Genomic DNA, 57,671 nt, shown 5'->3' with positions numbered 1-57,671 from the left:
ATCGAAGGATTATTAAAGGACAATATATTATCTTTGAATCACCTGAAGATACCCAGGAGTTAGAAAAGACTGTTGCTGAAGATATAGCAAAGAAGATTATAGATGATGCAGAAAAAAAAGCAAAAGAAATTATAGATAGCGCAAAAGAAGAAGCAGAAAATATAATCAATGAAGCTCATTTAGCCTATGCCGAAGAAGTAGAAAAAGGCCGAAAAGAAGGAAAAGAACAGGCAGAATATGAGCTCAATAATCTTATCCAACAATATTCTTTGCAACTTAATAACCTATTAGACACTTTTAATAAATCAATCAATCTGGAAATTTATAATACAAGAATTTTATTATTTAATTTATTAAAACTATTGATCAACAAATTTTTAAATGTTGAAATTTTTTCTTCTCCCAAGTGGATAGAAAATTCACTAAATAAAATTTTAGAAAAATTTGTTAACTTTGAACATATCAAAATCCATGTTAGTTCAAACATTATAAATGATTTTCCTGAATTAATTGAAAAATTTAATGCTGTAGATAATATAGAAATAGTAGAAGATATTACATTACCGGATTTTTCAATGTCTATACATACTGATATGGGAAAAATCGTTATTAATAAAGAGGATGTACTCAAACAGGTAAACGATATTATAGAGGAAGAATTAAACGATGAAGGATTATAACAAAATATATGAAAATATCAATAGAAAACTAAATTCACTGGATTTATTTTCTTTAGAAGGTATTGTAGATAGAATAACCGGCGTTGTTATTGAATCCAAGGGACCAGATGTGTCCCTTGGAGATTTGTGTTCTATTACCTTAAAAGATGGAAATACAGCATTATGTGAAGTAGTTGGATTTGTTGGAAATAAAGTATTGTTAATGCCTTTTGAAGATGTTCATGGATTATATGTAGGAGCTAAAGTAAAAAAACTAAACAGAAAAGTTTCTATTGGAATTACTCAAAATCTTTTAGGGAGAGTATTAGATGGAATTGGGCGCCCAATCGATGGAAAACCTTTAATTACAGATAAATATCGTTCTATTTATTCACCTCCACCTAACCCATTAATTAGAAATAAAATTGAAGAACCTTTATCTGTTGGTGTAAAGGCTATAGACGGTTTAATAACCCTTGGCAAAGGACAAAGGATTGGAATTTTTGCTGGTAGTGGAGTTGGAAAAAGTACATTATTGGGTATGATTGCAAGGAATACATCTGCTGACATAAATGTCATTTCATTAATTGGAGAACGTGGAAGAGAAGTAAGAGAATTTATCGAGAGAGATTTAGGAGAAGAAGGTCTTAAGCGTTCTGTTGTTATAGTGTCTACATCAGATCAACCTGCATTAATGAGAACAAAAGCTTTACTTAGTGCAACAACTGTTGCGGAATTTTTCAGAGATATGGGATATAGTGTAATGTTAATGGTTGATTCGTTAACCCGTTGGGCTATGGCTCAAAGAGAAATTGGTTTATCAATTGGAGAACCACCTGCAACAAGAGGTTATACTCCAAGCGTTTTTGCAGAATTACCAAAGATACTGGAAAGAGCCGGAAATTCTGATAAAGGTAGTATAACAGCTATTTACACCGTTTTAGTTGAAGGTGATGACTTTAACGAACCTATTTCTGATACCGTTAGAGGTATTGTAGATGGGCATATTATTTTATCCAGAAGATTGGCAGAATCTTCTCATTATCCAGCTATAGATGTTTTGGCAAGTATTAGTAGGTTAATGTCTTCTGTAGTAACTTCAGAACATCTCGACGCAGCTTATACTGTGAGAGATATTATGGCCACTTATAATGATGCTAAAGATTTAATTGAAGTTGGTGCTTATAAGGAAGGAACAAACAAAAAAATTGATATTGCAAAAAAAGAAATTGATAATATAAATGCCTTTTTAAAGCAAGGAACTTTTGAAAGACCTACTTTTGATGAAATTGTGGATCAATTAATAAAACTCGCAAACAAACTAAAATAATATAAATTTATTTTGAATTTTACAAAAATATATCTTATAAAATAAAATTAAATTTTGACTTTCATCTCATTAATATGGTAAAATTAGTGTTAAAAATTTTTTGTTGATTGGAGGAAAGTCTATGCCCGCGGAAATTCTCATTCCTATTATAGGAGTTAGTATTGCTTTAATCCTGGCAATTTTGATGAAGGTATCAAAATTTTTTCTTTCTCCACATGCCTGGAGAAGGACCAGAGAAAGTTTAACTGCATATTTGTATATATTACCTTCTATGATTGTTTTATCGATTTTTGTTTTCTGGCCTATTATATATTCATTTGTATTGAGTTTTTTTAAATGGGATTTTAAAAATCAAGCGAATCCTCAGTTTATTGGATTTAAAAATTATACAGAATTGTTTAAGCTAAAACATCCTGTAGACTTAACTTTTAATGTTGCTTTTTTAGGTACCTTTTTTATCGTATTTTTTGTAGCTTATTTACTAAATGCCATTTTAGATTCAAGGAGAATTCCTGACAAAAAAGTTAAAAATATTGTTTTTATAAATGCAATTTTTGGCCTGATAACCTTTGTTTTATGGAATTATATAAATTATAATTTACAATGGATTATTTTCTTATGGCTTGCTTTTTCTTATGTTGTAATTGCAGCTATGAAAAAAATTGAAGGAACCCCAGATAAATTGTTATTAAGGCTATTAATCTTTATTGGTATATATATTGTTGGAATAAAAATGATTAAAATACCTGAAATTGTCACTTATTTAAGCATGGCAAAAGAAGAAGCGGACTTTTTAAAGGCTATATGGAATACAAGTTATTATGTTCTACTATCCATGCCTATAACTATTTTCTTATCGTTAATCATCGCTTTATTATTTTATCAGGAAATACATGGAAAAGTTATTTTCAGGACCATATATTTTATTCCTTTTGTAACCAGTGTTGTTGCTGTTTCATTAGTATGGCAATGGATATTTAACGATAATGGGTTATTAAATTATATTCTTTCTTTTTTTGGTATAGATAAAATATTATGGCTAAAAGATGAAAAATGGACAATTCCAACAATAGCTATTATATCTATATGGAAATTGGTAGGATATTATTCGATAATCTTTTTAGCTGGTCTTCAAAATATAGATAAAAGTTATTATGAAGCAGCTGAGGTTGACGGGCAACAACATGGCAAAAATTTGCCTATATTACGTGGCCTTTGCTTTCTCCAACAACATTTTTCATATTGATAGTTTCTATGATTGGTGCATTTAAAGTATTTTCTGAAATATTTGTTCTTTATTCAGGACTCCCGGTCCATACAATAATAGCGGTTTAACTGTAGTTTATTATGTTTTTGAAAAATTCTATGGTGAACAGAGAATGGGACAGGCAAGTGCGGCTGCATATGTATTATTTGGTATTATATTGATATTTACATTTATACAGTTTGTAGCCGGAAAAAAACGTGTCCATTACGATTCTTAAGGGGTCTTATAATGTCCTGGACAAAATTTATGAATACAATGGGAACACTAATAGTATATTTATTGGTTATTGGTGGCGCAATTGTTATGGCTATGCCCTTTGCATGGATGGTTGTAACCTCATTTAAAACAGGAAGTGAAATTTCTCAATGGCCACCAAAATGGACATCAAAAAACTTTAAATCTGAAATATCTGTGAATATAAAAAATTCTCTTTCTACTTCATTGGGAACTCAGGGAAGTGTCAGTTTAGCAGAATTCAGAGCTTCTCAAAGTGAAAGTGTTTATAATCCATATAAAAAGGTCTTAACAATAGAAGATGATGCTGTAAGACGCGGCTTAATAACCTTAAATTTCCAAGACTTAAACTATGCAAATAATATCGATTTAACTAATTTAGTTAATAATATAAAAACATATAATGCAAATTTTCCATTAATAACAGAATTATCAAATAAAATTAACTCGCTTGAAGATACTCCTGAAAGTTTTGAAAATTTCTATTTCAGTCTATATTCATCCTCAAATGGTTTATTCAAAAAAGCCCAAATACTTAAATCGCTTAATAAAGAAATCAAAAAATCTATAAATTATATTGATAAATTTTTGAAAATTTCTTTAAATAGATTACCTTATCTCAGAATTAAAAATACTGATAATTCCGTTATAAAAAAAGAAAAAGAAGAAAAAAAGGAAGAACTTAAAAATTATCTTGAAAACTTAAAAAGCAATCTGACAAATATTTCTGAATTAATTTCAAATTATTCAAAAGGAACTGGTATAATATCAAATGATGAAATTAACGATATTATAGAAAAATTAAATACTATTAATTTTATTTCATATACTGATATGTACCTGAGAAATGTTAATAGATTACTTGAAAAAAATATTTACAATGCTATTATACACAATAAAAACTCTTTAAAATTCAAATCTTTCTTTGAAAATGAATTTAGTAAAATTCAAAAATATTCTGTAAACAAATCATTAATAAAATTCAATGTTCCAACAAAAGAAACTATGAAAAATAATTTTTTAAAGGCTTTAAATTCATCTGATATACCAGAAGAATTTAGAAAAGATGTTAATCCAAAACTAGACATATTAAAGATTAAAGATAATTTTGTCCTAAATATAGAGCATGATTTTAATGATAAGGTTTTACGGGAATTAAAAATATCCGCTGAAGACCTATCAAGAACATTAATGATTATAAGAAGTTTATCAAAAATCAAAAATATTAATCAGGATAATATAGATATTTATCTAAACAGTTTTGATATTGATTTTATAAAAGAAAAAAATCTTGATAAAAGAAAACTTCTAAGTTTATCTGTCTTAAGGAATGAATATAATAAAGTACTTGAAAAATTCAACAAAGTTTATTCTGATGCTATATCAAAAGTAGAATTAATAGAAAAACCCGACATTGTTGATAAAGTATATTATAGAAATTATTCAAATATCGAAATTTACTTTAAAGATGTTTACGCATTATGGTTCCTTGATGAACAACCAACTATGAATGTAAAATTCACACCTTCTCAAATATTTGCAAATGTTTTCCAGAATTATGTTGATGCATGGAATGCTGCTCCATTTTCAAAATATTATATAAATACAGTATTTATGGCAACATCAACAACAATTTTTGAAATAATTATTGCTGCAATGGCAGCTTTTGCCTTTGCAAAACTAGAATTCTGGGGCAAAAATATTTTATTTACCCTATTTTTAGCTACAATGATGGTTCCAGGAGAAGTAATGCTCGTTCCTAATTTTATAACTATCAGTAAATTTAGATGGCTTGATACATATTATGCATTGATTATACCGTGGATAGTTAGCGTATTTGCTATATTCCTATTAAGACAGCAATTTTTAACTATACCCAATGACTTATGGATGCTGCTAAGATTGATGGTAGCAGTAGCTGGAGATTTTTATGGACAGTAATGGTACCATTGAGTAAACCTGCTTTAATAACCGGTGCATTACTTAAATTTGTTGGTAGTTGGAATGCTTTCTTATGGGTTTTGATTGTAACAAAATCTCCAGAAATGCGAACGTTAGCTGTTGGTTTGCAAACATTCACAACAGAATCGGGAACTTTATATAATCTTTTAATGGCAGCTTCTACATTCTCGGTAATTCCTATAATTTTATTATTCATATTCATGCAAAAATATTTTGTAGCTGGCATCGCACGTTCAGGATTGAAAGGATAAAAAATGGAAAGAAAAAAGATTATCGTCGGCAAAAAAAAGAAAAAAGAAAAAAAAATTAATGTTTTCAGATTGATTCTTTATTTTGCCATAATTTTTGTAATATTATATTTCGGCATACAGATGGTTCGTATGGTATTTATATATGCTGAATTAAGTAATGAATATAAAAAAACCCAGAGTGAATTTGAATCATTAAAAAAGAAACTTAATGCCATAGAAAAAGAAAGAGATATGATAAAAAAAATGCTGGAAGAGAAAGGTGTGACAATAAAAAATGGAAAAATTAATTATAACTACGTCCACAAACCATCGAAGGAACAACTACAGCGAGCCAAACAACTCGCTGAACAATACGGTTTAATATATAAAAATAGAAGACATTTAAAAACAAATAATATTTATTTTGTTGTTGAAAAGAATCTTACTGTAAAGGTTAAAAAGGACGATTTTGAGTTCTTTTTTCATCCTTCAATTGTAAAAATAAGAATGAAAAATTTTATTTCTGATAAAAAAGATTATCTACTAAACAATATGGAATTAAAAGGTAATGAAATTGTTTTAGATTTAACATTTGGACTTGGTAGTGAAGCTTTATTAATATCTTCTCAATTAAATGAAGGAAAATTAATTGGGCTGGAAGGATCATTCCCTATTTATTTCGTTGTAAAAGAAAGTATTAAATATTATCCATATAAAATAAAATGGCTAAAAGAAGCACAGAAGAAAATCGAAATAATAAACGATAATTATAAAAGATTTATTAGAAAACAAAAAGATAAAAGTTATGACATAATATATTGTGATCCTATGTTTGAAAATCCTGTTTTTGAATCTTCAGCATTAAACCCTTTAAGAAGATTCGCTGTGTATGATGAACTTGAACCATCTGACATTGAAGAAATGAAAAGAGTGGCAAAAGATAAAGTTATTATTAAAGCACATGTTAAAGATTCTATATGGGATAAATATAAATTCGATAAAATTGACGGAAGTAAAAATTCTGGCGTATTTTATGGGGTGATTTATTTAAAATGAAAATACCCGTTATATTAGGGCCAACTGCCGTGGGAAAAACTGGTTTATTAACTCAACTTGGAAATGATTTTGAAGTTGTTTCCTGTGATTCAAGACAGATATATAAATATATGAATATTGGAACAGCTAAACCAACAATAGAAGAACAAAAAAAAATAAAACACCATTTAATTGATTTTGTTGAACCTGATCAATATTATAACGCATATATGTACAGACAGGATGCATTAAATGTAATAAAAGATATATTAAATAGAGGGAAAATACCCCTTATTTCCGGTGGAACTGGTTTATATTTTGATTCCATTTATAAAGGATTTTTTGAATCTCCTGGTTCATTGACATTAAGAAGTTATTTAAGAAAATTAGAAAATTCCCAGCCTGGAATAATAAGAGAAATTTTAAAAGATGTTGATCCTGAAAGCTATTTGAGAATTCATCAAAACGATTTAAAAAGAAGTATTAGAGCATTAGAAATATATATCGTTTCTGGAAAAAGAATGTCTGAATTAATAAAAAATCATAAAACCCAATCCCCTATGAATTTAACATTATTATATTAGACAGAGATAGGAAAGAACTACATGAAAGAATTAATTTAAGAGTTGAAAAAATGATTGAAGACGGATTAATTGATGAAGTAAAAAATTTAATTAATTTAGGATATAACAAAAACTTAAATTCTTTGAATACTATTGGATATAAAGAAGTATTAGAATATATTAAAGGAAAATATGATTATGACAAAATGATTCATTATATAAAAAGGAATACACGACGATATGCAAGAAGGCAAATAATTTATTTCAGAGGATATGAAAATGCTACATGGATAAATTTATCAATAGAAAAGAATCCAATTGAAAAAATTAAGAAAATTATTTTTGAATTTATTGATTGAATTTGTAGTTTTATTTTCTAAATTTACTACTTAAAAAGGGGGAGTTGGAATGGCAGAAAAATTTAATTTACAGGAAAGATTTTTGAATTTATTAAGAACAAACAAAATTGAATGTAAAATTTATTTCGAAGGAGGATTCCAAACCACCGGATTTATTAAATCCTTTGATAATTTTACAATTTTATTGGAAAAAAAGGGACAACAATCTCTCGTTTATAAACACGCAATAAAAATGATTGTTCCAATGAAATACGTTAGATTATTCCAGCAGGATAATACAGGAGGCAATCAAAACTAACAGATGTTTAAATTTTTAAATTATCATAATTCATTGCTAAAAATAATTATTATATATCTTTAAATCCAGAAGATTGTTATCTTCTGGATATTGTGTTATAAATTCAAAATCCTGTAGGAGGTATATCATGAAAAAACTAATTATTATCTCAATAGTTCTTTTAAGTATTGTTTTTGCTTTTTCTCAAAGATTTTTACCACCTGTTAAAGATTCTTATCTCACCTCTTCATTTGGAGAATATAGAGATACTGGAGACAAACCACATTTTCATTTAGGAATAGATTTTTCATCGTTTTCAAGAATTGGTTATCCTGTAAATGCGGCAGCGGATGGTTATGTATATAAAATATGGATAAATCATAAAGTATATGGTAATACTGTATTCTTATATCATCCAGATTATGATTTAATAACTGTATATGCTCATTTAAGTTCTTTTAAAGGGTTAATCGAAGAAATTGCAAATTCAGTTATCAGTGAAGTTGGAAATACCTTTGCAGAAATAAAATTTCCTGAAGATGAAATAAGAGTATCAAAAGGAGAAATTATTGCATATTCTGGTAAATCTGGTGAGGCTGAAGTTCCCCATGTTCATTTCGAAGTTAGAGAAATTAAAAAATCTGGAAATGAAAAAGTTGAAATTGTTAGAGATGCTCTTGAATTTGTTGATTATGTAGAAATGAGACCAAGAAAATTAGAAGCACTTGAAATTAGATCGAATAACAGAACCTTTAAACTTTTAGAAGATCAGGTTACAGAAATTCCTTTTGCATCCTTACCTAAATTAGAAGTAAAAACAGATGAAAAAATTGGCAATAATACCAAAATTATACCAAGAAAAATTTCTTTGCGTATAAATGATGAATTAGTATACGAAATAGAATTTGATGCAATAAGAACAGATGAAATGTATTCACCAAATATAATATACGGCAATGGTTCAAATATATTCACATATTGGATTAAACTCTATTCTTCTTCATTTATAACTCCAATAAAAGTTAATAGATGGAATGAAATAGCATTTACATTAAAAGATAGAAACCCGGCTGAATTAATCTTAGAAGATATATGGGGAACTGTAAAGGTTTATAAGTTAGTGCTGGTAAAAGAAATGTAACTTAAAATACAATAGATTTTATTTTAAAATTAATTTTTCATAAGTGTATTGAGGTATATTTCTGGTATAATAATACTTTGGACATCGATTACAATATTAAATAAATAAAAAGGAGGAAGAAAATTGAAAAAAAGACTTTTCACAAGCGAAAGTGTTACAGAAGGACACCCAGATAAAGTTGCAGACCAAATTTCTGATGCAATATTGGATGCTTTATTAGAAAAAGATCCTTTTTCAAGGGTTGCTGTAGAAACATTGGTTACAACAGGTGTTGCAATGGTTGCTGGTGAAATATCAACAAAAGCTTATGTTGATATACCAAAAATCGTAAGACAAACAATATTAGATATTGGATATACAAGAGCAAAATATGGTTTTGATGGTGAAACTTCAGCTGTATTGGTTTCTATAGACGAACAATCACCAGACATCGCTATGGAGTAGATAAGGCATTAGAAGCAAAACAGGGAGAAATTTCTGAAGAAGATCCATACGAAAAACTTGGTGCTGGTGACCAGGGAATTATGTTTGGTTATGCTACAAATGAAACTCCAGAAATGATGCCATTACCAATTGTTTTAGCTCATAAATTGGCTTTTAGATTAGCTGAAGTTAGAAAAAATGGAACTTTAAAATTCTTAAGACCTGATGGAAAAACTCAGGTTACAGTTGAATATGATGAAAATGGAAAGCCTGTTGAAGTAGAAACTGTATTGATTTCTACACAACATGAACCAGATGTAACAATAGAAGAAATTAGGGAAGCTTTAATTGAACATGTGATTAAACCTATAGTTCCAGAAAACTTATTAACAGAAAATACCAGAATTTTAGTTAACCCAACAGGAAGATTTGTTTTAGGTGGTCCACATGCTGATACAGGATTAACTGGGAGAAAGATTATTGTTGATACCTATGGTGGCTGGGTACCACATGGAGGAGGAGCTTTCTCTGGAAAAGATCCTACAAAAGTAGACAGATCAGCTCATTATATGGCTCGTTACGTTGCAAAAATATTGTTGCAGCAGGTTTAGCTGACGAAGTTATGATTCAATTAGGTTATGCTATAGGTGTTGCAAAGCCTGTTTCAATTTTAATTGATACAAAAGGTACTGCAAAAGTCGATGAAGAAAAATTATACAATGTAGTAACTGAAATGTTTGACTTTAGACCTGGTGCAATTATTAAAAACCTGGACTTATTAAAACCAATTTACAAAAAAACAGCTGCTTATGGTCATTTTGGAAGAACAGATGTTGATTTACCATGGGAAAGAACAGATAAGGTTAACGATTTAAAAGCAGCTTTTGGACTATAATAAAATAATAATATAAAGGAGGAATATCAAAGTGCCAAACGTTAAGTCAGCTAAAAAAAGAGTGAGACAAACAGCAAAAAGAAGATTAAGAAACAAAGCTTATAAGACAAGAGTTAAAAACTCAATTAAAAAAGTATTAGCAGCTATAGAAGCGAAAAAGAAAAAGAAGAAGTTATGAATTTATTAGATTCAGCATTTTCTGTAATTGATAAAGCTGCTAAAAAAGGTGTTATTCACAAAAATAACGCTTCAAGAAAAAAATCAAGATTGCACGCTAAAGTTAAAGAATATTTAGGCGATGATGCTTAATCAAAAAAATTCCCGATTTGATCGGGAATTTTTTATTTTAGCAATTTCAATAAATTTACATTTTTATTATATCTTCAAGGTACTACTCTTTTAAATATAATAAACAAACTTTTAATGAAATCAAAAAATCCCGGCCAATCGCCGGATTTTCGATTAATACTTATTTAAAACAAAATGATCAAGAATTACATTAACAGGAATAAATCCATCTTCTTTCTTTTTATCTGTTTGTTGTGCAACACCTTTAATGAGCACTTTAACCTGATTTTCTGTAACAATAACTTCTACATAATGATGAAGTCCTGTTATATCCTTTGTTGTAAATGGATATTTTTCATCATAAGATTTTACTTTTGAATATAATGGAGCGCCTCCTCCACCTGTTACTATATAATTGATTTTATTATTTGTAAATCTTTCATACATATGGAAATGACTATTGAATACAATATCTACACCATATTTTTCAAATACAGGTTTCCAATAATCTATTGTTGGACTTACAGGTTCTACACCGTATTCTGTACAATTTGTCCAGAATGGTTCGTGGAAGAATACAAATTTCCATTTAGCATCTTTATTCTTTTCTAAATCATTAATCAACCATTGTGTTTCTCTTTCCATACCTTCTTTATCTTTCTGCATTAATAATACATCAGCATCTAAAACTATAAAATGTGCATCTCCATAATTAAATGAATAATATTGTTCATTATAATCTCCTCCACCTGTTGGAGTAACAAATGAACTGAAGTAGTATTTTGAATTATATTCATGATTTCCTAATACTGGATAAAATGGTGAAATTGCTGCCATATTCTTAATTGCCCAGAAGAAACCATCCCAATCACTCATAATTCTTCCATCCATTACAAGGTCGCCAACATGAACAACAAAATCTGGTTTTTCTTCTGCAATTTTATCAGCTACTAATCTATGTCTTTTATTATATGTTCTTGTATCAGCATAAACAACAAATTTGAATTTTTTAGGATTATTAGCAACTGTTTTAAATGTATAAGCTTCTGTTGTTAAACCCTTTGCAGCTCCATCTTCAACTACCAGTTTATATGTATATTCTTTTCCTGGTTCTAATCCTTTTACTTCTAAATGATGTAAAACACTTTCGTTATTATCTTCAAATACTTTTCCATCAACAAAAACCTTACCTTTTGCTGGAACAAGTGTTTTCCAGTTAATATATACACTATCTTTAGATACATCTGATAGATATGGACCCCATAATACTTTATTTTCTTCTGCATACTTACCAATAACAGGTAAAGCATTTAACATTTTTTCGCCTTTAACAACTATTTCTGGAGATTTAACTGTATTCATACCTGATAAATCAATTTTAACTGTATAATTTCCTTCTTTAGCTGGAAATTTATATTCGCCATTTTCATCTGTATATGCAACAATATACAATGTTCCATTTTTATTGTATACATTAATTTTTGTATTTTTTATTGGTTTTCCATTTTCATATATAGCTTTTCCATTCACTAATGTATAATCAACACTTCTCAAATCAAATGATGTTTTTAACAATGAAGATAAATCCTTACCAACCATAAATATTCTCTGGAAAGTTACTTTTTCACCATTTTTAATAGAAACGGTTTTTATTTCTGGATCAGCAAAAATATAAGAAATGTGAATATCTCTTAATTTTCCTTTTTCTCCTGTTTCTGTTGTAGTAACACCATAAGCAATCCCATCACCCTGAGCACCTAATAAATCTGTATCAATTCTATTTACTTTATACCCAAGTCCAAACGTAAATGGTCTTGCATAACCAAAGAATGTTGCATCTCCTAAAATCATTTTATCAATGTCTTTTCCACTTTGATTTTCTAAAGTTGTTTTCATTATTAAATAATTTACACCAGGTAATAACATGTATGTAGAGGTTATTTTAATTCCTGGTATATCAGAATGATGTCCTACGAGCTTTAAAACAGCAGGTCCACCATCAGAACCATTATTTAATATAAATACATTTTCATAAATAGCCTGTTTTGGCCACCCAAAATAAGTATGCATTTCATCAAATTGATCTTCTCCACCAAGATAAACAGCATCAAGAAGATTTCCTCCTGATTTCATATATCCATGATAATTGCCAAGATTTCCAATTAAAAATTCAACCTTTTCATTAGCTAAAATATAATCCCCTACCTTACCATCTGCAGCGGGTCCTGGCAATAATTGGCTCTTATCCATAACTTTAAATGCTTTAGCATTTGGAAATACAGATATAGCCAGCAACGCTACCAACATCAACAAAATAAAAAGCTTTTTATACATTCTAACCCCTCCTTTAAAATAATATATCCTTAAAAAATATATATGCATGTAAAATATAATGTTACTCCTTTTTTCTAATTTTGTCAAATTACATAACATTAACTATTTTTTCTTCTATTGCATTTAAAAGTAATTATTTTCTATTAATAAAGAAATTTTTAGACATAATAAAAATAAAATCCCCAGTTGGGGATTCGTCATTTTGAAAGTATATCTTTAATCTCATCTATATGTTTCATCAATTCATCAGAAGTTGCTTTTACCTCTTTTAACAAAGCCTCATTATGTGCTTTACTTTTATATTCAAAATCTTTTGCATAATGATGTAATTTTTCATGTAATGATAATATTTTATTCCATTTTTCTCTGATTTTATCCGGTATATTATTTGAAACAACCTTAACAAACACTCCAAAAGCACATTTTTCAGGATTATCTTCAGATAATAATCTTAAATCATTATTTGTTGAATATTCAAAACTTTCAACCCATTTTTTATGAGCAATTTTTGCATTTTCCAATTCATTAATTAAATCTTCTCTTGTAAACAATTTAAATGCTGAAAATATATTTACCGTTTTTATTAATTCAAACGATTCCTTTTCAACTTTGCTCAATAAATTTTCATTTCTTTCTTTAACGTATTCCTGCTCTTTTACAATCTCTTCCATATCTTCTTTTAATGAATTAACTAACTCTGTAATATTTTGAGAAGATGCTGAAAGTTCTTCAACAGCTGCCCCTGTTCTTCTGCACTTGCTGCAAGATTATCCGAATAATTTGAAATTTTTTCAACTGAATCTATAAGCTCATAAAGTTTTTCAGCAGTCTCTTTATTTATGGATAAAACATTATTTATATTTCCTGACATTTCTACAACCATTTCTGATGTTTCATTTACTCCGTCCATAACTTCTCCTAAATTTTCTCTTATACTTTCTGCAGCCTTTCTACTTTCCTCAGCTAATTTTCTAATTTCATCAGCAACTACAGCAAATCCTTTTCCTGCTTCTCCAGCTCTTGCAGCTTCTATTGCTGCATTTAAAGCCAACAAATTCGTCTGCTCTGATATACTTGTTATTGTTTCAACTACATCATTTATTATTTCTGCTTTTTGAGCAACCGATTTTACCTTTTCCACAATTGGCACCATATTATCGGATATTTCATTCATCGTTTTATTAACATGATCCAATCCTGTTCGTCCATTTTCTGCTATATCTGTTATTTCATGCGCAATACCACTTAATTCTACAGCTGTATTGGCCAAACCCTGTATATTATCTGAAATCTCAAAGGTACTTGCATTTTGTTCTTCAACATAACTTGTAATATTATTCAATGATTCCTGATTTTTCATCAACGATTTATCTATTTTTTCAAAATTATCATTAAAATTTCTCAGTTCAGTATTTATAGAATTAAATTGCGTAATATTGTTTCTAAATCTATTGAAGAAATTCTTTAAAGATATTCTAAATGCTTCTATAAACACATTAAAGAATTTTGCTATTTCTCCTATTTCATCTGTTCTGTTATCCTCTAACTTTGTAATTAAGTCTCCACCATTTTTAGATAATTCTTCCAATTTATCTCTTACATTATATAATGGCTTCATTAATCTGGCAATAAAAAGATATAAAATTATTAAAACCAGAATAATTATTACAGATATAACAATAATTATTATTTCTAATCTTAAAATCGCATCTTCAAAACTTTTTGTTTTATTAAGAGTTAAAGCAGAATTTATTTTCTCCAATTCATCAAATGCATTTAATGCTGGCCCATCATCAATCTTTATTGTTTTATCTATTTCTGCTATTGATAAACCCTGTTTTTTTAATTTTGATGCAAGAATTATATTTTCTCCATATTTTCTAAAGGTAGCCTCTATTATATCAAGATATTTTATTTCTTCCTGGGTTACATCAGGAATCTTTTTATACATTTCAAAATCTTTTAAAACCTGTTCTTCTTTCTTTTTAAATCTATCTATATATTTTTCACTACCTCTCAATACATAATTTTTAAATAAATGAATTCCTCCACCATAACCAAATTGTTCTTTTATATCTGAAAGAATTTTTTGTCTTTCAGTTACCGTGCTAACATAATCTTCCCATTTTAATTTCAAACCTCTCATTTCATTAACTACAAACAAACCAATAATAGAAAAAACAATAATTCCTAAAAAAACTAATAATAGCATTTTAGTTTTAATTTTCATTTTTTTACCCCTTAAAAAAATATTGTAAAATTAAATTATATATATATTATACCATACTTCTTTTTTATAATTAATCTAAATTTCTAATAATTATAAATAATACAGACTATTTTTACATTAAAATAATAATATTTTTTGGTATATATGGTATTATTATATAAATATTATTAGCAAGGAGGATAAAAAATGCATGACAAAATTGGGGTATTAAAATATTTTCTTAAACCCCAGCATTATGATATATATCCATTAAAATGGAGTGAAATTTTTGGAAATAAAAAAAAGATATATGTCGAAATTGGATTTGGTAGTGGTGAATATATGGCTGCGTTAGCCAAAAATAATCCTGATATTAATTTTGTTGGTTTTGAAACATCTTTAACGGCTTTATACAAAGCTCAGGTAAAATTCTACAAAAATAACATAAAAAATGCACGTGTTATTCAGGGAGATGCGAGATTATTAATTAGAGAATTATTTCCTTCAAATTCAATTTCAAAATTAATTGTTAATTTTCCATGTCCGTGGCCAAAACAACGACATAAAGAAAGAAGAATATTTATAGAATCATTCATAAACACCTTAGCTGATGTTTTGAAAAAAGGTGGAACAATAGAGTTAGCAACAGATGTCGATTGGTATGCACAAGAGGTGTATAATAATTTCAAAGACTCTAAATTCTTTGAAGCTGAAGAAATAATAGAAAATTTTGAAAGACCCATAAAAACAAAATATGAGTTAAAATGGGATAAAGAAGGAAGAAACAAATATTTATTTATCGCCAAAAAATAGAAGATAATAAAGTTAAAAGAGTTCTGGAAGGAGTGAGCGAATTGCCACATAAAAATATAAAAAATGTCGATATAGAAAAATTAAAAGATTTAAAAGATAAACATATCAAAGAAAATAATATGGCGTTTACCGTAAGCTCTATATATGAAGACCTTTTAAATGATAGATATTTACTTAGAGTTGTTTCTACTGATGATGATTTTATGCAACAATACTATATTTCCATTTATAAAAAACAAATGATTGGCTCGTTAAATTGGATTCAACAACCATACCTTACAGAACACCAGCTGTTAAATTCACTGTATATAAAATCGCTGAATTAATTGAAAAAGTTTAAAATATTAATTTTATTTATGATATAATCGAATTATTATTCAGGGGGATTTTTTATGACATTTAAAACAAAAATAACGCATTCAATAATTATAATTTTAATTTTATCTGGAATACTAATAATTTCTATAAATTCCTTATTTCAAATAAAAAATGAACAAAATATGCTCAATCATATGAAAGATTCTGTATATTTAATCAAAAATATATCCTCTGTTGTTTTTTATCTTCAAAAAGAACGCGGAATGGTCAATATGTATTTAAATGGTGAAAAAAATATCTATTCTGATATTGAAAAAGAAAGAAATTTGGTTGATACTCATTTTCAAATAATAAAAGATTTAAATAATAAAAATCATTATTTTGATAATCTCGGAGAAATTGAATCTAAACTAAAATCTTTACGTAAGGTTTCAGAAGAAAAAAAAGTGGAATATATTTATATCTTCGATGAATATACAAAACTAATAAATGAACTTATTGATTATTATGATTATCCAATAAAGCAAAAAACAACTGCTGAAACAGGAAAATTATTAACTTCTATTTATTATCTTGAAAAAATAAAAGAATATGCTGGAGAGTTTAGAGGTATTTACTCATCGATTATAAAAAAACAAAATATTTCCGAAAAAGAATATTTTTTCCTGGATAAAAGTTTTTATAATATTATTGAATTTTCAAAATTTAAAGGGTTTTCTTATACTGAATATACATATAAAAAGGTTTCAACTTTTCCAGAATCAGAATATTACAAAAAATTATTGTATTATTATGAATTATTTGAAAATAAATCACCGAAATTATATCAACTCAATCCAAAAGAAACTTTTGAAAACTTAACTTCTATTGTTGATTTTTTTCAAAATATTATAAATCACGAACTATCAAAACTCGAAGTAAAAATTAATATGGAATTAAAAGATAAAAAAAATGTTTTATTCATAGATATATTTTCTTTAATATTTAGCGGCATTTTGTTTATTTACATAACAATAAATTATTATAGCCTTATAAAACTTAAAAATGAGTTAAATAAGAGTCTTGGAATGTTTCAAACTATTTTTGAAAATTCACCAATAGGAATAATAATTTTTGATACTAATTTAAATGTTTCAATAGCTAATAATGCTGCTTTAAAAATTCTTGATGTGTCTAAAGAACAACTTATAGGGCTTGATTTAAACACCTTACCTCATAACATTATAAAAAATATGATCAAAGATACCTTAAAAAATAAATTATCATATTATGAAGGGGAATATAATTCTTCTATATCTGGAAAAAACATCATCTTGCGTGCAACATTTGCTCCATTAAAAAAAGATCATTTTATTATAGGCGGAATCGCAATTATAGAAGATTATACACAGAAAAAAATAATGGAAGATAAATTAAAACATTTAGCAACACATGATCTTTTAACAGGATTACCAAATAGAACATTATTTTTTGAAAATTCTAAAAATTTATTATCTCTCGGTAAAAGAAATAATTTAAAATATGCTATTATGTTTATAGATATTGATAATTTTAAAAAGGTAAATGATACCTTCGGTCATGAAAAAGGGGATGAATTACTGAAACATATGGCTAAAATTTTGAAAGAAACTTTAAGAAGTTCAGATATAATTTCAAGATTTGGCGGAGATGAATTTGTGATTTTAACTCAATATAAAAATATAAAAGATATTTATACTATAACTCAAAAATTAAATCATAAGATGTCAAAAAAATTTGAAAAAAATGGAGGGTTTTTTAGCATTTCTTTAAGTATAGGCGTTTCACTTTTCCCGGAACATTCTGAAGATATCGATGATTTAATTAGATATGCTGATATTGCCATGTACGAAGCTAAAAAAGTTAAGAATACTACTATTATATACAAAACAACCTCATCTTGAAATCAAGATGAGGTTGTTTTTTACATTATTTAAATTTAAAATTATTTATGTGATAATTAAAAATAGCTTAGGTTGGGTTTTATATACTTTTTTATATCTCTTTTATTTCATTATAATTTTTTTTAAAATTAAATAAGAATATAGTTGATACTAAACTTATAATAGACAATACCAGCATAAAGAAATTCATTCCACCCATTGAATAAAACAAAGATAAATATGGTCCAAAGAAATTCCCACTTATTCTAAATGCAGAAAATACTGCCATTCCTTTTTCTTCAAAACCAACTGATAAGTATGATGCATATTCACTACTCATAGTAAGTGATAACCCAAGGAACAATCCAGAAACAATTATTAATAACAAGAATACAACCATTGAAACTGTACTTAAAAATATTGCCAGCATCAATGTTGCAAATGTTGCCAATGGAATCCATATCTTTATTCCACTAATTTTATGTTTAAAAAGATTTCCAAGCATCAATGATAAAGCAAATATTGATATATAAATCTTTCCAAAAACTGGATTACTAATATGCTTTTCTATAAATAACGGCATTGTTGCCTGAAATCCAACGATAACAGCAAGAGTCATTATACCAAAAAATGCAGCTAAAAAAATTCTTGGAGAGAATTTAGTAACCTGCTTTTTAACCTTTTCTGAATGTATTTCTATAACCGGCAATTGCTTATAAACAAATAATGTACCTATAAATAAAATAACTCCCACAGTCATCAATATATAATGAGACATATAAATAAAGCCTGTACCTATAACCATCGGTCCCATTACAGCACCAAAACTGGCTAAAAACTCTACCAATCCAAAATATTTCGTTTGCTCTTTTTGTGAAAAGTCTGCTTTTGATATTACAGTTAATGCATTAGAAAACAAAGCTGAATCTGCTATACCTTGAATTGCACGAAAGATTATTGCTAATACCGGTAATTTTAAAGATACACCTGATAAATATATTGCTGTACTCCATAAAGCCATTGAATATAAAAATGTTTTACTTTCTCCTTTGGTTTCCAATATTTTTCCCCAAAAAGAACCAAATATAATTGATATTAAAGGAGTAATTCCTATAAAGGTACTTGCTAGCAATGTAGAGTTAAATATTTCTGTTAATTGTGGAAACGATGAAGCTATCCCAACCTGAACAAAAACCTGCAAAAATGGTAGTATAAGAATATACTTTAAATTTTTTTTCAACTTTCTCAACCTCCTGAATTATCTATTCTTAACTTTTCCTGTCAACTTTAAACTAAAAAAGTTAAAATCACATGTATTTTTTTTACCCCATGATTAATTTAATGATAATTATTAATCCTAAAATCCTTTTTAAATCAAAGCTTAAACGGTTTGTAACTGAAAAAGATAATTAAAATCTCGAATTGTTGAAAAAATAAAAATGGATATGATTATGTTATAATAGTATTATAAAGTTCATAATTTTCAACATATGTTATTTTATAAAAATAGCTATTAATAGACATTATAAAAGTTAACAACTAAAAATGTTCATAACTGTAATTTTCGTTAATTATTTTTCAACTATATATGTTTATAAAATTGTATTATAAACATTAATAACAACTATAAACGTTGGAAGTTTATAGTTTAAAAACAAAAAAATTTTAATAACAAAAAATATAGAACAAATATACCTATATCATACTTCTAACAAAATTGGTTATAAAAAACAAAAAAAATTTAAATTTTCTCAACATAATATAATTTGGTTATATAAAGGACTCCCATTACTTATCAACAAACAACATCACTATAGCACCTATACCTATAAATAATATATATAAAGGAGAATTAAATATGAAAAAAATTTTGTTGTTTACTTTAATAACAATATTTATTTTATTTTCATTAGATATTATATTTATAAATATATCCACAAGTAGAGATTTAAAAACAAAAAACATAGATAACATCGATACACAAAAAGAAGAAATATACAATATAAATATCAATAAAAATCAGGAAGAATTAAAGGTAAAAGGATGGTATAAAATAATAACAGATGGCAAATCGTTAATACTTAAAGATGTTGTTTTGTCTAACAATAAGATTTATGTTTTCGGTCAAAATGAAAAAGTTAATAAAAATCTATTTATTCTAAATACGGATAAAAATGGAAATATTTTATTGCAAAAAGAAATAAGAATACCATCATCAACAAAAATCAATAAAGTTGAATACATTAATGATAACTTTTATATAGTAGGAACGCAAGATTACAAACCAGTTATATATATAATAAACAACTCTGGTGAAATGATTAAATCAAAAATTTTTGAAAAAAATGGTGAATTCTTAAAAATCATAAAAGATGATTATGATAGTATATATGTTGTTGGATATATAATAGAAAATTCAAAAAAAACAGGATATTTTCTTGAGATTAATAAGAATCTGGATAAATTGAATGACTATAAAATTACATGGTACAATAATGAGTTTTTAACTGATATTGTTACTGACAGAGATTATATATATCTACTTGGAAATACTAATTCTACAGCTAATAACAACAATGATATATTTCTGGTAAAACTCAATAAATTAAATTATAATGACTATTCTATAGCAAAATTTGGAAAAGAACAACTAAATGAATATGGATACTCTCTATTAAAAGAAGATAATCATTTTTATATTATAGGATATAGTACTACAATTAATAATTTTCCATGGAAAGTATTAACAATAAAAACAGATAGTAGATTTAACATATTATGGAGAAATGATTATCTTCTAAAGAGATCATCAATAGGATTTTCAGCACATATTTTCAATAACAAAATAATTATTTCAGGATATGCTTTAGAAAGAAACAATGATTTTGATGGTTTTGAAATTTTATTAAATAAATCTGATGGTATTTTATTAAAAGAAAATTATTATGGAGAAGAATATGATGAAAGAATTTTAAACTCAAAATTAATAAACAATAGTATTATAATATCCGTTGGTTATCAGAAAAAGAAAGATGTTATTTCTGGAATAATAATATACACAAATCCTGAAGGAAAACTCAATGGTTTTATAAAATAAATATGTTATAATTAATATGACAAACCTTTTAGGAGGAAATAAAATGAAAAAAAATAAAATAACTCTATATCAGTTAATATCGAAAAATATTATGACTATAGTTTTAACTGGTATAATAGCAGTTTTAGTTGTAATAACAACAATAAGCTATTTAAATTTTAAAAGAATTGAAGATTCATTTAGAGAAAATGCTAAACAACTTGTAAGCATAACATTTAATTCTTTATACAGTGCAATATATGATTTTGATGCAAGATATTATAAAGGACTCGATATGTTTATAGAATATTTAAAAACAGATCAAGAAAATCTGGATAAAAAAATAATGGATTTTATGTATGTGAATAAAAGATTAGGTGAAGAAGCTACTATAACAAAAGTTGAAATGAAAAATCTTGATTTAAAAATTCAGAATAAATTAAAAAAACTAAAAAATTTTGATTATTTTATAGAACTTGATTTAACTCCTAAAAACCTTATTAGAAATGTTTATTTAAGACTAAATGATAATTTTTATATGTTAAAAACATTATTACCTATTGGAAAAATAGAAAGTATAATAAACAATCTTTCACTTTTAAAAGAGAAATATGACTTTATAAAAGATATAAATATTTGTACACATTCATTTGAAGGTTTATCAGATAAATTTCCAGAACTAAATGAAGAAGATACTGAATATTTAAAGAAAGCTTTTGATACAGAAAAAGAAGTAATAATTGAAAAAAGAACGGGTATTAACTTTTATAGTATATGGAAATATGAAGATGAAAAAACACTTTTCAGACCCATAGGAATAGTATTAAAACTCGATTTTAGCAAATTTAAAATGAGCATATTTATTAATTTTTTAATGTTTATTATAGCTCTGGGATTCATTTTATATATTATCTCAAAAAAAGCACATAAAGTTTCAAGACAAATTTCAAAACCTTTTGAAATTATGCTGGACAATATGAAAAAATTCCAGGAAACACGATACCTTGAATTTGATAAAATCATGGAAAAATGTGATATTAAAGAAATAAATGAATTAATGACAGAATATCAAAAAATGACAGAGGATATAATGTCATCTTTTGAAGAAATAAATGCCATGAATGAAGAATTAGAATCGTCATATAAAGAAATAGAAAAAGTAAATAATGAATTAGAAGAGGCCTATTTAAACTTTAGCACGCAGTTATCCATAATAGCTGAAGGTTATGACGAAACAACAGGTAATCACGTAAATAGAGTTGGTGAATTATCGGCATTTATTGCTCAAAAAATGGGAGTAAAAGAAGAAACAGTAGAAAAAATAAGATATTACGCTCCATTGCATGATATAGGTAAAATAATGATACCAAAAGAAATTTTAGAAAAAAAAGGTCGATTAACAGAAGAAGAATTCGAAATAATGAAAAAACATACTCTTTATGGGTCTTTACTAATAGGAGAATCACCTAAGTTCGAAATAGCCAGAAATATAGCTTTATATCATCATGAAAAATATAATGGAAAAGGATATCCATATGGTTTAAATGGAGAAGAAATACCGTTATGTGCAGCAATAGTTTCTGTTGTTGATGTATATGATGCCTTACGTTCAGAAAGACCTTATAAACCTGCATTTTCTCATGAAAAAACAATGGATATAATTATTAATGGAGATGATAGAACAAATCCAGAAGATTTTCATCCAGAGGTTTTAAAAATTTTAAAAGAACATGAATTTGAAATAAAAGAATTATGGGAAAAAGTAAATCAAAATAGTTCAAGATTAATAGAGTTATTAAAAGAAATAGAAAAAAGTAAGGAATAATCAAAAAATCCCGGCGATTGGCCGGGATTTTTTGATTGCTTTATTATTTCTAAATCAACTAAAAAACTCTATAAAAATATTTATATATTATTATTTTTTTTCATTTTATAATAAACAAATCCCTCAGTAAAAATCATGAAAAAAAGAATATATAATGAATCTTTTAATGGTATTTTTAATATAAATCCAAAGGTAAAAATAATTATCATAAACAAAAATGATTCTATAAAAATATTTTTTAAGGATAATTTAAAAAATTTCATAACTGTACTTATTAGAAAAAACATAAAATAGAATATAATAAAATCATGAAAATTAATAGATAAATCATCTAGATACAAATACAAAAAAGCAAGAGTTAAAAATAATGCTAATATTAAGTATTTTACCCATTTTAATATAGTATTTTTCATATTTATTCTCCTTTTTTAATTTCATATATTTCATCACATATTTTTAGAGTAGAGTCTCTATGAGTTATTATTCCTATTATTTTTCCTTTTTCTTTTAATTTAATCAGAATATTGTGAATTAATTCCTCATTTTTTGAATCCATTGCAGATGTAAATTCATCGAGTAATATAATTTGAGGATCATCTATTAAAGCCCTGGCTATAGCAATTATTTATTTTTGACCTCCAGATAAATTTATGTTTTTGACTTTTTCATCTATACCTTTTTCGAATTTTGATACTATTTTATTTATTCCAGTTACTTCTAAAATTTCTTTTAACTTTTCTTCTGAGATTTCCCTACCCATTAATATATTCTCTTTTATCGTACAATTCTTAAACAACTCTGGTTCCTGTTCAACAAATCCAATATTTTTTCTTAAAAGACCTATATTTGCATTTTCATTATCATTAAATATTATTTTTCCTCTGTTAGCTTTATATAATCCCATTAATACGTTAAACAACGTAGTCTTTCCTGCACCGTTTTCACCAATTATACCTGTTATTTTTCCTTTTTCTAAATTTAATTCTATTGAATTTAAAATCTTTTTATTATCAAAACTGAATTCAATATTTTTAAGTTTTATAGATTTTATGTTATTTTCACTTTTTAGTTCTGGAATATGTTCTTCTTCATATTTTGTTATTTCAATAACTCTTTTAATACCACCCCAGGAACTTCTTAATACAGTATTTACTTTCATTAATAATTGTAAGGGGTTCATTAAAGTTTGTATATATGTCCAGAAAGCAATTAATGTCCCCAGAGTTATTTCATCTTTTATTATTAAATAACCTCCATAACTAAATACTCCCACTGTTATCATACCATTTATAGAATTACCCAACGCACCTGTTAATTTTATCCATTTAGTAAATCGTTTACTTATTTTATAATGATTGTCAAGATAATTATCAATCATATTAGATATCCAATCATTATGTGCCATTAATTTAATTGTTTTCATATTATTTATAACATCTACCAACATATTTGATATTTCTCCAAACACTTCTCTTTCACGAATAGAAAGTTTTTCTGCTTTTTTATTAATTATTTTTAAAATTAATAAAGAACATATAGTCAAAATAATTGGAACTAATGCTAATTTCCAATTTAAATAAAAGAGCATTACAATTATTCCTGTTATTTGTAAAACCGATAATACCAAAATTGGAAATACCTGTGAAACTACAACTCCAACCATTTCAAGATCAGACATTAATTTTGAAATTAATTCTCCAGAATTTATCTTCATAAAAAAATCATACGGCAATTTTGTTAACTTTATAATTATTTCTTTTCTAATATCTTTTTTTGCTTTTAAAGCATTAAATTCAAATATAACTTCTCCAAAATAGGTTATTAACGAAATTCCAAAAAGAGTTGCTATCATTAATAATATGTACTTAAATAATATATGAATATTTTTAGATGGTATTACTGTATCTATTGTATATTTTATCAATATTGGAAAAATCAATATTGATAATGCCATTAAACTTATAAAAATAATAGCAATTACCTGTCTTTTCCAATACTTTTTAAATAATCCGAGCAAAAAATGATTTATTTCTTTTTTTTCTAATTTCTCATCTTTTATTTTTTCTGCCATATAAATAATTCACCTTCTTTTTTGTTTGAAGATTTTAAGCAGCGTGGGTCATGTTTATAAAATTATTTTTTTCACAATTAATGCAATCTTCAATATTTATATTATATCTAAATTCATTAGCTTTCTGAGAAAACCATAATTATTTTAATTTTAATTCACAAAAATTTTATCAAAAAAAAAGAAAAAATCAAAAACATTAAGATGAACTCGATGTAAATTTTTATTTTCTTAAATTCAATAAATTTACATTTTTATTATATCAACTGATATATTTTTATTGTTAATTTATTATTATATTTTCAAGATACTACTCTTTTAAATATACCAAAGGAGTTTTTAATAAAATAAAAATCCCGGACAATTGATATGATACCTCCAGAGTAGGCAGTGTAATTAATAAAAAATACACTGAACTACGAGGAGGTATCATATCATTTTAAAAATCCGGGGTTTTTTATGCACCTAATTCTAAAAATTTAAATTGTGAAATGTATAGATTATAATAATATCCTCTTTTGGCTATTAATTCATCATGATTTCCAGTCTCAATAATTTCACCATTATCAATATAGAATATTCTGTCAGCATTTCTAATTGTCGAAAGTCTATGAGCAATAACAAAAGAGGTTCTTCCTTTTAATAATTTCTTAATTCCATCCTGAACTAATTGTTCTGTATGTGTATCGATATTTGAAGTAGCCTCATCGAGAATTAATATTCTTGGATTTGCTAATAATGCTCTTGCAAATGAAATAAGTTGTCTTTCTCCAATTGACAATCTAACTCCTCTTTCATTTACATCTGTATCATATCCTTTTTCTAATTTCATAATAAATTCGTGTGCATGAACTGCTTTTGCAGCTTCAATTATTTCTTCATCAGTAGCATCTAATTTTCCATATCTAATATTATTTTTTATCGTATCAGAAAATAAAAATGTATCCTGAAGCATAATTCCCATTTGAGAACGCAATGATTCAATATCCACATTTTTTATATTATAACTATCAATAAAAATATCTCCTTTTTGTGGATCATAAAATCTACTAATTAAATTTACTATCGTGGTTTTTCCTGCTCCAGTGGGACCAACAAGAGCTATGGTTTCACCAGGGTAATTTTAAAAGAAACATTATTCAACACAATATCCTTATCATAAGAAAAATATACATTTTTAAATTCAACTTCACCTTTTATTTCTGGCATAATTAAAGCATTTTCTGGATTAACTATATTTGGTTTTATATCCAGTATCTCAAAAATTCTTTCACCTGCTGAAATATTTGTTACCAATGAATTATAAAAATTACTTAAATTCATAATAGGTCTCCAGAACATTCCAATATATCCAACAAATGCAACAACAGTACCTACAGTAACCTCATTTAAATCTATCATTTTTACACTTAAATAAAAGACCAATACACTTCCAATTCCCCATGAGGTAAAGACCATGGCCCAAAACCAATCATTTATTTTTACAGCATTTACAAAAGAATTCATCATTTTATTTGTTAAAAATTTAAATTTTCTGTTTGTTTTTTCTTCACTGGTAAAAGACTTTACAATTCTAATACCTGATATATTTTCATGTGTGAAAGCATTCAATTCTGAACGATTATTTCTATAATTCATCCATCTTTTTCTGCTAATAACTTCTATAAAAATAATCCAATAATTAATAAAGGTAGAATAATCATAGAGGCTAATGCCAGTTTAAAATTCATATAAAACATAATTCCAGCAACAAATAACAATGTTAATAATTCTGGCACCAGACTTGTTATACTATTAGAAAACAACTGTTGAAGAGAATTTACATCATTTACCACTCTTGCTAAAATTTTTCCTACAGGTCTACTATCAAAAAATGAAAATGACAATTTTTGAATATGGTCATATAATTCATGTCTTATATTTAAAACAATTTTATTAGTAATCTTTCCCATTTCAACAATTCTTATTCTTGAAAGAATCATAGCAATTAAGTTTAAGATTACCAATATTCCACCAATGCTCATTAAACCTTTTAAATCTTTATTTGCAATATATGTATCAATTGCAACTTTAAAGAAATATGGATTAATCAAATTTATTATCATAACAATAACCATTAAAAATATTACAAATATTGTTTTTGGAATAAATGGTTTTAAATATGAAAATATTCTTAAAACTGTATTTATTTTAGTCATTAAATCACCTCATCTCTTATCAAATCTTCAAACTCTTTAAATTGTTCTTTGAATATTTCATAATATTTTCCTTTTAATTCTAATAGTTCATCATGTGTACCTCTTTCAACAATTTCTCCATTTTCTAAAAAGATTATTTCATCGGCATTTTTTACAGCAGAAATTCTATGAGCAATAATAATTTTTGTGTTTTGTTTTTCTTTAGAATATACACTTTTTAATAATTCATACTCTGTATCCATATCAAGAGCAGATGTAGCATCATCGAAAATAATGATTGGAGCATGTTTTAATAAACCTCTAGCAATAGTTAATCGTTGTTTTTGACCACCAGACAATCCAAGACCTCTTTCACCAACAACTGTATCGTATTTATCTGGTAGATTCATAATAAAATCATGTGCCTGAGCCTCTTTACAGGCAATTATGATTTCTTCGTCAGTAGCATCTTCTTTTCCATACTTTATATTTTCTTTTATTGATTCAGAGAATAAAAATGTATCCTGGAAAATATAACTGATATTTTCCTTAATGAATCTAAAGAAATGTCCTTTATATTTATTCCATCTAAAAGAATTTCTCCTTCTTCAATTTCATAAAATCTAGCTATTAGAGATATTAAAGTACTTTTTCCTGAACCTGTAGGTCCCATTATAGCCAGTGTTTTTCCTTCTTCAATTTTAAAATTAATATTTTTTAGTACATATTCATTATCATATTTAAAGCTAACATTTTTAAATTCTAAAGTTCCTTTTATATTTTCTGGATTAATACCTTTAAAATCTTCTTCTTTTTCCATTAATATCTTTTCAATTTTTTTGCTGATGCATTTGCTTGAGATAAAATATTTGATAACCATCCAATTAATCTCATTGGCCAGACAATCATCCACATATAACCATTAAATGCAACTAAAGTTCCTATTGATATATTTTCATTTATTACAAATATACCACCAATTGTGATAACCAGTATTAAAGCAGCATTTCCTAAAAATTCAATAGTTGGGAAATATTTTCCCCATATTCTTGATTTCATAATGTTTAGATTATAATTTTCATTATTTAACTTTAAAAACTTTAAAATCTCATGTTTTTCCCTGGCAAAAGCTTTAACTAATCTAACTCCTGAAATATTTTCCTGTGCAGTAGTGTTAATAACAGCTGCCTGGTCGCTAATTTTATCAAATGCTTTACCTATTTCCTTTTCTAATTTTGTTGCTAAATAGGCAATAAATGGTGCTGATATTAAACTAATTAAAGCTAATTTCCAATTTAAATAAAATAAAACAGTACTACCTAAAATAAAATATAATGAAAATTCTATTGCTAAACCAATTCCAAAACCAAACGCCATCCATATATTATCAATATCCTCACCTAATCTCGACATTAATTCGCCAGTGTTTGTTTTATCAAAATACTTAAATGGCAGTTTTTGAATATGCTTAAAAACATCATATTTTAATTCTTTATTAATTTTTGATCCAACATAATCAAAAGTAAATTCTTGAACATAGCCCATCAATGCTCTGAAAATTGTAATAAAAAATATAGCGGTTAAAGTTATAAACAATAACTCTTTTTGTTTGTTGATAATTATGTTGTCAATAACAATTTTGTTTAAATACGGCAGAATTAATTCTGCCGCAACCCCACCAATCATCCCAATTGAAGCAATAATAATATACTTCTTCTGGTTAAAAACATATTTTAAAATTTCTTTCATTGTATAACCTCCTGCGAATTAATAATTACATCAAACTCACCTTTTTTCATAATTTACTTAATTAAAATTCCACCTTACACTTTTAAAAGTCATTTTTCCACTCCTTTCTATAAAATATAAAAAGGCTATGGTGTGATAACCATAGCCCATATCTTAGGATAAAAAAATGGGCTATGGCGTGATAACCATAGCCCAAATAAATTACTTTATCATCAATAATGATTGATGTGAGCAAGGTTATCACAAATAGGCACACTATTCCCACTATCTGATACTGATAATGCAAATAATCTTTTAATTAACATGTGATAACCTCCTCTCGAAATTTTATTATATTTATACAATTTTAATAATAACACAGAAGAAAAAAAGAGAAAAAAATAACTAACAATGATTATGGATGATTATATCCATTTATTATTGATTACAAAGTAAAATCTATATAACATTAATAAATATTAACAAAATCAAACAAAAAGATTAAATTTTTAATTATTCTTTCTTTTTTAATTTAACAGCAGTGCCATATGCTACCATTTCAGCAGCACCCTGCATTACCGCAGAACTTGAAAATCTCATACCAATAATTGCATCTGCTCCTAATTTTTCTGCTTCATCAATCATTCTTTGATAAGCTATATTTCTTGCTTCAGTTAGCATTTCCGTATATCCTTTTAATTCTCCACCAGCTAAAGTTTTAAATGCAGCAGCAATATCTCTTCCAAGATGTTTTGAATGAACAGTATTTCCTATAACTACTCCCAAAACTTCTTCAAACTCATAGCCAGGAACATATCCAACTGTAGTTACAATCACAAAAATTCCCCCTTTTTAAATTTCTTTATTTTTGAAAAGATAATAACCTGCTAAAAGTATAAATCCACCGATAACAAATAATGATTCAGAATATATCCAGTTTATTTTTCCCTCTGAAAGAATTTTACCACCTAATATATAACTATATGTGTTTAGCCATTTTAATGGTTTTAAAAAACCTAAAGCAGTAGTTATTGCTAATAAACCAACAGATGAAAGAATAGGTTTTACCTGATCATTGAAAAAAATGGAAAAAAATACAGTTACACTATTCCAGAACCAGAAACCTATTAGTCCATGAATTATATATTTTAATGCATATTCATAAAAGAAATCCTTTCCAGTAAAAAATGAATATATAATAGGCAAAATACTACCAATAATTACAACAGAAAAACCAATAATTAAACTTGAAAAAACTTTTGAATAAAAAACATAATCGCGTGATTTTCTAACCAATAGAAATTCCATAGTCCCATTTTCAACCTCTCTTGAAAATAAAGGAAATGCAAAAATAATAGCAAAAATAGGAATCATTTGACCAAAATTTTTACCAAACCATTGTGTGAATATATAAAAATTCCAATCATGCAATTTTGATAACATTGCTGATGCTCCAAATTTTTTTGCATAACTTTCAATAACTGCTTTGTTTTCATCTAAAAGATTAAGAAAAACATTTTGAAAAGGAGCAATAGAAAAGAATAAAATTAATGTAATAATTAATATTGCTAATGCTCTGATTTTCATATTATATAGTTCTTTTTTCATTTCCACTCCCCTTTACAATAGCCTCAAATATTTCATCAATGGTTACAGGTTCTCCTTCATTGCTTTTAACGATCCAGATATTTTCATTTTCTAATTTTTTCCATAGATATCCTTTTGTTTTTTTGTCTTTTGGTAAAGAAATGGCAGAATAATTCCTTTTAATATCATCAAGATAATCCATTTCTAAAATTTCTCCATTTGACATAATAGCAATTCTATCAGTAATTTTTTCTACTTCTGCAAGAATATGACTGGTATATAACACGCTTTTTCCATTATATGATAAATCTCTGATTAAATTTAAAATATTATTTCTCATTAAAGGGTCCAAACCCCAGGTAGGTTCATCAAGAATATATAAATCGGCATCTTGAGATATAGTTAAAGCGATATATAATTGTGTAAGCATACCATAAGATAAATTAGCAATTTTTGTTTTTTTATCTAAATTAAAATTATCAATTATCTCATAAGCTTTATTTTTAGAAAAATTATTGGTTATAGAACTCGTTATTTCTATCATTTTTTCAACAGTAAAACTTTTATATAAATTCTTCTTTTCAGGCAAATATGAAACAGATCCATTTAAATATATGTTTCCTGAATCCTTTTTTCTTAAACCTAAAATACATTTTAAAGTAGAAGTTTTTCCAGCTCCATTTGGACCCAATAATCCAAAAATCTCTCCTTTTTCAATCTCAAAAGAAATATTATTTACAGCGGTTAAGTTACCATATTTTTTTATTAATCCTTCCACTTTTAAAATCACATTATTCACCTCCATAAATTTCATCAATAACCTTTAACAAATCCCTTTTTTCTATTTTTAAATTTTTAGCAGATATAACAATTTTTCTAAATTCTTCTATTTTCTCATCAAATATTTTATCTTTATCAATTCCAATAACGATATATCCAGATCCTCTAACAGATTGAATAATACCTTCCTGTTCTAATTCTCTATAAGACCTTGCAACTGTATTTAAATTAACGCCAATTTCTTTAGCTAAAGTTCTAATAGAAGGTATAAATTCATTTTCATTTACTTCTTTTTTTACAATTTTTTCTTTTATTTTATTTTTTATTTGTTCGTATACAGGGACATGGGAATGGAAATCTATTGTAAACCACATAAAAAATCACCTCACTGTAATATTATACTATTACAGTAGAAAAATGTCAATAAAAAAACAAAAGACACAGTATATTTATTTTTTTGAAACCATAAAGAAATATAAGTATTTTGTTTGTAACAAAAAAAGGTTATACTATAGATGAAACACCCCCCTGGTGGGGGATAATAAAAAAGGAGGAATTATTATGAGTGAAAGTAAAGCTCTTACTGAAAATAAAAAAATTGTTGAAAAAGAACTCAGTGTTATAGGAATGACATGTACTTCCTGTGCTCTTGCAATAGAAAAAAAGCTAGGAAAAATAGAAGGTATAGAAAAAGCAAACGTAAATTTTGCAACAGAAAAACTTTCTCTGAAATTTGATCCAACAAAGGTTGATGAAGAACTTATAAAAGAAGTAGTAAAAGATGTTGGGTATGATGTAGAAGCTCCAGTTGAAGATAAAACAGTTACTATTCCAATTGAAGGTATGACATGTGCATCATGTGCCAATGCAATTACAAAAGAAATTAACAAGCTTGAAGGAATAAAATCAGCAAACGTAAATTTTGCAACAGAAAAAGCAGTTGTTACCTATGATCCAAATATTGTACGTTTATCAAATATAAAAAAGGCTATTGAAAATGCTGGATACAAACCACTTGAAGCAGATTCAAAAGATAGTGTGGATTTTGAAAAAGAAAGACGTGAAAAAGAAATTAAAACATTATGGAGAAAATTTATAGTTTCAGCAGTTTTTTCTATTCCATTATTATACATATCAATGGGACATTTGTTGGGATTAAAATTACCAGCAACTATAAATCCAGAAATTAATCCTTTTAATTTTGCTTTAATTCAATTATTATTAGTTATTCCTATTGCAATTGCTGGATATAAGTTTTATACAATTGGTTTTAGAAATTTATTTAAATTAAGCCCTAATATGGATTCATTAATAGCAATAGGTACCTCAGCGGCAATAATTTATGGAGTTTTTGGAACAATTCAAATTTATTTAGGTAATACCAAATATGCAAATGATTTATATTTTGAAACTGCCGGTGTTATAGTGACATTAATTCTTTTAGGAAAGTATCTTGAGAGTGTAACTAAAGGGAGAACATCTGAAGCAATAAAAAAATTGATGGGATTACAACCAAAAACAGCACTTCTTTTTCTGGATGGGAAAGAAATTGAAATACCTGTTGATGAAGTTGAAGTTGGGGATATTATAATCGTTAAGCCTGGTGAAAAAATACCAGTTGATGGAATTATTATTGAAGGTCATACATCCGTCGATGAATCAATGCTTACTGGAGAAAGTATTCCAGTAGAAAAAAATATAAATGATAAGGTTATTGGGGATCAATGAATAAAAATGGAAGTATTAAATTTAAAGCAACGAAAGTTGGAAAGGATACCGCATTAGCTCAAATAATAAAATTAGTCGAAGAAGCACAGGGATCAAAAGCACCAATTGCAAAAATGGCTGATGTAATTTCTGGATATTTTGTTCCAATAGTTATAGCAATAGCAATTGTTGCTGCAATAGCATGGTATCTGACAGGAGCAGGACAAATATTTGCATTAACAATATTTATTTCAGTATTGGTTATAGCATGTCCATGTGCATTAGGATTAGCAACCCCTACTGCAATAATGGTTGGTACAGGAAAAGGTGCTGAATACGGAGTTTTAATAAAAGGTGGAGAACCACTTGAAACAACTCATAAAATAAAAACTATAGTTTTTGATAAAACAGGAACAATAACAGAAGGAAAGCCAAAAGTTACGGATATATATACATCAGGAAATTATAAGGAAGATGAATTATTAATTATAGCAGCATCAGCTGAAAAAGGTTCTGAACATCCATTGGGAGAAGCTATTGTAAAAGCAGCAGAAGAGAAAAATTTAACTTTGAAAAAAATAGATAAATTTATGGCTATTCCAGGACATGGAATTGAGGTAATAATAGATAATATGGATATATATCTTGGAAATTTAAAACTTATGAAAGATAAAAATATAGAAATAAGTTTAAGTAATGAAGCCAGCAAGTTAGCTGATGAAGGAAAAACACCAATGTTTATAGCTATTAATGGAAAATTAGAAGGAATTATTGCAGTTGCTGATACAGTAAAACCATCAAGTGCAAATGCTATAAAGAGACTTCATAAAATGGGAATTAAAGTTGCAATGATTACAGGAGATAACAAAAGAACAGCAGAAGCTATTGCTAAACAGGTTGGTATAGATATAGTACTTGCAGAAGTATTACCACAGGATAAAGCAAATGAAGTAAAAAAATTACAGCAAAATGGAGATATAGTAGCAATGGTTGGTGATGGAATAAATGATGCTCCTGCACTTGCTCAGGCAGATGTTGGAATAGCAATAGGTTCAGGTACAGATGTTGCTATAGAATCAGCGGATATAGTTCTGATGAAAAGTGATTTAGAAGATGTAGTGACAGCTATTCAGTTAAGTAAAGCCACAATTAGAAATATTAAACAAAATCTATTCTGGGCATTTGGTTACAATACAGCAGGAATTCCAATTGCAGCTGGACTATTACATGTATTTGGAGGACCATTATTAAGTCCAATGATTGCAGCAGCAGCAATGTCGTTTAGTTCAGTATCAGTATTATTAAATGCTTTAAGGTTAAAAACATTTAAACCTAAAAACTAGAAGGAGGAGATATTATGAAAAAGGTAATTATTATTGAAGGTATGTCATGTGAGCATTGTGTAAAGAGAGTAAGAAAAGAATTGGGAAAATTAGAAGGTGTAAATGTTATATCAGTTGAAATTGGTAAGGCAGTTATAGAAGGAGACGTTTTGAATGATGAAGCTATAAGAGAAGCTATAGATGAAGCTGGTTATGAAGTTAAAGAAATAGCAGAAAATGATGAAATTGAAGAACATCATGAAGATAATCATGAAAGCCATACTCATCACGGACATCATATGAAACATAAAGGAATGCATCATAAAGGACATTGCCATTAGAAAACCCAGGGAGAGTGTTCCTCTCTCTGGTTATAAAAATGAGGTGAAGGTAATGCATAATAATAAGAATAGTCTAAATGTTTTAAAAACAGCGAAAGGACAGATAGAAGCAATAATAAGAATGGTTGAAGGGAATAGATATTGTATAGATATATCAAGACAAATTTTAGCTACTCTTTCTCTATTAAAAAAAGCAAATGCTCAAATATTGAACTCTCATCTTGAAAGTTGCGTCAAAAATGCTGCATATTCAAATAATACAGAAGAAATAAATGTAAAAATAAATGAATTAGAAGAAGTAATGAATTATATAAGCAAAAATTTATAAGGAGGCGAATAAAATGTTACCAGAAATAAATGAAAATATGAGTTTAAAGGAAATTATGGATATGGACAATAAATTATTTGACGAGTTAAAAAATTTTGGATTTGATATTTGTTGTGCAAAAATGAGTAGTTTAAAGGAAAGTTGTAAAGACAAAGGATTAAATGTAAATGTAGTAGTACGAAAATTAAACAATGTAGTGGAAGAAATAAATTATATAGAAAAATTAATTTCAGAAAATGAATGAATTCTAAGGAAATTTTAAGGAATGTATGTTATACTACAATTGTCCCACCCGTACGGGGGTGACAAAAAATAAAAGGAGGAGAGAAAAATGAAATATGGAATATTAAAAGAAACAAATTATGATTTTGAAGAAGCAATATCAAGACTGAATGAAGAATTACAAAAAGAGGGTTTTGGAATTTTAATGAGAATTGATTTAAATGAAAAATTTAAAGCAAAACTTGGAATTGAGTTTAAAAAGTATGCAATATTGGGAGCATGTAATCCAAAAAATGCACACAAAGCAATATTAGCCGAAGAAAATATAGGAGTATTTTTACCTTGTAATGTAATAGTATATGAAAAAGAAGGAAAAACAGTAGTAACAGCGATAAAACCAACAGTAGCAATGAGTTCAGCAGAAAATGAAGAAGTATATGAAATAGCAAAAAATATAGAAGATGCTTTAACTAGAGTTATTTCAAATCTTTAATGAAAGGAGAGGATATTATGATGCATGGTTGGGGTTGGTCAGGTTTTGGGCCATATGGTTTTGGAGGATATAGTTTAATAGGATCATTTATAAGTTTTATTTTTCTAATAATATTTCTTGTGGTGATTTATTTCATAGTAAAAAAGATATTTTTTAATGGGAATTTTGAGTTTAAAAATATTGGCAAAAATAATAAAAATGAAGAATATAATGTAATAAAAATTTTAAATGAAAAATTAGTTAAAGGTGAGATTACAGAGGAAGAGTATCTTAGAAAAAAGAATTAATATTAAAAAATTTAAAGTGAGGTGAAAGGTATGATGTTTTTATTTCTATTAATAATAATATTTGTAATCTGGTATTTTATGAAAAATCCAGACGCAGCAAAAAATTAGGAGATTTTCAGAATAGTAGTGAAGATTCCAAAAAGAGGCATTAAGAATATTAAATGAAAAATTTGTGAATGGTGAAATCACAGAAGAAGAATATTTAAGAAAAAAGAAACTTATAGAATAATAATGATAAAAAAGTAAAGAAAATTTTTGAGGTGATGTTATGAATGAATTGATGAGAATAGTTGATATGGATGAAGAATATGTTTACTTACAGGCTCTTGAAGCAGCAAATTGCGGTTCTTGTGCAATAAAGGGTTCATGTAATTTAACAGGCGATCCAAATAGAAAAATTAAGGCAATTAATAATAAAAACTTGAATTTAAATAAAAATGATTTTGTGTATATAAAAAAATAGATTCATTAGAATCAAAAGCAGCCTTTATAATGTATGGGATTCCATTACTGACAATGGTTACAATTACTGTACTTCTATTCTCATTGGGTTTAAATGAAATTATATCTTTTCTTTTAGGTTTAACCAGTATGTTAATATCATATTATTTTATATATCTGTATGATAGAAAAGTAGCAAAAACTAAGTATGTTCCAGAAATTATTGAAAAAATAGGAATTTATAAAACTTTTCAAATATAGGAGGTGAAAAATATGTCTTGTGGAGGAGGAATATTTGGTTATCATGGAGAGGGTTATTTAATAGGCATTATCATTCTGATGAACATCATAGGCATTCAGATGATTTAAGGAGATTAGAGGATTCTCGCCAGCCTGTGTTAGAAGAATCAAATAAAAAAAGTAGAGCTTTGGATTTATTAGATGAAAAATTCGTAAATGGTGAAATTACAGAAGAAGAATACCTTAGAAAGAAAAAACTGATATTAAGTAATGCTGTGTGATAATGTGAGGTGTTTTATATGAAAAAATTAATATTTATATTTGTAGTATTAAATATTGTAATACTTTCATTTAGTAATATTATAGATTTATCTATTGAGAAAATATATAAACCATATTTAAATGATGAAAATAACGGTTATTTTGATATTTATGGAAGAGTTAATGTGTTTTCACTATATGCTAATATACCATTAGCAGTTGATAATTTTTATAAAACAGATTTTAGTGAAATTGTAATATACCCTAATAAAAATATAAAATTAGAAGATATAAAGATTGGAATAGATATTATTAATACAGATTTTAAAACAAAAGGTTTTCATTTTTTTCCTATGATGCATATGAGATATTTTAGAAATATAACAAGAGAAAATAATATTGAAAATAATATATATATTCCTTTTAGATTTGCAGTAGAAAATGAGCTTAAAAATTTGAATGATTATAAGAAAATAGAAGTTATTTTAAGTAGTGGAATTGTATTTAAAGATAAATATATGATAGAAATAGGTGTAAAAGACAATATAAATAATATTATTAATACTTCATTTAAATTAAATTGGATAGTAGGTTTTAAATATAATCTATTTTAATGATTATCAGGAGGTGAAAATGATATGCCTTGTTGGGGTTGGACAGGATTTTATGGATATGGAGGAATAATAGGTTCTTTAATAGGTTTTGGATTTATGATTTTGTTTTTAGTAATTATATATTTCCTATTTAAGAATTTATTTAAAAATAGTGGTTCAAAAGAAAGTAGAAAAATCGGAGGTAACAACGAAGATTTAATAAAAATTTTAAATGAAAAGTTTGTTAAAGGTGAGATTACCGAAGAAGAATATATTAGAAAAAAGAAACTAATTGAATGAGGAGGGATTTTTATGAAGAGTAGATTATTATTAGGTTTGATGTTGGTATTTAGTTTATCATTAATTTTCGCACATGGCGGAGATATAGTGAATCAAAATAATTCGTATTATCCAAATATTTCTGAAATTAGTTTGAATTTAAAAATAGTAGAAATAAATGAACAATTACCTATCGCTTTAGCAATTGATGAAAAAGGAAAATATTATGTTTTAAAATTGGATAAAATGTTTATGTTTTATAATGATTTACCAATAGAAACAGGAAAAGAAATAAAGGTTGAAGGTGTAGTAATATATAGTTTTTCGAAAATTGATGAATTAATTGTAGATTCTATTGAGATTGATAATAAAGAATATATGACACCTAAAAATTTTGGTTATGGAATGATGAATGATTATGGCTATCCAGGGATGATGGGTGGTAATATGATGAACGGATATGGTTACCCAGGAATGATGGGAGGCTATAACATGATGATGAATGGATACGGCTATCCCGGAATGATGAACGGTTTTGGTGGTTATCCAGGAACAATGGGTGGTTATGGTTATCCTAATTATCCTTATAATGAACCTGGATCTCAAAATGAAATGGATAACAATATGATGGGAGACAATTAAAAATATGCACATCCTTTAACTTTCAGGTTAAAGGATGTGTTTTTGAATTTGAATTAAAGGGGATATTTTATGTTTAATAAAAATTTATATATATTCATTATAAAATATAGATTTTGGATTATAGTATTTTCAGTAATTTTTACAATATTTTTTGGTATATTTGCTGCAAAAACAACCATTGATATGGGGACATATACTTTATTACCAGACAAGGATTCAGAAATAATAAAATTTAATGAAATTTCAAAGAAATTTGGCGGTTTTGATAATATGATTATTTATATAAAAGGTAAAAATAATAATAAAATGGAAAATGCCGCAGAAGAAATAGCTAATGAAATGAAAAATCTAAAAGAATATGTGAAATATGTTGATTATAAATATCCAGTAGATTTTATTAAAGAAAATATCTTATTATATCTTGATAAAGATTCATTTGAAGAAATAATATATTTATTGAAGAATAATATGGATTTATTAAAGTTAACTCAGGAAAAAAATAATCTTTCAAAATTATTATTATATTTAAGTACAAAGAAAGATATAAAAGAAGAAGAGATAAGTATTATTAATAATTTAATTAAAAAAAATAGGAATAATATTTTAAAAATACTTGATATGAAATATTATTATAATGAGTCAAAAACAACATTGCTTATTTTTTTAAGACCAACAAATGCGAATCATGATATGCTTTTTTTTGAAAAAATGGTTTCAAAAGTAAAAAAAGATATATATCCGATAACAAAAAAATACTCCACTTTGAATATTGGAATTACTGGAATGCCAGTGATTATGGCAGAACAACAACAAAATTTAAACTCAAAAATAACAATAATTTCTATAATAGTATTGTTATTATTAATAGTTTTATTCACTTTGTCATATAAAAAATTTTCATCATCAATATATATTGTAATGCCTGTAATTATAGCAATAATATGGACACTTGGAATAAATTACCTGATAATCGGTAGATTAAATATAGTTACAAGTATTTTTTCTATCTTATTATTAGGTCTGGGAGTTGACTATTCGCTACACTTTTTAACAAAATTTTATTATGAAATAAACAAAGGAAATGACTCATATACAGCTCTTGAAAAGGTTTTTAATCATACGTTATCTGGAATTTTTGTAGGAGCAATTACAACAGCATCATCTTTTTATGCATTAATGCTATCAAAATTTAAAGGGTTATATGAATTAGGATTTGTTGCAGGTACAGGAATATTGATGTCTTTAATATCAATTATATTTATTCTACCTTCTATATTATCTTATTTAAAAATAAAATCAGATACTCAAAGTAAAAATAGTACTTTGAGTGAAATTTATATGAAAATACTTACAAAGAATAAATATGTTATAATATTAGTCGTATTTTTAATTACTTTAATACCTTATATATTCAGAAACAAAATAGAATTTAATTATAATGCTTTTGATTTACTTCCTGATTTACCTTCGGTAAAAATAGAAAATTCATTAAAAAAGATTTTAATACTACTTTTGAATATAATATTTTAGTTTCAGATTCTCTTGAAAAGAGTAAAAGAATATATGAAAAATTAAAAAATGAAAAAGAATCTTTTGAAGTTGATTCATTAGTGTATTTAATACCAGAAAATCAATCTGAAAAAATATCAATATTAAAAAATTTATATAATAGATATTTAATAGAAGAAAAACCCAAGGTTACTAATGTACCTTTAAATTTAGTAACAAATTTAATTTTATTTCAAATTAAAAATAAAAACTTTAATGAAAAAACAATTTATACTGAAGTTAAAAAAATGGTTGAAAAGTTAAATTCTTTAAATGATACTGAGAAAGAAAAACTTCAAAGGGAAATTAAAAATACTTTTTATTTCCTAATAAAAAGTATGGAAAATGCTTCAATAAATGGAGAAATTACTATTAATAACATTCCAGAATATATAAAATCAAAAAATCTTGATGCAGATAAAAATATAGCAACCTTTGTTTTTATAAAAAAAGGAGCATGGGATGAGGAAAATATGAAAAAAATAGTTAATATACTTAGAAATATTGAAAAAAATTCAACGGGGACAACTTTTGTCTGGATAAAGCTTATTGATTATATTAGAGATGATTTGGTAAGGAGTTCTATTATTGTTTTAGCTTTAGTTTTTTTAATTGTTTTATTCTATTTTAGAAAAATAAATATTACTCTTTTAACGCTGACACCTGTTCTTTTTGGAACATTATGGCTTTTTAATTTTATGATGTTTTTTGGTATAAAATTTAATATAGCAAATATTGTTGTAATTCCACTGATTATTGGTATAGGTATAGATGATGGAATACATATGATGCACAGTTATATTGAAAGTAGGAGCATAATTGAAACATTAAAACAATCCGGTAAAGCAGTAATTATTACTTCAATAACCAGTATGCTGGGTTTTGGTTCATTATATTTTGTAAAAGATCCATTAGTTTCACAAATGGGATTTTTATTATTTTTTGGAATATTATTTTGCTTAATAATATCTCTTACTATATTGCCTATTTTTATTCAGATTTTTAATCTATCTAAAAATAATATTTTATTAATGAAATAATGATTTCATTATTTTTAAATTTTATAGTATAATAAATTATAGAAGAATAAATAAAAAATTTTAATTCAACAATTGAAGGGGGAGGAAAATGGAAAAGAATGAAGGAAAGATGGATCATAGTCATCATATGAAAGATGAACAACCAAAAAATGGAAATCATTCAGCCCATGAACATCATGAACATCATGGACATCAAGAACATGAACACGAACACCATGATCATGGACATGAACATCATAATCATCATGACCATCATGCTCATATGGTTAAAGATTTTAAAAAACGTTTTTGGATTTCGTTAATTTTCACCATACCAGTTTTGGTCTTATCACCATTGGTTCAAAAATTGCTTGGGTTGAGAAATTATTAACATTTCCAGGAGATTTATATGTTCTTTTTGCTATTTCAACATTTATTTATTTTTATGGTGGATATCCATTTTTAAAAGGATTTTATGATGAAGTAAAGAGTAAAAAACCAGGAATGATGACATTGATTGCTGTTGCAATAAGTACAGCATATGTATATAGCAGTGTGGTTGTTTTTGGTTTAGAAGGTGGAATATTTTTCTGGAACTTGCTACTTTAATTGATATTATGTTGCTTGGTCATTGGATTGAAATGAGATCGGTAATGGGTGCTTCTCGTGCTTTGGAAGAACTTGCAAAATTAATGCCATCAGATGCACATAAGCTTATGCCAGATGGAGAAATAATTGATATACCACTTGAAGAATTAAAAACAGGAGATATTGTTATAGTAAAACCAGGTGAAAAAGTTCCTGCAGATGGTATTATAATAGAAGGAGAAAGTTCAGTAAATGAATCAATGTTAACGGGAGAAAGTAAGCCAGTATCAAAGAAAAAAAATGATCTTGTTATTGGCGGTTCAATAAATGGTGAAGGTTCTTTAAAGATTAAAGTAAAAAATACCGGAAAAGATTCATATCTTTCACAGGTAATTGAGCTTGTAAAAGAAGCACAGGAAAGCAAATCTAAAACACAGGATCTTGCAAATCGAGCAGCAGTATGGTTAACGTTTATAGCCTTAACAGGCGGTGCAGTAACATTTTTTATCTGGACATTGATAATGAATAAAAGTTTTGTTTTTGCTCTTGAAAGAACTGTTACTGTTATGGTAATAACATGTCCTCATGCTCTTGGATTGGCTGTTCCATTGGTTGTTGCTGTTTCAACAGCAATTTCAGCAAAGAATGGTCTTCTTATCAGGGATAGAGTAGCCTTTGAAAGAGCAAGAAATATTCAGGCTATTGTATTTGATAAAACAGGAACATTAACGATGGGAAAATTTGGTGTAACTGATGTAGTAAAACTTTCAGAAGATATAACAGAAGATGAAATTTTAAATTATGCAGCTTCAGTTGAAATGCATTCAGAACATCCAATTGCAAAAGCAATTGCAAAATCTGCAAAAAATCCTATGAATGTTGAAAGTTTTAAAGCCATTCCTGGAAAAGGTGCTGAAGGAAAAGTAGAGGGAAAACATATAATGGTTGTTAGTCCTGGATATTTAAGAGAAAAAAATATAAAAGTAGAAAATGAAAATATAAATAAAATGCTATCAGCTGGAAAAACTGTAGTGTATTTATTAATAAATTCCGAATTAAAAGGTGCAATTGGATTAGCAGATATTATAAGACCAGAATCAAAAGAAGCGATAGCTAAGTTAAAAGAAATGGGAATAAAATGTATGATGTTAACGGGAGATAATAAACAGGTAGCAAAATGGGTTGCTGATGAATTAAACCTTGATGAATATTTTGCGGAGGTTTTACCTCATGAAAAATCACAAAAAATAAAAGAAATTCAATCCCGTAATTTAATTGTAGCCATGACAGGTGATGGTGTAAATGATGCTCCAGCATTAGTTCAGGCAGATGTTGGTATAGCAATTGGAGCAGGAACAGATGTAGCAGTTGAATCAGCAGACATAATTCTCGTTAGAAGCGATCCAAGAGATGTTGTTGCGATAATTGGTCTGGCTCAAAATACATATAAAAAAATGATTGAAAATCTATTATGGGCAACAGGGTATAATGCTATAGCAATACCTCTTGCAGCAGGTGCTCTGTATAAATGGGGAATACTCTTGAGTCCAGCAGTTGGAGCAGTTTTTATGTCTTTAAGTACAGTTATAGTTGCAATAAATGCTAAATTATTAAAATTAAAAAGTTGATAAATTTCATATAATAAAAACAGGAGGTATGAAAATGATTCAACTGTGTAAAAATAATAAGGGAGTAGAAAAAATTATAGAATATCTGGAAAATAATGATATTGAATACTTTGTAGCAAACTGTCTTGATGAGTGCAATATATGTCATTCAAAAGTTTTTGTGAAAAAAGATGAAGAAATAATTGCAGAAGAAACAGTTGAAGAATTATTAAATAAAATATAGCTGGGAAACCAGCTATATTTTATTTAGTGTTTTTAATTAGAATAAATTTATAAATTTTAGTATTATTCCAGATATCTTCAATAATAATTTCAGCATAATTTCTTTCTTTTAAAGAGGAAAAGATTTCATTCCATCTATTTATTTTTATCGGAGTTATTTTTGATGTGGAATATAACTTAATCCAATAATTATATAAGTTAGATCCATATCCAAAAATACTATCAGGAGAATACATTTCATCTTCTCGTATTTCATCAAATTCAATTTTGTATACAACTTCGTTATTTATTTTTAAAGATATTTTTTTTGGTATTATTTTAGTATTTTTCCCTAATTTTTCAGAAACATTGATTTCTATTTTAGGTAAAGTATAAAAAGGGATTTCCATTAAATTATTTTCTGATAAATTATAAATATTATTGTTTATTCTAATTTTTGAAATTATTAATTCTTTTGTTCTTAATTCTGTATAATTTACATATTCAAGAGCATCTTTTATTATTTCGGTTTCATTATCTCCAGATTTTATTATTTCTCTTATTTCAAAATGTATATTGGGCACCTGTGCTTCTCCACTCTTCCCAGAATAACCAATAATTTCTTTTTTTCAACCAAAACTTCTTTTTCTGGAAAAATTATTTCAGCAAAACTATTTCCAAATTCATTTTTTACAGATGCGGCGATTGTTTTAACTATATTATTAAATGAACTCAAGTGTGCGTAAACACTAATTTTATTTATAGAAGGATGATATATAAAAATTGTATTTCCATATATTGGTTCATTTAACCATATTTTATAAACATAACCATTTTCAATAGATTTTACAGGAAGACCTTCTTTTGAAAAAGAAGAAAAATCTATTCCTGTATGAAAATGAGGTTTATCCCCGGTATCTCTGTATTCTCCAAATGAAGAAGTTATATATGTATTTTCAACGGGAATTTGAAAAAGTTGTGAAAAAATTTGTGTAAAAAATAAAGCGAACAAAAATATTACTATTAAATGATATTTCATCTTAAAAAAAACCTCCTCTTTTTTATATTTGAATAAATATTCAAATATATTATAACATTGTCTTTTTCCTTTAAAATGTAAATTATGTAAAAATTATTTTTCTGAAAAAACTTAAAGGGTTGACATTATATTCTTTTTTTGTTATAATACAATTGAACAATTATTCAATTAATCAAACAATCAAATAAAAATAAATACTTATGGAGGTGTTAATTGTTATGAAAAAGAGTTTTGTTATGCTGATGATATTAATTTTATCTTTGATGGCATTTTCGGACAAAATTTATTTAAAAAGCGGTGTAATTATGGAAGGTACTGTTGTAAAGGTTAATGAAGAAGAAGTAGTTATAAAATTAAAATCTGGGTCTCCTGCTACAATAAAACAAAAGGATATTGCTTTCATTGAAACAGAGAATTCAAAAAATATAGATTATTTAGGTAACAATAAAATTTCATCTGATAAAGTTCTTTTTTATGAAAAAAATAAGAAAAAACCAGGAGTTGCTGCATTTTTAGGTTTAGTTATACCATCGGCAGGACATGCATATGCAGGAAATTGGGGAAGAGGATTATTATTTGCTACAACAGAAATAGCTTTTTTAGCAGCAGCAGGTTATGAAATATATAATAATTATTATCAAGATAATGAAGAAATGATTAATAAAAATTATGATAATCATGATTATGATCAAAAATGGTGGAACAATGATTATAAAGTGTTTTATAATATAGCTTATAAAGCTGCTATGAATGATAAAAAGATACAGGCATATATGGTAGGTTTTGCTATCATAAAATTATGGAAGTGTTTGATGCATATAATACAGCTGAAAAATATAATACCCAATTAAGATTTGAATTAAATTTACAGAGTAAAAGTTTAGGAATTTTTAAGGATTATGAATTTTAAAAATTATTCTAAGTAAAAATGGAGATGGATAATATGATTGACATAAAGGAAAAAGATATTGATATATGTGAAGTAACAGAAACACATAATGAAATAATAGAAAAAGCTAATGTAATTAAATCAAAAAGCAATGAATTAAATAAAATAGCTGATTTCTTTAAAATTATAGGAGATAGAACAAGAATAAAATTGTTATATTCTTTGTTTGAGGTTAATGAAATGTGTGTCTGTGATATTTCTTCTGTGCTTAATAAAAGTGGTTCAGCAGTTTCACATCAATTAAGAGTATTAAGACAGGCTGATCTGGTAAAATATCGAAAAGAAGGGAAAGTTGTATATTATTCTTTGAATGAAAAATATATAAAAAATATTCTTGAAATAGTTTATGAAAAAGTAAATGGGAAGTAAGTCTTCCCTTTTAAAATAAACAACATTTGAATAACTATTCAAACGTTTTAATGAAAAGGAGGGTTCATAATGGAAAAGAAAGAGCTTGTACTTGATGGGTTAGATTGTGCAAGTTGTGCAGCAAAAATAGAAGAATCAGTAAAGAATTTAGAGAATGTTGATGGTGTAGAACTTAATTTTATAACTAAAACTTTATCTATAAAAGTTGAAGATGAAGAAAAAATAGAAGAAATAAAAAAGCTTGTAAAAAAAATCGAACCAGAAGTGGAAGTATATGAAAAAAATAAAAATGGGAAAAAAGGTAAAAATGAAGAAGAGGAAGAAGGAGAATTTAATAGAAAGTTAGAAATTATCAGGTTAATTTCAGCGCTTGGCGTATTTATCACAGCTTTATTTGTAAAAGAGCCATTCTGGCTTCAAATCTCATTATATGTTATAGCCTATTTAATTTCTGGTGGGAAAGTATTAATAAGATCATTTAAGAATATTATAAGAGGAAATATTTTTGATGAAAACTTTTTGATGAGTGTTGCAACAATAGGTGCATTTTCAATTGGAGAATTTCCTGAAGCAGTTGGAGTTATGGTGTTTTTTGAAATAGGTGAATTGTTACAGGATATGGCCGTTGATAATTCTAAAAAATCTATAAAAGCATTACTTGATATAAGACCGGATTATGCAAACCTTTTGAAAGATGGTAAAGAAATAAAAGTATCACCAGAAGAAGTTAAAAAAGGTGATCTTATAGTTGTAAAACCTGGTGAAAGAGTTCCATTAGATGGTATTGTTATTAAAGGAAATTCAATGGTTGATACTTCCGCTTTAACAGGTGAATCTGTTCCGAGAAGTATAAAAGAAAATGATGAAGTTATGAGTGGATTTATAAATCTTAATGGACTTATTACTGTAAAAGTTGAAAAAGAATATGCAGAATCTACAATTTCAAAAATACTTGATATGGTTGAAAATGCTGCAGCTAAAAAAGCTAAAACAGAAAAACTTATAACTAAGTTTGCTAAATATTATACACCAGTTGTCGTATTTTTAGCAATAGCTTTAGCAACATTACCACCATTAATTACAGGAGCACCATTTAATGAATGGTTATATAGAGCTTTAATTTTCCTTGTTATTTCATGTCCATGTGGTCTTGTGGTTTCAATACCTCTTGGTTATTTTGCAGGAGTTGGAGCATTATCCAAGCAAGGAGTTCTCGTAAAAGGTGGAAATTATCTTGAACGTCTTAAAAATCTTGATACTGTAATTTTTGATAAAACAGGTACATTAACTGAAGGTGTTTTTGAGGTCGTTGAAATAAAAACATTTAATGGTTTTAGCGAGGACAATATTCTTGAAATTGCAGCATATGCAGAAGAACATTCAAATCATCCAATTGCTGAGTCTATAAAGAAGAAATTTGGAAAAGAAATAGATAAAAATGCTATTGAAGATTATGAAGAAATTTCTGGTCATGGTATAAAATCAAAAATTAAAGGTAAAGAAATATTAGTAGGAAATAGAAAATTGATGAATAAATTTAAAATAAAAACCCCAGAAATAAATTTCAGTGGAACAATAGTTTTTGTTGCAGTTGATGGAAAATTTGCAGGATATATAGGAATATCAGATAAGATAAAACCTGGAGTTTCTGAAGTTATAAAAAATCTTAAAAAATTAGGAGTTAAGAAAACAGTAATGCTCACTGGAGATAGTAAAAAAGTAGCAGAATCTGTAGCAAAAGAAATTGGTATTGATGAATATTATGCAGAATTACTTCCTGGAGATAAGGTTAATTTCTTTGAAAAATTTAAAGATGGAGTTTCCACAGCATTTGTTGGCGATGGAATAAATGATGCACCAGTTTTAACAAGAGCTGATGTTGGTATTGCAATGGGTGGCCTTGGATCAGATGCAGCAATAGAAGCAGCCGATGTAGTCATTATGGATGATGATATATCTAAAATAACAGATTCCATAAAAATTTCAAGAAAAACATTAAAAATCACATGGCAAAATATAACAATTGTATTGGGTGTAAAAATATTATTCCTTATTCTTGGTGCTTTAGGTAAAACAGATATGTGGGGTGCAGTTTTTGCAGATGTTGGAATAACTATAATAGCAGTATTTAATACATTAAGAATATTAAGAGTAAAAAAGAAATAAAATTTGTTTTTTTAAATTTCTGGAGAGTGAGAGAATGGATAAATATATATTGTCTTCAAAAATATTTAAAGCTTTATCAAGTCCCATAAGATTAAGAATTATAGAAATCATTCAAAAAAGAAAATGCAATATATCTAAAATAAAAGAGGAATTAAAGCTTTCACAATCAAGCATTTCTCAGCATATTAAATTATTAGAAGATGCAGGAATAATTACAAAAATAAAAAAAGAAAATCATATTTTCTGTGAGATAAAACATAGAGAAATATTTAAAATTTTAAAAACAGTAAATTTTATTATGAGAAATGAAATTACGTCATCAGGTATATTATTGGAAAAATCAAATTAAGAAGGGAGAGGGTTTACATGTGCGAATGGGGTTGGAATGGCTTTAGACCATTTATGGGTGGCGGATATGGAATGATAGGGTACTTTATTTCATTTATAATGCTGATAATAATTATTGGAGTAATTTTCCTGGTTTTTAAATCTATAAAAAATAATAATGAAGCAAAAAAGAGAGAGTATGGAAAAATTAATAATTATGATGCTCTAAAAGTATTAAACGAAAAATTTGCAAAAGGCGAAATTACCGAAGAAGAATATTTAAGAAAGAAAAAAATAATTGGATGAAGGAGGAGAGAAAAATGAAATATGGAATATTAAAAGAAACAAATTATGATTTTGAAGAAGCAATATCAAGACTGAATGAAGAATTACAAAAAGAGGGTTTTGGAATTTTAATGAGAATTGATTTAAATGAAAAATTTAAAGCAAAACTTGGAATTGAGTTTAAAAAGTATGCAATATTGGGAGCATGTAATCCAAAAAATGCACACAAAGCAATATTAGCTGAAGAAAATATAGGAGTATTTTTACCTTGTAATGTAATAGTATATGAAAAAGAAGGAAAAACAGTAGTAACAGCGATAAAACCAACAGTAGCAATGAGTTCAGCAGAAAATGAAGAAGTATATGAAATAGCAAAAAATATAGAAGATGCTTTAACCAGAGTTATTTCAAATCTTTAAGATGTAAAAAGTGAGGTGAATGGTATGATGTTTTTATTTCTATTAATAATAATATTTGTAATCTGGTATTTTATGAAAAATCCAGATGCAGCAAAAAAATTAGGAGATTTTCAGAATAGTAGTGAAGATTCCAAAAAAGAAGCATTAAGAATATTAAACGAAAAATTTGTGAATGGTGAAATTACCGAAGAAGAATATTTAAGAAAGAAAAAAATAATAGAATAGGAGTGTGAAAATATGAAAAATAAGATTTTTTTAATAGTATCAATAATTTTAAGTTTATCAACTTTATTTGCATTTGGAGGTAATGTTAATCAAAATATTGTAAATAATACACCAGCTCAAATTTCATTAAGTTTGAGTATTGAAGAATTAGACAATTATACATTTTCAGCGCTAGCAATAGATGATAAAGGAACATATTATATATTGAGGTTATCGCCATTATTAATGTATTATGGTAATTTGCCAATCAATGTGAAAGATATGGTTACTATTGATGGGATAGTTTTATCCAATTTTACACAAATAAAAGAAATTATAGTAAATACAATTAATATTAATAATAAAGCATATACTATATTAAACAACAATGGATATATGAATAATCAATTTAGAAATTATAATCGAGGTATGATGAATAATTATGGAATGATGGGTGGATATGGTTATCCTGGCATGATGAATGGTTATGGAATGGGTGGATGGTATGATTATTATCCTGATCCGTATGATTATGAAATGATGAACAGATATGGATATCCAATGAATGGATATGGTTATCCTGGAAATATGAATAATTATAATCAAAATGTTCCAAATAATAATATGAATAATATGAATGGAAGGAAATAAAGCTGTATTTAAATAAACTATTGAATAAGACATGATTGGAGGGATTTTATGGGGATTTTAGATAAAAAAATCCTTGATAGCATGAAAACAATGATGTTAAAACAAGCATCCAAACTCGTAACCAACGTTGTAAGAAATTCAGAAGTAGAAGATTTAGCAAAACTTTTGAGAACACTTTCCAACTTAGCAAAAGAACCAGCAAAAAGTGGTTTAAGAAAATTAGCAGAAGGTGCAGAAAATAGAGATCCAATGCTTGTTAACTGGTCAAACTTATTTAAAAGATCCAATCCAAAAGTTGTAGAAAAGGTTATAAACAATTTGATTATCAATGAATTTGCAATAGGAGAAAAAGTAAGACAGGAAAAGATGCATGAACATAAAGTAGTATTACCAAAATTAGCAGTTATCAGTCCAACATATGCATGTAACTTAAGATGTGTTGGATGTTATGCAGGATTATATGGACACAAATATCAATTATCAAAAGATGAATTATTCAGTATAATCAGACAATTCAATGAACTTGGAATATATTTCTTTGTTATTACAGGAGGAGAACCATTCATATATCCACACTTATTCGAAATGTTAGAAGAATTCAATGATTCTTATTTCATGATATATTCAAACGGTACATTAATAACAGAAGAAAAAGCAAAAAGATTAGCGGAATTAGGAAATGCAACACTTTCAATATCTGTTGAAGGTTTTGAAGAAATGACCGACTGGAGAAGAGGAAAAGGGGTATTCAAAAAAGTATTAAATGCATGGGATTTATTAACAAAATACGGAGTAATATATGGAGCATCAGTAACGGCAACAAGAAAGAATCACGATTTAATAATGAGTGATGAATTCTGGACATTCTTAAAAGAGCATAATGTTGCATATGTATGGATATATCAATTTATGCCAGTAGGAATGGATCCAACAATGGAATTGGTACCAACACCAGAACAAAGATATGAAAGATTTGAAGTAACAGAAAAAGAAAGATTAGGTGGAGACTTTGCATTTGTAGCAGATTTCTGGAATCATGGATTCTTAACTCATGGATGTTTAGCAGCAGGTTCAAAATACTTACATATTAATGCCAAAGGATATGCAGAACCATGTGTATTCCAACAATTTGCAGTAGATAATATAAGAGAAAAATCAATAATAGAAATATTAAAATCACCATTCTTTGAAGCATATAAGAGAACAATACCATATTCAAATAATTTATTCAGACCATGTCCAATTATAGATAATCCAAAAGTATTCAGGTCAATGGTTAAAAAGTTTAATGCAATACCGCAACATCCAGGAAGTGAAAAAACAATTACAGAATTAGCACCAGAATTGGATAAATTAGCAGAAGGATGGAAACCATATGCAGACAAATTATGGTATGAAAGAGGTTATGCAGAAAAATATCCATCCAAACGAGGAATCTATAATTATGAAACCAGAATGAAAAGATATGCTGACAATGAAGAAAAACTTGCTTTAGATAAAAAAGGTTAATAAAAAGAATTGATTGTTATTTTTTGATTTTTCATATAAATTATTTTCTCGTGTACTAATAAATTAGTAAAAACTATCTTTTTCAGAAAAATAATTTTGTTCTGATTTATTTTATTTATGAAAGATATAAAAATTTTCATAATTAGAATATTTTGACTTATAATCAAGAATATCAAAATATATATTAAAAAAACTAATCAATTTACGTGTTTTATATTATGCTTTTTTTGTGATAAAATAAAATTACTAATCCTATATAGGGGGGAAGATTATGAAAAAGTTATTACTTGGTTTATTTATGTTGATAGCTTTATTTAGTTTTGCAGTTACTAACGTCATCTATATGGTAGGAGATGGAATGGGTATTAATCAGGCTTTACTGGCAAGTTATATTGAAGGAAGAATTTTAAACTTCTTGAGGACTCAGAATATCGGAATTGTAACTAATTACTCAGCAAATAGTAATGTTACTGATTCAGCTGCTGCGGGTACAGCATTATTTTCAGGATTCAAAACCAATAATGGAATGATAGGTATGTTACCGGATGGAACAATTGTTCCGACAATAGCAGAGATAGCTGCAAAACAAGGTGTAAAAATAGGGATTATTTCTACTTCTAGAATCACCCACGCTACACCAGGTGCAGTATATGGTCATGTGAAATCAAGAAAAGATGAGAATACTCTTGCAGAACAATTAGTTAACAGCCCTATTACAGTTGCATTTGGTGGGGGTGGAGAAATTTCGTTGCAACAGGTGGCAAAAGAAAAGATGGAAAAGATTTAATTAAACTTGCAGAAGAGAAAGGTTTTGATTATATTACAACAAAAGAAGAATTATTGAATTATAAAGGAGATAAAGTACTTGGTTTATTTAATTCAAGCCATCTTCCAGCTGCCTCAGATAGAGTTAAGGAACCAATGTTAGCTGAAATGACTAAAAAAGCTCTCGAAATATTATCAAAAGATGGAAAGCCATTCTTCTTAATGGTTGAAGGTTCTCAAATTGATTGGGAAGCTCATGGAAATGATCCATTTGGTGTATGGAAAGAAGTTATCGAATTTGAACGGGCATTTAATGTAGCTATGGATTTTCTAAAAGAAAATCCAGATACCTTAATAATTGTAACCGCTGATCATGAAACTGGTGGATTAGGACTTTCTACAGGTGGATATTTCTTTGATGTTGAAATGTTAAGACAATTTACAAAAAATACTGATTTTATAGCCAAACAGGCTAATAAGGATAAAAATAAAGTTAGAGAATTAGTTAAACAATATTATGGAATTGAATTAACAGATGAAGATATGGAATATTTTGATCGTCTAGTAAAAGAACAGGCTGGATCTTATTATGCATTTTCAAATGCAATTGGAAGAGTTGTTAGTAAAAAGGCACATATTGGATGGACTACTTTTGATCACACAGGAGCACCTATTGCTGTATATGCGTTTGGAAAAGGTGCAGAAAACTTTAATGGTTTTTATGATAACACTGAAATTCCAAGAATTATTGGGAGAATTACTGGATATGAACTCACATTCCCAACATATGAGTTACCAGTATCTGGAGCGCACTAAATGTTAATAATAAATAAAAAATAGTTATTTTTAGTAATTTTTGATGGTGTTTTTTGGAATAAAAACCCTTTTGCAATTTCTACTGCAAGATTTAACATTATTAAATTTTTACGTTTTTAGTATTATTTGTTATTGTATTTCAGCTGTATTAACTGTTGTATACGTATTTTGTAATCCTGTTAATCCATCAACTGAAGCTATTAATATATCTTTTACTCCTCTTACGGGAGTCAAGCCGCTTTTTTCTCTTTGCCATTTTAAAAACCCCTTCTTGGTTTTATTTTACCATACCAAGAAGAGGGTTCTTTTTTTCATTTACACAAAATTATTTAAGGTTTCAAAAAAGGTTTATTTTTCAGTTGCATGAATATATCCCACTTCAATAAGTTCCTTTACATGCTCATCATTTAAGGAATAATATACAACTTTTCCTTCTTTTCGATATTTTACCAGATTAGCCTGTCTTAATACTCTTAATTGATGTGACACTGCAGATGTTGTTTTCCCCAAAACAACAGATATATCGCATACACACATTTCTTCTACCTGCATTAAGACATATAATATTTTCATTCTTGTTTTATCTCCTATAACCTTAAACAAATCAGATAATTTGTTTAAGGTATCTTCATCAGGAGTATTTTTATGAACTTTTTCTATAATTTCTTCATGTATTTCAATTGTTTGACAAACTTCTATGTTATCTTTGTTACTGTTTTTTGCTTTACTCATTAAAACCACCATCTTTCATATATGAATATTTATTCATATATATTATATACCTAAATCTGAAAAATGTCAATAAATTAAGTTATTCGTTGAGGAATATTTCAAATAGCAATAAAATTTGTTAAGTGATTTTGTAGTTTATATTATTTTCTTGACTAATATTTACTATAAGAGTATAATAAAGTAAAGTATAGTAAAGTGGAGGGATAATATGAATATATTTTTTCTTGGAGCAGGTAATTCAGCAAGAATAATTTTAGAAGAAATAGATGATGTAATAGAAAAAGCATATGTTTTTGATAAAAATAAAGAACAGGTGAAAAAATTAAAGGAACTTTTTAATAAAGTTGAATATGCAGAAATAAAAGATTTAAAATATTTAAATGTTGATTATGTAATAGAAGTTGCTTCTGTAGAGGCTTTAAAAGAATATGGTTTGAAAATAATTGATATGAATAAAAATTTAATAGTGTTGAGTACAGGTGCTTTTGCAGACAAAATATTTAGATATAATTTTGTGAAAAAATTAAATAGTTCTAATAATAAAGTATATGTTGTTTCTGGAGCTATTGGCGGAATAGATTTAATAAATGCGATATATGATAAATTAGATGAAATTATATTAACAACAAGGAAACCACCTAAAAGTCTTGGATTAGATTTGTTAAGTGAAGAAATTATTTTTGAAGGAACATCCATAGAAGCAATAGAAAGATTTCCTAAAAATGTAAATGTAGCAGTTACATTGTCACTGGCAGCAAGAAATTTTGAAAAAGTTAGGGTTAGAATAATTGCAGATCCAAAGGTTGAGAGAAATATACATATAGTTGAAATAAAATCAAAAGTTGGAAATTATAAATTTGAATTTGAAAATTATCCTTCAAAAAATCCAAAAACCAGTTATCTGGCACCGTTATCGATTGTTGGTTTATTGAAGAATTTAAAGACAAACTTTAAAATAGGAGGATGAAAATGATAAAAGAAACCGCTATTGAAAGGAGTTAATTGAAAAAATAAAAGTCTTAAAAGAAGAAAAAGGATACACAATATTAGGTCATAATTATGTAATTCCAGAATTGCAGGATTTAGCTGATATAACAGGTGATTCTTTACAATTAGCAAGACTTGCAACAGAAATAGAAAACGATAAAATATTATTTCTTGGTGTGGATTTTATGGCTGAAACATTAAAAATATTGAATCCAACAAAAAAATTATTGTTCCTACAAAAGGTTCAACATGTCCTATGGCAAATTCATTAACTCCAGATATAATAAAAACATTTAAGGAAAAATATCCTGAAGCACCTGTGGTATTATATGTTAATAGTACTGCAGAATGTAAAGCATTAGCAGATTATACCTGTACATCGGCAAATGCTGTTGAAATTGTAAGCAAAATAGAATCAGATATAATATTATTCGGACCGGATAAAAATTTAGGTTCTTATGTTGCAGAAAAAACAGGAAAAAAGATTATACCAATTCCTGGAGAGACAGGATATTGTTATGTTCATAACAGATTTTCTGTAAAAGATGTAGAAAAGGCAAGAGAAAAATATCCAGATGCCAAAATAATAGTGCATCCAGAATCTTCTAAAGACGTTCGAGATTTATGTGAATACATTGGTAGTACCGGGCAAATGATGAAATTTCCAGAAAAAGATGAAGCAAAAGAATTTATAATAGGAACAGAAATTGGAATGATTCATAAATTATCTAAAACATTTAAAGATAAAAAGTTCTATCCTTTGAAAGAATTGGGGATATGTAATAATATGAAAAAGAATAATTTGAAAAATGTATATGAAGCGTTATTATATGAAGAAAATGAAATAACTTTATCAGAAGAGATATTAAAAAAAGCAAAAACTCCTATAATAAACATGTTTAAATTAATGGAGGTTTAAAATGTTTGATTATGAAATAAGATTATTAAAAGATTGGATAGAGAAAGATAATGCTTTTTTTGATATAGCTTCATATGAATTAAGAAATAAAAATACAATAGGTGAAATAATATTAAAAAACGATAATGTTATAATTTCTGGAATTGAAATAATAGAAAAACTATTAAATGAATATAACATTCAAAGCGAATTTTATAGCAAAGATGGAGATTATGTAAATAAAGGAATAATAGGAAAAATTTCAGGTAACGCATATAATATTTTAATTGTTGAAAGAATAATGCTTAATATATTATCTTTAATGAGTGCAATATCGACAAAAACAAGTAATTTGGTTAATAAAATCAATGGAAAAACAAAGCTTGCCGCAACAAGAAAGGTTTTTCCATCTCTTGGAAATCTTGAAAAATTAGCAGTTCTACACGGAGGTGGAGATACGCATAGATGGAATCTTTCTGAATCAATAATGATAAAAGATAATCACATAGCATTATATGGTGGAATAGAAAATGCAATAAACATAGTAAAAAAATATAAATCATTTACGAAAAAGATAGAAATTGAAGTGGAAAATGAGGAAGATGCGTTTTTAGCTGCAAAAAATAATGTAGATATAATAATGCTTGATAATTTTTCATCTGAAAATGCTAAAGAAACAGCCAGAAAACTAAAAGAAAAATATCCACATATAATTATAGAGGTTTCAGGCGGAATTAATGAAGAAAATTATCTCGAATATGTTGATGAGAATATAGATATAATATCAATGGGAAAATTAACAACAGAAGTAAAATATATTGATTATTCATTGGAAATAGAAATTTGAGGCGGTTTGCCTCAAATTTCTTTTGTAGACAAAGTAATTTTATATACAAAATATTTCTAAAATATTATTTATTTTTTTCATATTCAAAGAGAAAATCTAAAGCTATTTTTATTACATTATCATTTTCTAAATTTTTAGAATCCAAAAATATTCCAAAACCTGGATCATCAACATAAATGTCTGGATATATACCTGTTTTTGATATATTTTTACCTTTTTCCGAAACAAAATATCCAATAGGAAAAAAAACAGTTCCACCATTTTCTAAATTAAAATAACCTATTAATTCTGATTTGCCATATGTTTTTTCTCCTATTACAATAGCTAATTTATTTTCCTTAAAAAATTGTGTAAAAAATTCTGCAGTTGAAGCAGTAAACTTATTTACTAAAATAATCTTTTTATATTGTTCAAGTTATTAAAAAAAGGTATTGACTCTCTATATATTATTTTACTTTGATTCTTATAAATGATTTTTCCTAATATTTTTTATCTGTGAAATACGATAATACTTTTATTCCTTCATCAAAATCACCGCCCAAATTATATCTTAAATCTATTATTAAATATTTTACTTTTTTAAAGTGATTTCCTGTAATATATTTCTTACTTCTTTTACTGTATTTCCTTGTTCAAAATAATTTATTTTTATATAACCTATGTTTTCTTCATTAAAATTAAATTTTGTGAATACAACAGTTGGAATCGTATTATATTTTTTATTTAAAATTATTTTTCGGGAGTATCTAATTCTTTTCTAACAATTGTTAGCTCAACAATTTCTTTACTATCCAGTAATTTTACAGCTTTATATGGACCAATATCTATTATTTTATTATTATCTATTTCAATGATCATATCATTAGGTTTTATTCCCTTTTTATATGCTTCAGAATTTTTGATAACAAAATCTACAGTAAATACAAACCTTTCATAATCATAATGAAAATAAAACCCTAATCTATATTCATGATTATACTTTTTATTTCCAGATTCTAAGTATCCTACATATTTGTTGTTTAATCCAGATAAAAGATTTGTTAGTAATGAATTTGTATCTAAATCTTTATAATAATATTTTTCTAAATA

The 57,671-nt window shown here is 26.7% G+C and carries 57 protein-coding genes and 11 pseudogenes (3 of these 68 only partly in view); 47 read left to right on the top strand and 21 right to left on the bottom strand.

Annotation, left to right across the window (positions count from 1 at the left end; genetic code table 11):
* Position 1, top strand: a pseudogene (gene fliG / locus DJ007_RS04120) (flagellar motor switch protein FliG) (it extends 1,015 nt beyond the left edge of the window).
* Positions 1-680, top strand: partial view of a FliH/SctL family protein gene (locus tag DJ007_RS04115; RefSeq protein WP_129408446.1) — the 3' portion only. It extends 7 nt beyond the left edge of the window; the window shows 680 of its 687 coding nt (coding positions 8-687); its start codon lies beyond the left edge, outside the window; it ends in the stop codon at positions 678-680. The pseudogene fliG and the gene DJ007_RS04115 overlap by 8 nt, the downstream one beginning before the upstream one ends.
* Entirely contained in the window at positions 667-1,989 is a 1,323-nt protein-coding gene (fliI, locus tag DJ007_RS04110; protein ID WP_129408445.1) for a flagellar protein export ATPase FliI, read from the top strand. Before DJ007_RS04115 ends, fliI begins: the two co-directional genes overlap by 14 nt.
* A gap of 184 nt (positions 1,990-2,173) precedes the next feature.
* A pseudogene (locus DJ007_RS04105) lies at positions 2,174-3,473 on the top strand (carbohydrate ABC transporter permease).
* Between the two features lie 1,379 nt (positions 3,474-4,852).
* Positions 4,853-5,703: pseudogene (locus DJ007_RS20740) on the top strand (carbohydrate ABC transporter permease); the annotation flags it as partial.
* Positions 5,704-5,706: 3 nt separating this feature from the next.
* Positions 5,707-6,738, top strand: a complete 1,032-nt coding sequence (locus tag DJ007_RS04095; RefSeq protein ID WP_240739257.1) for a class I SAM-dependent methyltransferase — start codon at positions 5,707-5,709, stop codon at positions 6,736-6,738.
* Positions 6,735-7,639: pseudogene (gene miaA / locus DJ007_RS19925) on the top strand (tRNA (adenosine(37)-N6)-dimethylallyltransferase MiaA). Before DJ007_RS04095 ends, miaA begins: the two are co-directional and overlap by 4 nt.
* A gap of 49 nt (positions 7,640-7,688) precedes the next feature.
* Complete coding sequence (gene hfq / locus DJ007_RS04085) at positions 7,689-7,937, top strand: RNA chaperone Hfq (RefSeq protein WP_129408444.1); 249 nt, start codon at positions 7,689-7,691, stop codon at positions 7,935-7,937.
* Positions 7,938-8,064: 127 nt separating this feature from the next.
* On the top strand, positions 8,065-9,057 hold the full coding sequence (locus DJ007_RS04080) for a M23 family metallopeptidase (protein ID WP_129408443.1): 993 nt from the start codon (positions 8,065-8,067) through the stop codon (positions 9,055-9,057).
* 123 nt (positions 9,058-9,180) lie between these two features.
* Positions 9,181-9,501 carry an S-adenosylmethionine synthetase N-terminal domain-containing protein gene (locus DJ007_RS18815; RefSeq protein ID WP_276318643.1) on the top strand — a complete coding sequence of 107 codons (321 nt, stop codon included), beginning with the start codon at positions 9,181-9,183 and terminating at the stop codon, positions 9,499-9,501.
* An 80-nt stretch (positions 9,502-9,581) separates the two neighbouring features.
* Positions 9,582-10,375: pseudogene (gene metK / locus DJ007_RS19920) on the top strand (methionine adenosyltransferase).
* A 31-nt stretch (positions 10,376-10,406) separates the two neighbouring features.
* Positions 10,407-10,684, top strand: a pseudogene (gene rpsT / locus DJ007_RS19915) (30S ribosomal protein S20).
* Between the two features lie 153 nt (positions 10,685-10,837).
* On the opposite strand, the gene DJ007_RS04065 reads toward rpsT, so the two are convergent.
* From DJ007_RS04065 to DJ007_RS04060, 3 genes are all read right to left on the bottom strand, one after another.
* Positions 10,838-12,997 carry a metallophosphoesterase gene (locus DJ007_RS04065; RefSeq protein ID WP_165973994.1) on the bottom strand — a complete coding sequence of 720 codons (2,160 nt, stop codon included), beginning with the start codon at positions 12,995-12,997 and terminating at the stop codon, positions 10,838-10,840.
* Between the two features lie 197 nt (positions 12,998-13,194).
* The gene (locus DJ007_RS17075) at positions 13,195-13,668 is read right to left on the bottom strand and encodes a CZB domain-containing protein (RefSeq protein ID WP_240739253.1); all 474 of its coding nucleotides are present in this window, start codon (positions 13,666-13,668) and stop codon (positions 13,195-13,197) included.
* 20 nt (positions 13,669-13,688) lie between these two features.
* Entirely contained in the window at positions 13,689-15,227 is a 1,539-nt protein-coding gene (locus tag DJ007_RS04060) for a methyl-accepting chemotaxis protein (RefSeq protein ID WP_240739252.1), read from the bottom strand.
* A 186-nt stretch (positions 15,228-15,413) separates the two neighbouring features.
* Here DJ007_RS04060 and trmB point away from each other — a divergent pair, with 186 nt between their 5' ends.
* The 3 genes from trmB to DJ007_RS04045 all read left to right on the top strand — a co-directional run bounded on the left by trmB (position 15,414) and on the right by DJ007_RS04045 (position 18,259).
* Positions 15,414-16,019 carry a tRNA (guanosine(46)-N7)-methyltransferase TrmB gene (gene trmB / locus DJ007_RS04055; protein WP_129408441.1) on the top strand — a complete coding sequence of 202 codons (606 nt, stop codon included), beginning with the start codon at positions 15,414-15,416 and terminating at the stop codon, positions 16,017-16,019.
* A gap of 32 nt (positions 16,020-16,051) precedes the next feature.
* Positions 16,052-16,345: a hypothetical protein gene (locus DJ007_RS04050; protein WP_206076080.1), complete on the top strand. Its 294-nt coding sequence runs from the start codon at positions 16,052-16,054 to the stop codon at positions 16,343-16,345.
* Between the two features lie 66 nt (positions 16,346-16,411).
* Positions 16,412-18,259 carry a diguanylate cyclase gene (locus tag DJ007_RS04045; protein ID WP_129408439.1) on the top strand — a complete coding sequence of 616 codons (1,848 nt, stop codon included), beginning with the start codon at positions 16,412-16,414 and terminating at the stop codon, positions 18,257-18,259.
* Positions 18,260-18,350: 91 nt separating this feature from the next.
* Here DJ007_RS04045 and DJ007_RS04040 read toward each other — a convergent pair whose 3' ends face one another.
* The gene (locus tag DJ007_RS04040; RefSeq protein ID WP_165973993.1) at positions 18,351-19,478 is read right to left on the bottom strand and encodes an MFS transporter; all 1,128 of its coding nucleotides are present in this window, start codon (positions 19,476-19,478) and stop codon (positions 18,351-18,353) included.
* Between the two features lie 618 nt (positions 19,479-20,096).
* Here DJ007_RS04040 and DJ007_RS04035 point away from each other — a divergent pair.
* Both DJ007_RS04035 and DJ007_RS15475 read left to right on the top strand, forming a co-directional pair.
* On the top strand, positions 20,097-21,335 hold the full coding sequence (locus DJ007_RS04035; protein ID WP_129408437.1) for a hypothetical protein: 1,239 nt from the start codon (positions 20,097-20,099) through the stop codon (positions 21,333-21,335).
* A 43-nt stretch (positions 21,336-21,378) separates the two neighbouring features.
* A complete protein-coding gene (locus DJ007_RS15475) occupies positions 21,379-23,139 on the top strand; it encodes an HD-GYP domain-containing protein (RefSeq protein WP_206076079.1) in 1,761 nt (586 codons plus the stop codon).
* A gap of 80 nt (positions 23,140-23,219) precedes the next feature.
* Here the strand turns inward: DJ007_RS15475 and DJ007_RS04025 are convergent, their stop codons facing one another.
* The 11 genes and pseudogenes from DJ007_RS04025 to DJ007_RS03990 form a co-directional block, all read right to left on the bottom strand.
* Entirely contained in the window at positions 23,220-23,552 is a 333-nt protein-coding gene (locus tag DJ007_RS04025) for a hypothetical protein (RefSeq protein WP_129408436.1), read from the bottom strand.
* Between the two features lie 2 nt (positions 23,553-23,554).
* On the bottom strand, positions 23,555-23,695 hold the full coding sequence (locus tag DJ007_RS14550; RefSeq protein WP_165973992.1) for a hypothetical protein: 141 nt from the start codon (positions 23,693-23,695) through the stop codon (positions 23,555-23,557).
* A 69-nt stretch (positions 23,696-23,764) separates the two neighbouring features.
* Positions 23,765-25,210 carry an ABC transporter ATP-binding protein gene (locus DJ007_RS04020; protein ID WP_129408435.1) on the bottom strand — a complete coding sequence of 482 codons (1,446 nt, stop codon included), beginning with the start codon at positions 25,208-25,210 and terminating at the stop codon, positions 23,765-23,767.
* Between the two features lie 454 nt (positions 25,211-25,664).
* Positions 25,665-27,405: pseudogene (locus DJ007_RS19910) on the bottom strand (ABC transporter ATP-binding protein).
* Positions 27,405-27,884, bottom strand: coding sequence for an ATP-binding cassette domain-containing protein (locus tag DJ007_RS15470; protein ID WP_276318664.1), 480 nt, complete (start codon positions 27,882-27,884; stop codon positions 27,405-27,407). Before DJ007_RS15470 ends, DJ007_RS19910 begins: the two are co-directional and overlap by 1 nt.
* Complete coding sequence (locus tag DJ007_RS18790; RefSeq protein ID WP_206076078.1) at positions 27,881-28,204, bottom strand: ATP-binding cassette domain-containing protein; 324 nt, start codon at positions 28,202-28,204, stop codon at positions 27,881-27,883. Before DJ007_RS18790 ends, DJ007_RS15470 begins: the two co-directional genes overlap by 4 nt.
* Positions 28,204-29,133 carry an ABC transporter ATP-binding protein gene (locus DJ007_RS15460; protein WP_206076077.1) on the bottom strand — a complete coding sequence of 310 codons (930 nt, stop codon included), beginning with the start codon at positions 29,131-29,133 and terminating at the stop codon, positions 28,204-28,206. Before DJ007_RS15460 ends, DJ007_RS18790 begins: the two co-directional genes overlap by 1 nt.
* A 492-nt stretch (positions 29,134-29,625) precedes the next feature.
* Positions 29,626-29,949 (bottom strand): heavy metal-binding domain-containing protein, encoded by a 324-nt coding sequence (locus DJ007_RS04005; RefSeq protein ID WP_129408434.1) that lies wholly within the window; start codon positions 29,947-29,949, stop codon positions 29,626-29,628.
* Positions 29,950-29,964: 15 nt separating this feature from the next.
* A complete protein-coding gene (locus tag DJ007_RS04000) occupies positions 29,965-30,720 on the bottom strand; it encodes an ABC transporter permease (protein WP_129408433.1) in 756 nt (251 codons plus the stop codon).
* Positions 30,701-31,489: an ABC transporter ATP-binding protein gene (locus tag DJ007_RS03995; protein ID WP_129408432.1), complete on the bottom strand. Its 789-nt coding sequence runs from the start codon at positions 31,487-31,489 to the stop codon at positions 30,701-30,703. The genes DJ007_RS04000 and DJ007_RS03995 overlap by 20 nt, the downstream gene beginning before the upstream one ends.
* A 1-nt stretch (position 31,490) precedes the next feature.
* Positions 31,491-31,853 (bottom strand): GntR family transcriptional regulator, encoded by a 363-nt coding sequence (locus tag DJ007_RS03990; protein WP_129408431.1) that lies wholly within the window; start codon positions 31,851-31,853, stop codon positions 31,491-31,493.
* Between the two features lie 223 nt (positions 31,854-32,076).
* On the opposite strand from DJ007_RS03990, the pseudogene DJ007_RS19905 reads away from it, so the two are divergent.
* From DJ007_RS19905 to DJ007_RS03905, 17 genes and pseudogenes are all read left to right on the top strand, one after another.
* Positions 32,077-34,529, top strand: a pseudogene (locus DJ007_RS19905) (heavy metal translocating P-type ATPase).
* Between the two features lie 14 nt (positions 34,530-34,543).
* On the top strand, positions 34,544-34,849 hold the full coding sequence (locus tag DJ007_RS03980) for a heavy-metal-associated domain-containing protein (protein WP_129408430.1): 306 nt from the start codon (positions 34,544-34,546) through the stop codon (positions 34,847-34,849).
* A gap of 52 nt (positions 34,850-34,901) precedes the next feature.
* Positions 34,902-35,177: a metal-sensing transcriptional repressor gene (locus tag DJ007_RS03975; protein ID WP_129408429.1), complete on the top strand. Its 276-nt coding sequence runs from the start codon at positions 34,902-34,904 to the stop codon at positions 35,175-35,177.
* 13 nt (positions 35,178-35,190) lie between these two features.
* Entirely contained in the window at positions 35,191-35,421 is a 231-nt protein-coding gene (locus DJ007_RS03970; RefSeq protein ID WP_129408428.1) for a hypothetical protein, read from the top strand.
* 87 nt (positions 35,422-35,508) lie between these two features.
* A complete protein-coding gene (locus DJ007_RS03965; protein ID WP_129408412.1) occupies positions 35,509-35,892 on the top strand; it encodes a DUF302 domain-containing protein in 384 nt (127 codons plus the stop codon).
* 17 nt (positions 35,893-35,909) lie between these two features.
* Entirely contained in the window at positions 35,910-36,179 is a 270-nt protein-coding gene (locus tag DJ007_RS03960) for an SHOCT domain-containing protein (RefSeq protein ID WP_129408427.1), read from the top strand.
* 154 nt (positions 36,180-36,333) lie between these two features.
* Positions 36,334-36,408, top strand: a complete 75-nt coding sequence (locus DJ007_RS19900; RefSeq protein WP_129408610.1) for an SHOCT domain-containing protein — start codon at positions 36,334-36,336, stop codon at positions 36,406-36,408.
* 39 nt (positions 36,409-36,447) lie between these two features.
* On the top strand, positions 36,448-36,642 hold the full coding sequence (locus DJ007_RS03950) for a hypothetical protein (RefSeq protein ID WP_129408426.1): 195 nt from the start codon (positions 36,448-36,450) through the stop codon (positions 36,640-36,642).
* Entirely contained in the window at positions 36,639-36,881 is a 243-nt protein-coding gene (locus DJ007_RS03945) for a SoxR reducing system RseC family protein (protein ID WP_368359442.1), read from the top strand. The genes DJ007_RS03950 and DJ007_RS03945 overlap by 4 nt, the downstream gene beginning before the upstream one ends.
* Before the next feature lie 17 nt (positions 36,882-36,898).
* A complete protein-coding gene (locus tag DJ007_RS15455; protein ID WP_206076076.1) occupies positions 36,899-37,141 on the top strand; it encodes an SHOCT domain-containing protein in 243 nt (80 codons plus the stop codon).
* Between the two features lie 18 nt (positions 37,142-37,159).
* On the top strand, positions 37,160-37,735 hold the full coding sequence (locus DJ007_RS03935; RefSeq protein ID WP_129408424.1) for a hypothetical protein: 576 nt from the start codon (positions 37,160-37,162) through the stop codon (positions 37,733-37,735).
* A 24-nt stretch (positions 37,736-37,759) separates the two neighbouring features.
* A complete protein-coding gene (locus DJ007_RS03930; protein ID WP_129408423.1) occupies positions 37,760-38,014 on the top strand; it encodes an SHOCT domain-containing protein in 255 nt (84 codons plus the stop codon).
* Between the two features lie 12 nt (positions 38,015-38,026).
* On the top strand, positions 38,027-38,635 hold the full coding sequence (locus tag DJ007_RS15450) for a hypothetical protein (protein WP_206076075.1): 609 nt from the start codon (positions 38,027-38,029) through the stop codon (positions 38,633-38,635).
* Positions 38,636-38,704: 69 nt separating this feature from the next.
* Positions 38,705-40,165 carry an MMPL family transporter gene (locus DJ007_RS03920; RefSeq protein ID WP_129408422.1) on the top strand — a complete coding sequence of 487 codons (1,461 nt, stop codon included), beginning with the start codon at positions 38,705-38,707 and terminating at the stop codon, positions 40,163-40,165.
* A gap of 80 nt (positions 40,166-40,245) precedes the next feature.
* A complete protein-coding gene (locus tag DJ007_RS03915) occupies positions 40,246-41,223 on the top strand; it encodes an MMPL family transporter (protein WP_129408421.1) in 978 nt (325 codons plus the stop codon).
* Positions 41,224-41,350: 127 nt separating this feature from the next.
* Positions 41,351-43,418 (top strand): annotated as a pseudogene (locus DJ007_RS03910) (heavy metal translocating P-type ATPase).
* Positions 43,419-43,452: 34 nt separating this feature from the next.
* Positions 43,453-43,641 (top strand): YuzB family protein, encoded by a 189-nt coding sequence (locus DJ007_RS03905; protein ID WP_165973991.1) that lies wholly within the window; start codon positions 43,453-43,455, stop codon positions 43,639-43,641.
* A gap of 19 nt (positions 43,642-43,660) precedes the next feature.
* Here the strand turns inward: DJ007_RS03905 and DJ007_RS03900 are convergent, their stop codons facing one another.
* Complete coding sequence (locus DJ007_RS03900) at positions 43,661-44,203, bottom strand: hypothetical protein (RefSeq protein ID WP_129408419.1); 543 nt, start codon at positions 44,201-44,203, stop codon at positions 43,661-43,663.
* A complete protein-coding gene (locus DJ007_RS03895; protein WP_129408418.1) occupies positions 44,179-44,658 on the bottom strand; it encodes a M23 family metallopeptidase in 480 nt (159 codons plus the stop codon). The genes DJ007_RS03900 and DJ007_RS03895 overlap by 25 nt, the downstream gene beginning before the upstream one ends.
* 218 nt (positions 44,659-44,876) lie before the next feature.
* Here DJ007_RS03895 and DJ007_RS03890 point away from each other — a divergent pair, with 218 nt between their 5' ends.
* The 10 genes and pseudogenes from DJ007_RS03890 (at position 44,877) to DJ007_RS19895 (ending at position 53,118) form a co-directional block, all read left to right on the top strand.
* Complete coding sequence (locus DJ007_RS03890; RefSeq protein ID WP_129408417.1) at positions 44,877-45,509, top strand: hypothetical protein; 633 nt, start codon at positions 44,877-44,879, stop codon at positions 45,507-45,509.
* A gap of 92 nt (positions 45,510-45,601) precedes the next feature.
* A complete protein-coding gene (locus DJ007_RS03885; RefSeq protein ID WP_129408416.1) occupies positions 45,602-45,976 on the top strand; it encodes an ArsR/SmtB family transcription factor in 375 nt (124 codons plus the stop codon).
* Positions 45,977-46,045: 69 nt separating this feature from the next.
* Positions 46,046-48,142, top strand: coding sequence for a heavy metal translocating P-type ATPase (locus tag DJ007_RS03880; RefSeq protein WP_129408415.1), 2,097 nt, complete (start codon positions 46,046-46,048; stop codon positions 48,140-48,142).
* Positions 48,143-48,176: 34 nt separating this feature from the next.
* Positions 48,177-48,491, top strand: a complete 315-nt coding sequence (locus tag DJ007_RS03875; RefSeq protein WP_129408414.1) for an ArsR/SmtB family transcription factor — start codon at positions 48,177-48,179, stop codon at positions 48,489-48,491.
* A 17-nt stretch (positions 48,492-48,508) separates the two neighbouring features.
* Positions 48,509-48,775 carry an SHOCT domain-containing protein gene (locus tag DJ007_RS03870; RefSeq protein ID WP_129408413.1) on the top strand — a complete coding sequence of 89 codons (267 nt, stop codon included), beginning with the start codon at positions 48,509-48,511 and terminating at the stop codon, positions 48,773-48,775.
* A gap of 14 nt (positions 48,776-48,789) precedes the next feature.
* Positions 48,790-49,173: a DUF302 domain-containing protein gene (locus DJ007_RS03865; RefSeq protein WP_129408412.1), complete on the top strand. Its 384-nt coding sequence runs from the start codon at positions 48,790-48,792 to the stop codon at positions 49,171-49,173.
* Between the two features lie 24 nt (positions 49,174-49,197).
* Entirely contained in the window at positions 49,198-49,398 is a 201-nt protein-coding gene (locus tag DJ007_RS03860) for an SHOCT domain-containing protein (RefSeq protein WP_129408411.1), read from the top strand.
* Between the two features lie 12 nt (positions 49,399-49,410).
* Positions 49,411-50,028, top strand: a complete 618-nt coding sequence (locus DJ007_RS03855) for a hypothetical protein (RefSeq protein WP_129408410.1) — start codon at positions 49,411-49,413, stop codon at positions 50,026-50,028.
* Between the two features lie 48 nt (positions 50,029-50,076).
* Positions 50,077-51,537, top strand: coding sequence for a radical SAM/SPASM domain-containing protein (locus tag DJ007_RS03850; protein WP_129408409.1), 1,461 nt, complete (start codon positions 50,077-50,079; stop codon positions 51,535-51,537).
* A 271-nt stretch (positions 51,538-51,808) separates the two neighbouring features.
* Positions 51,809-53,118: pseudogene (locus tag DJ007_RS19895) on the top strand (alkaline phosphatase).
* 348 nt (positions 53,119-53,466) lie between these two features.
* Here the strand turns inward: DJ007_RS19895 and DJ007_RS03840 are convergent.
* Entirely contained in the window at positions 53,467-53,850 is a 384-nt protein-coding gene (locus DJ007_RS03840; protein WP_129408408.1) for an ArsR/SmtB family transcription factor, read from the bottom strand.
* 208 nt (positions 53,851-54,058) lie between these two features.
* Between DJ007_RS03840 and nadX the strand changes: the two genes are divergently transcribed.
* The 3 genes and pseudogenes from nadX to nadC all read left to right on the top strand — a co-directional run bounded on the left by nadX (position 54,059) and on the right by nadC (position 56,582).
* Positions 54,059-54,817 (top strand): aspartate dehydrogenase, encoded by a 759-nt coding sequence (nadX, locus tag DJ007_RS03835; protein ID WP_129408407.1) that lies wholly within the window; start codon positions 54,059-54,061, stop codon positions 54,815-54,817.
* A 34-nt stretch (positions 54,818-54,851) separates the two neighbouring features.
* Positions 54,852-55,756, top strand: a pseudogene (gene nadA, locus DJ007_RS03830) (quinolinate synthase NadA).
* Between the two features lies 1 nt (position 55,757).
* On the top strand, positions 55,758-56,582 hold the full coding sequence (nadC, locus tag DJ007_RS03825; protein ID WP_129408406.1) for a carboxylating nicotinate-nucleotide diphosphorylase: 825 nt from the start codon (positions 55,758-55,760) through the stop codon (positions 56,580-56,582).
* Positions 56,583-56,646: 64 nt separating this feature from the next.
* On the opposite strand, the gene DJ007_RS19890 is transcribed toward nadC, so the two are convergent.
* The 3 genes from DJ007_RS19890 to DJ007_RS03810 form a co-directional block, all read right to left on the bottom strand.
* Positions 56,647-56,976 carry a S41 family peptidase gene (locus DJ007_RS19890; RefSeq protein ID WP_368359440.1) on the bottom strand — a complete coding sequence of 110 codons (330 nt, stop codon included), beginning with the start codon at positions 56,974-56,976 and terminating at the stop codon, positions 56,647-56,649.
* 85 nt (positions 56,977-57,061) lie between these two features.
* Positions 57,062-57,181, bottom strand: coding sequence for a S41 family peptidase (locus tag DJ007_RS19885; protein WP_129408607.1), 120 nt, complete (start codon positions 57,179-57,181; stop codon positions 57,062-57,064).
* 130 nt (positions 57,182-57,311) lie between these two features.
* Positions 57,312-57,671: the 3' portion of a PDZ domain-containing protein gene (locus tag DJ007_RS03810; RefSeq protein ID WP_129408405.1), read on the bottom strand. Its footprint extends 126 nt past the window's final position; the window shows 360 of its 486 coding nt (coding positions 127-486); its start codon lies off the right edge, out of view; its stop codon occupies positions 57,312-57,314.

Origin of the sequence: Marinitoga lauensis (genome assembly GCF_004135675.1) — a bacterium.
In the GTDB taxonomy this organism is placed as follows: domain Bacteria; phylum Thermotogota; class Thermotogae; order Petrotogales; family Petrotogaceae; genus Marinitoga; species Marinitoga lauensis.
The sequence above is the reverse complement of the archived record's forward strand: the minus strand, read 5'-3'. Positions and strand labels throughout refer to the sequence as shown.

Bases quoted from the DNA above. Each gene is read 5' to 3' on its own strand.
- fliI (WP_129408445.1), top strand. From the start codon at position 667: ATGAAGGATTATAACAAAATATATGAAAATATCAATAGAAAACTAAAT.
- DJ007_RS04095 (WP_240739257.1), top strand. From the start codon at position 5,707: ATGGAAAGAAAAAAGATTATCGTCGGCAAAAAAAAGAAAAAAGAAAAA.
- hfq (WP_129408444.1), top strand. From the start codon at position 7,689: ATGGCAGAAAAATTTAATTTACAGGAAAGATTTTTGAATTTATTAAGA.
- DJ007_RS04080 (WP_129408443.1), top strand. From the start codon at position 8,065: ATGAAAAAACTAATTATTATCTCAATAGTTCTTTTAAGTATTGTTTTT.
- DJ007_RS04065 (WP_165973994.1), bottom strand. From the start codon at position 12,997: ATGTATAAAAAGCTTTTTATTTTGTTGATGTTGGTAGCGTTGCTGGCT.
- DJ007_RS17075 (WP_240739253.1), bottom strand. From the start codon at position 13,668: ATGGAAGAGATTGTAAAAGAGCAGGAATACGTTAAAGAAAGAAATGAA.
- DJ007_RS04060 (WP_240739252.1), bottom strand. From the start codon at position 15,227: ATGAAAATTAAAACTAAAATGCTATTATTAGTTTTTTTAGGAATTATT.
- trmB (WP_129408441.1), top strand. From the start codon at position 15,414: ATGCATGACAAAATTGGGGTATTAAAATATTTTCTTAAACCCCAGCAT.
- DJ007_RS04045 (WP_129408439.1), top strand. From the start codon at position 16,412: ATGACATTTAAAACAAAAATAACGCATTCAATAATTATAATTTTAATT.
- DJ007_RS04035 (WP_129408437.1), top strand. From the start codon at position 20,097: ATGAAAAAAATTTTGTTGTTTACTTTAATAACAATATTTATTTTATTT.
- DJ007_RS15475 (WP_206076079.1), top strand. From the start codon at position 21,379: ATGAAAAAAAATAAAATAACTCTATATCAGTTAATATCGAAAAATATT.
- DJ007_RS04025 (WP_129408436.1), bottom strand. From the start codon at position 23,552: ATGAAAAATACTATATTAAAATGGGTAAAATACTTAATATTAGCATTA.
- DJ007_RS14550 (WP_165973992.1), bottom strand. From the start codon at position 23,695: ATGGATTCAAAAAATGAGGAATTAATTCACAATATTCTGATTAAATTA.
- DJ007_RS04020 (WP_129408435.1), bottom strand. From the start codon at position 25,210: ATGGCAGAAAAAATAAAAGATGAGAAATTAGAAAAAAAAGAAATAAAT.
- DJ007_RS18790 (WP_206076078.1), bottom strand. From the start codon at position 28,204: ATGGAAAAAGAAGAAGATTTTAAAGGTATTAATCCAGAAAATATAAAA.
- DJ007_RS15460 (WP_206076077.1), bottom strand. From the start codon at position 29,133: ATGAAAGAAATTTTAAAATATGTTTTTAACCAGAAGAAGTATATTATT.
- DJ007_RS04000 (WP_129408433.1), bottom strand. From the start codon at position 30,720: ATGAAAAAAGAACTATATAATATGAAAATCAGAGCATTAGCAATATTA.
- DJ007_RS03990 (WP_129408431.1), bottom strand. From the start codon at position 31,853: ATGTGGTTTACAATAGATTTCCATTCCCATGTCCCTGTATACGAACAA.
- DJ007_RS03980 (WP_129408430.1), top strand. From the start codon at position 34,544: ATGAAAAAGGTAATTATTATTGAAGGTATGTCATGTGAGCATTGTGTA.
- DJ007_RS03975 (WP_129408429.1), top strand. From the start codon at position 34,902: ATGCATAATAATAAGAATAGTCTAAATGTTTTAAAAACAGCGAAAGGA.
- DJ007_RS03970 (WP_129408428.1), top strand. From the start codon at position 35,191: ATGTTACCAGAAATAAATGAAAATATGAGTTTAAAGGAAATTATGGAT.
- DJ007_RS03965 (WP_129408412.1), top strand. From the start codon at position 35,509: ATGAAATATGGAATATTAAAAGAAACAAATTATGATTTTGAAGAAGCA.
- DJ007_RS03960 (WP_129408427.1), top strand. From the start codon at position 35,910: ATGATGCATGGTTGGGGTTGGTCAGGTTTTGGGCCATATGGTTTTGGA.
- DJ007_RS03950 (WP_129408426.1), top strand. From the start codon at position 36,448: ATGAATGAATTGATGAGAATAGTTGATATGGATGAAGAATATGTTTAC.
- DJ007_RS03935 (WP_129408424.1), top strand. From the start codon at position 37,160: ATGAAAAAATTAATATTTATATTTGTAGTATTAAATATTGTAATACTT.
- DJ007_RS03930 (WP_129408423.1), top strand. From the start codon at position 37,760: ATGCCTTGTTGGGGTTGGACAGGATTTTATGGATATGGAGGAATAATA.
- DJ007_RS15450 (WP_206076075.1), top strand. From the start codon at position 38,027: ATGAAGAGTAGATTATTATTAGGTTTGATGTTGGTATTTAGTTTATCA.
- DJ007_RS03920 (WP_129408422.1), top strand. From the start codon at position 38,705: ATGTTTAATAAAAATTTATATATATTCATTATAAAATATAGATTTTGG.
- DJ007_RS03905 (WP_165973991.1), top strand. From the start codon at position 43,453: ATGATTCAACTGTGTAAAAATAATAAGGGAGTAGAAAAAATTATAGAA.
- DJ007_RS03895 (WP_129408418.1), bottom strand. From the start codon at position 44,658: ATGAAATATCATTTAATAGTAATATTTTTGTTCGCTTTATTTTTTACA.
- DJ007_RS03890 (WP_129408417.1), top strand. From the start codon at position 44,877: ATGAAAAAGAGTTTTGTTATGCTGATGATATTAATTTTATCTTTGATG.
- DJ007_RS03885 (WP_129408416.1), top strand. From the start codon at position 45,602: ATGATTGACATAAAGGAAAAAGATATTGATATATGTGAAGTAACAGAA.
- DJ007_RS03880 (WP_129408415.1), top strand. From the start codon at position 46,046: ATGGAAAAGAAAGAGCTTGTACTTGATGGGTTAGATTGTGCAAGTTGT.
- DJ007_RS03875 (WP_129408414.1), top strand. From the start codon at position 48,177: ATGGATAAATATATATTGTCTTCAAAAATATTTAAAGCTTTATCAAGT.
- DJ007_RS03870 (WP_129408413.1), top strand. From the start codon at position 48,509: ATGTGCGAATGGGGTTGGAATGGCTTTAGACCATTTATGGGTGGCGGA.
- DJ007_RS03865 (WP_129408412.1), top strand. From the start codon at position 48,790: ATGAAATATGGAATATTAAAAGAAACAAATTATGATTTTGAAGAAGCA.
- DJ007_RS03860 (WP_129408411.1), top strand. From the start codon at position 49,198: ATGATGTTTTTATTTCTATTAATAATAATATTTGTAATCTGGTATTTT.
- DJ007_RS03855 (WP_129408410.1), top strand. From the start codon at position 49,411: ATGAAAAATAAGATTTTTTTAATAGTATCAATAATTTTAAGTTTATCA.
- DJ007_RS03850 (WP_129408409.1), top strand. From the start codon at position 50,077: ATGGGGATTTTAGATAAAAAAATCCTTGATAGCATGAAAACAATGATG.
- DJ007_RS03840 (WP_129408408.1), bottom strand. From the start codon at position 53,850: ATGAGTAAAGCAAAAAACAGTAACAAAGATAACATAGAAGTTTGTCAA.
- nadX (WP_129408407.1), top strand. From the start codon at position 54,059: ATGAATATATTTTTTCTTGGAGCAGGTAATTCAGCAAGAATAATTTTA.
- nadC (WP_129408406.1), top strand. From the start codon at position 55,758: ATGTTTGATTATGAAATAAGATTATTAAAAGATTGGATAGAGAAAGAT.